The organism is Cryptosporangium japonicum (assembly GCF_039524755.1).
Taxonomy (GTDB): domain Bacteria; phylum Actinomycetota; class Actinomycetes; order Mycobacteriales; family Cryptosporangiaceae; genus Cryptosporangium; species Cryptosporangium japonicum.
The window spans coordinates 201,097-256,065 of the sequence record NZ_BAAAGX010000033.1 but is presented as its reverse complement, the minus strand read 5'-3'; the positions used below and the strand labels follow the sequence as shown (position 1 = coordinate 256,065).

The following is a 54,969-nucleotide window of genomic DNA, read 5'->3' as shown; positions in this document are numbered from 1 at the left end:
CACCCGTGTTGGGTTCAGGACGTCGGCGTGTCGGCCGATGGAGTTGCGGGGCCTGGTCCAGGTCGCCAGGGTGAGAGACGATGGGCCTGTGAGCGGACGGGGAAATCGGTGATCGACACTCAGGAGCGGCCCCCCGAGGCCGAGCCGACGCTCGTCGACCGACTGCGCGCCCACCCGCTGGCGCTGCGCTTCGTCGCGTGGGGCGTCTTCTTCCGCGACCGGATGCACCATCCGATGCGCTCGCACCCGGTCTTCGGCTTCCCGTACCGGGTGGCGATCACGGTGGTCGGGGTCGTGGTGGTGATCCTGGGCCTGATCATGGTGCCCGCCCCCGGCCCCGGCTGGCTGGTCGTCATCGCCGGCCTCGGCATCCTCTCCACGGAGTACTCGTGGGCGCGGCGCCTGCTGCACTTCACCCGCGGCGCGGTGGCGGCCTGGACGAGGTGGGTGCTCCGCCAGCCGCTGGTAGTACGGATGGCCGTGGGTTTTGCGGGCTTTTTGCTACTGGTGGGGTGTTTGCTGGTGTCGTTGCGACTCAGTGGCTGGACCGGATTCCCCTTCAGCTGACGGGATCTAGTATGGTGTGAGCGTCCCTGAGGGCGATTAGCTCAGGGGGAGAGCGCTTCGTTCACACCGAAGAGGTCACTGGTTCGATCCCAGTATCGCCCACCGTGTTACCGCAGGTCGAAGGCCAGTTCCCGCGTTAGGGAGCTGGCCTTCGTTCGTCGATGGTCGTAATTGGTCAGCGGACCTCGCCGGAGGGAACCGGGCTCAGCTGCTGAGGAACTGAGCTTCTGCCTGAGCGGTGGTCAACCCACGAGAGACGCTGCGGACCTGAGTGGTGGGCGCGTCGGGCGGACGCGGTCAGCCCCAGAGTGCCTCGACGGTGGTGTCGAGTGTGCGGGCGATCCGTAGGGCGAGGTAGACCGACGGGGCGTAGTCGCCGGTCTCCATCGTGACCACGGTCTGGCGACTGACGCCGATCCGCTGGGCCAGGTCGACCTGGGTGAGCCCTTGCTCCTTGCGGCGGTTGCGGACGCGTTCGCCGTCCCGGCCGTCGTCGGACTCCGCGCGCACGACTCCGCCGGAGCGTCCGTTCGCTGGTTGCCTGGTCATTCGATGTCGGCCGTGTCCGTCTCGCGGGAGCGTTCTTTGCGGTAGCGCGCGACGAGCACGACGACCGCGAGGAGGATTCCGAGAGCGGCGCCGACGGCCGCGCCGAGGTTCGCGTCCGACGACAGACGGAAGGCGCGGAGGAGGGCGACGGCAGCGACGGTGTAGGGGAGAACCGTCAGCAGCGTCAGGACGACGCGCCTGCGGCCCCAGCGGCGAGGGAGGGTGCGCACCCTTCGCCGCTGGATGTAGGCGACGGTCAGCAGCATCGGCACGTACAGAGCGATCAGGACGGCCGTCAGTGCGGGTGCCGCGGGTCGGCCACCGACGAGCGCGGCTATCGCGACGACCCAGGTGACCGCGATCGTCTGAAGGGTCGTTGTCGCTGAGCCGGCCTCGTACCAGCGCAACCGTTCCTGCTCGTCACCGTAGAGATCTCCGTCGCGATCCAAGATCCATCCGTAGAGCCGTTCCACCGCAGACGTCATCTGCTCCATCCCTCCGTCGTACGTCAAGTTCTCTTGACTTTCAGAGGGTAATGTCAAGTTGACTAGACAGTCAAGAGAACTTGACATCGTCGTCGGTGCGGCTGGTCAGCGCCGGCCTGCAGGTGCCGTACCCGACGGTCGGTCCGGGCATCACGTTCGTCGTCCTCTGTACTTATGCCTGGATCCGCCCGCTGCTGCGGGTCGGCGTTCCGCCGACCGAGGATCCCGGCTACACGATGCCGCCGGTGGCGGCCGTGGTCATCGCGGTGATCGCGGTCGCGCTCACCGCGTTCGCGCTGCGGCATGAGCGGATGTTCAGGCCGGTGTGAGGTCGTCGAGGTCGACTCGGTACACGGCGCTGCCGACCAGCACATGCATTTCGGGTCCACGGCACGTCGGTCGCGCGTCGCGCCGTGCTCGAGGCAGTTCGGTGCCATCAGGCATGACGAGTCGAGATGGCGCGCCCGCCCGTTTCGCGACGCCCTCGGGGGTGAGAAGTATTGGCGTGACGAGGTCGTGCTCGCCCGCTCGGCCGCCTATCAGCGCTCCGCGAGTTCCGTCGATGAGTAGCCGGTCCGCACCGTTCACAGGGTCAGCTCCGTGGTCGCTGGCCTGCTCGGCGTCGACGCTAATGAGTCGGTTGGGATGGTTGTAGATGTTCGCCCACGCCTGCTCGCCGGCCACATTGAGCCCGTAGCAGTCCCAAATGGTCGGCAGGCCGGTGCCGAAGGGGTAGAGCCACTCGGGCGTGAGCTCGGCGTCGAAGCGGACCAGCCCATGACCGCCTAAGCCGCTGCCATGGGCGGCCGCCTCGTCGAAGTAGCCCACCCACACCGCGCCGGTGGCAGTGCTCAGAACATGCCCGATGGCATCACCGAGATGGGCACCGCGCACCCAGTGTCCCTCGGCGTCGAGGACGGCGGCATTCTCTCCACCGCGGCTTCCGCCAGGACTCCGAGCTTCGACCAGCAGCGTGTGACCGTCGGGCAGCGGCTGAACAAAAGAAGGGCGGCGGGCACCGGTGAGTGAGACAACGTTCTGCGCGTGTCCGTGCTGGTCGTGACGGGTCAGTCCCCAGCCTTTGTGCTGCTGGTGCCCCCACAGCGCCGCGACCGCACCATCGGCGCCGAACCCGACTGCTTCGGGCACGTCCTTCCAGCTGAGGTCGGGATATGCACCTACACTCGCTCCCGCACGGGTAGGACGCTGCAGCGTCATGCGTGCGCGTAGCCGAACCGTCGGTAGCCGCAGCATCTCGCGCCGTCGCTCCCGAGGTCGGCGCCGGCGTTGTTCTTGACCTTCCGTCCGCTCGCTCACCATCACATGATCGTGCTCATCGGCATGACGGGGGCCTTCCACCTGCCGCACGCCGCAGGCCACCACACATCGCCTGGCAGACGCCCGAGCCGCGCGTCCTGAGGGCGAATACTGGTCTCCGGGTTCTGATCGACCTGGCGGTCAGCCGCGCGGGGCGCGCGCGACCGGGCTGCGCTCGTCGTCGCCGTGTACCGCCTGTTCCTAGGGGCGGGCACCCCACGCCTCGAAATGCGCGCCCAGCGCGTCCCCGAGGGCCTTGGACTCGAGACGGTGGCATCCCTGGATCAGTCGCCGCAGAGCGTCGGGGAAGGCGAGCCGCCCGGCGGCGTTCAGATCGGCGAGCATCCGGTCGATCGTTCGGTCCACGATCGAGGCCGCGGATATCGTGGGTGCGCTCTTCGCCGTGCCGGCTTCCGTCCGAAGGGCCGCCAGGGCTCCGGAGGCGTTCTCCCCCGGGACCTTCTCGTCTTTCAGGATTCGCATCAGAGCCGCGGCGCCCTCGAACAGGTCGTCGTAGATCTCCTGCCGGAGACTCCAGGGAATGTTCCCGAGCGGAGCGCCGGCGACGTCGTCGAAGAGCGCACGCGGCTCGTCCGTCACCCGGGAAATCCCCGAGCCGGACAGTCGGAAGCTGTACACCCATGCGCGGACCACCCGGACCTGCAGAATCGCGGCTGCCCGGTCGACCGCGGAGAGCGCGGCCGGGTCGAGGTCATCGGCGCCGGAGAAGGACACCTTGCGGTCCAGGCCGGTGAGCAGGCTTCCCGGGAGTTCCAACATCTCGATCGCGGCCTGTTCGAAATGAGCCGCGTTCGCGGGGCGGAAAGTCAGTGGCAGGAGCCGGAAGGCCACCGTGTCCCGGTACGCGAGGTCGAGCGTGCTCAGGGTCGGGAGCACGTGCGAGGCTTCGTGCAGCAGGGCCGGCACCAACTCTTTCGCCGCTTGCTTCGGGTCGCCGGTCCGCACCGCGCCCGGTCGCACCCGAATGCACGGGACCTTCCCGGGAATGCCGCTGGCCAACGCCACGAACCCCGCGGGGAGAGTCGCGCTGAGGACGAAGCCGCTCCGGAGTTCCTTCGGGGGCACCGTGCCGAGGGTGGTGGCGTCGAACACCTGCCGGAGGACGACGCCGACCTTCTCCAGGACGTCCAGTACGGCCCCGGTGATCGACTTCGCTCCGCCGAATGTGTTCTTGAGAATCGCGGCGCCTCCGAGGTTCCGGAGATCCTCCGCCACGGTGATGGCGAGGTGGGTGGCCCGGTCGAGCACGTCGCGGTCCGCGGCCGTCATCTCCTCCGGCTTCACCGGTGCCGGCACGGAAGAACCGGCCGGTTCCACGCCCGCCTCCCGACGAGCGTCGTCCAGTGCCTTCAGGCCGACCGCGAGGTCGCCCCGCAGAACCGCCGCGACGTCGAGGAGGGACCAGTACACCTGCGCCTCCTCCAGCCGCGGCGCGTGCTGGGGGGCTCCCTGGCGTCGCCGCAGCGCCCGTGTCTCCTTCAATGCCAGTCCGCGGTACGCCGACAGCACCGCGTCCACATCCGAACCGGACAGATCTACCGGCGTGGTGGGCGTCGTCATGATGAGCTCCGTTCGTCGCGCCGCTGGGCCGTCATCCTCCCTTCTGGACGGCACGCACGGGAGCCGGAATCGAGCGCGCGATTCCGATCGCTCAGACAGGAGAGCGATCCTGCGCCCTTCGGGTCGGGAACCCACGGCGGGCCGCACGGCGCGGTGGAACCGATGTGCGCGCCGTGGATCCACGCGCTCGAGCCTCGTCCAACCGCGGTGTCGGCGCTACGAGCTTCCAGCGGACGAGCTGCCCCGGTGTGCCCCACTCCGCGGTCCGCGGAGACCGGCCTGGTAGGCGATGACGACGAGTTGGGCGCGGTCGCGGGCGTCGAGCTTGGTCATCGCGTGGTTGACGTGGGTCTTGACGGTGAGAGGGCTCAGCGTGAGGTGATCGGCGATCTCGTTGTTCGACATGCCGGTGGCCACCAGAGCGACGATTTCGTGTTCCCGTTCGGTGAGCCCGTCGAGAACGCCGGAGGTCGGGGCCGGGCGTTGTTCGTCCAGGGCGAGGTACCGGGCGATGAGCCCGCGGGTAGCTGCGGGTGAGAGCAGGGCCTCGCCGCGAGCGACGGTGCGGATCGCGTCGATCAGGGCTTCCGGCCGTGCGCCCTTGCCGAGGAATCCGCTCGCACCGGCACGGAGCGCTTCGAAGACGTATTCGTCGACCTCGAACGTGGTCAGGATCAGTACCTTCACGCCGGCGAGGTCGGGGTCGGCGCAGATCCGACGCGTGGCGGCGAGGCCGTCGAGCTCGGGCATGCGGATGTCCATGAGGACGACGTCGGCGCGGGTCCGGCGGGCCATCCGCACGGCCTGGGTGCCGGTTGCGGCTTCACCGATGACCGTCAGATCGGGGGCGTTGTCGACCATGAGACGCAGGCCGGCGCGGACGATGTCCTGGTCGTCGGCGAGCAGTACGCGTACCCCCGTCACGCGGTCGCGCCGGCGAGAGTAGGGAGCTCGGCGGTGACCCGGAAGCCGCCTTCGGGGCGAGGACCGGCGGAGAGCCGGCCGCCGAGTGCGGCGGCTCGCTCGCGCATGCCGATGATGCCGTGCCCGATCGTGCCCGTGGCTGCGACTCGTGACCCGGTCCGGATCGCCGGACCGTCGTCCTCGACGGTCAGCGTGAGGATTCCCGGACGGAAGTCGAGCCGGACCGATGCGGAGGTGCCAGCGGCGTGTTTCGCGGTGTTGGTCAGCGATTCCTGGATCAGCCGGTAGGCGGTGAGGTCGACGGCGTCGGGTAGTGGCCCGGCCGGCCCGGTGACGTGGCAGGCGACCCGAAGTCCGGTGGCCGTGAAGGACGCGATCAGCTCGTCGAGCCGGCTGAGCCGTCCGGCCGGTTCGACGGGCTCCTGTTCGCCGGGCTGGCGCAGCAAGCCGACGGTCAGCCTGAGCTCGGAGAGCGCGGATTCGCTGGCGTTCTGAATGTGCTCCAGTGATTGGCGGGCCCGGTCGAGGTCGTATCGGTCCAGCAGGAGGGTCATGGCGCCCGCCTGGACGTTGATGAGCGCGACCTGGTGGCCGACCGCGTCGTGCAACTCGCGTGCGATGCGTAGCCGTTCCGCTTGGACGCGGTGACGTGCCTCGATCTCCCGGCCCAGTTCCGCGCGGCGGGCCCGTTCCACGAGTACGGCTCGCCGCGCCTGATTGGCCCGGACAGCTTGCCCGAGCGCGGCGGCCGCCACGACCCACGGCAGGACCTCGAGGTCGTCCCACCCGATGTGGCCGTAGACAGTGGCCACCGCGCCGCTGGCCAGCACCGCGGCGACGCTCGCGGCGGTGGTGACGACGACGGCAAGGACGTTGTCCGAGCGCCAGGAGAACAGAAAGATCGCCAGAATCAGGGCGGAGCGGGCGGGCGAGTCGGTCGCCTCGGACGGCGTCGCGGCGATCACGCCCGCGGTCGCGATCGCCGGGATGAGCCAAGCCGGCCAGTGCAGTGCCGGAATGACGACGAAGCTCGCCGCCACCACGACGCCGGTGACGATGGCGGTCGGCGTGAACGCGGACGGGTCGGGCGTCGCGGTGATGATCGCGCTGAGCAGAACGAGGACGCCGACCCCGATCAGGCGAGTGGCGGTGGGGCGCGTGACCGCGAACCGGCGCAGGCGGTCGGCAACCCGCTCCGGGTCGACGACCGCGCGCCGTTTCGCGGCCACGAAACGGCCGCCGACCGGCTCGTCAGCTCTCACAAAACGACAGTAACCAGGTCGTACGCGCGGCTACAAACGTTCTACCGCGAGCGCAGTAGGCGACGCCCCGCCCGGCCGGAACAGCACCTGCGTTCGCGGTAGCAGACCGCCAGGAGCCGCCGCGATCGCCGCGGGTGGAGTCACCGCGCCGGGCCGATGACGGGAGCGGCCGGCCGGGCGAACGATTCCGGTGTCGCATTTCGACGTCGGCCGGCGCGGCCGGCGACCAGCCGGCTCGTTCCGCGCCGCGGCAAGTCCGCAGACGTCCGCCGCCGACGGCGAACGATCCCGTAGGTCCTTGAACAGGAGAAACGTTTCATGGCCTCGCTCCTTTACCGGATTGGCCGGTTGGCCTTCCACCGCCGGCGGTGGGTCGCCGCCGCCTGGCTAGCGGTCCTGGCGGCAACGCTGTTCGGCGCGTCCGCGCTGGACGAGCCGACGAAGGACTCGTTCACCATTCCGGGCACCCAGTCCCAGCAGGCGATCGACCTGCTCGCCGAGCGGTTCCCGGAGGCGTCGGCCGGGGGTGCCACCGCCCGGGTCGTGTTCGCCGCGCCCGACGGGAAGACGCTGCGCGACCCGGCCTACCGGCGTGCGATCGACACCGCGGTCGCCGAGCTGGAGAAGTCGCCACAGGTGGCCGCGGTCGCCCACCCGTTCCGCGTCGGCGCGGTCAACGAAGACGGCACGATCGGATTCGCCGAGGCCACCTACGAAGTGCCGGGGGACGAGGTGTCCGAGGGCGCACATGCCGCCCTGACGAGCGTCCTCGACCGCGCACGGGCCGGCGGCCTGAGGGTCGAGGCCGGCGGTGACGCCGTGCCCGGCGAGGACGAGGGCGGCTTCAGCGAGGTCATCGGTGTGGTGGTCGCGGCCGTCGTGCTCGTCATCACGTTCGGGTCGCTGATCGCCGCCGGGTTGCCGCTGCTCACCGCGATCCTCGGCATCGCGATCGGCATCGGCGTGATCACCGCCGCCTCCGGGTTCGTCGACCTGTCGTCGGAGACACCGACCCTCGCGCTGATGCTCGGTCTGGCCGTCGCGATCGACTACGCGTTGTTCATCGTCTCCCGGTACCGGCACGAACTGGCTGCCGGCCGGGAGCGGGAGGACGCCGTCGGCCGGGCGGTCGGCACCGCCGGCTCCGCGGTCGTGTTCGCCGGTCTCACCGTGATCATCGCCCTGGCCGCACTGTCCGTCGTCGGTATCCCGTTCCTGACCCAGATGGGCCTCGCCGCGGCGTTCACCGTCGCCGTGTCCGTCGTGATCGCTTTGACCCTGCTACCGGCGCTGCTGGGATTCGCCGGCCGGCGGATCCGCGGCGATCGGAAAGCCGGGCAGACCTACGGCCGTCCCACCCTCGGCACCCGGTGGGCGCGGATGATCGCCCGACGGCCCGTGGCGGTGCTACTGCTCTCCGTCGTCGGGCTCGGTGTGGTCGCGCTGCCCGCGCTGGACATGCGGCTGGGACTGGGCGACGACAGCACCGCGTCGAAGGAGACCACTCGAGGCAAGGCGTACGACCTGCTCTCCGAGGGCTTCGGGCCCGGCTTCAACGGTCCGCTGATCGTCGTCGTCAACGCACGGAGCGGAACGGCGCCGCAGGCGGCCGAGCAGGTGGCGACGCGGATCCGCGACATCGACGACGTCGGAGCGGTCGCCGACCCGGCGGTCAACGAGGCCGGCGACACCGCCCTCCTCACGGTCATCCCGGACAACGGCCCCAGCACCGACGCGACCAGGGACCTGGTCCGGGCGATCCGGCAGCAGGACGGCCTCGTACCCGGCGCGACCATCGCCGTCACCGGTCTGACCGCCCTCAACATCGACGTCTCGACCAAGCTCGGCGATGCGTTGCTCCCGTACCTCGCGGTCGTGGTGGGCCTCGCGGTCATCCTGCTCATGCTGGTGTTCCGGTCGGTGCTGGTGCCCCTGGAGGCCACCGCGGGGTTCCTGCTCAGCGTCGCGGCCACCTTCGGCGCCGTGGTCGCGGTGTTCCAGAAGGGCTGGTTCGCGGATGCGCTCGGCGTCGACCAGGTCGGACCGATCACCAGTTTCCTCCCGATCGTCCTGATCGGCATCGTCTTCGGCTTGGCCATGGACTACCAGGTCTTCCTGGTGACCCGCATGCGCGAGGAGTACATCCACGGCGCCACGGCCCGTTCCGCGGTGATCGGGGGATTCGGGCACGGCGCCCGGGTCGTCACCGCCGCCGCGATCATCATGATCAGCGTCTTCTCCGGGTTCGTTCTCGCACCGGCCGCGATCATCAAGTCGATCGGGTTCGCCCTCGGCACGGCCGTGCTCTTCGACGCACTGATCGTCCGGATGACGATCGTGCCGGCCGCCCTGATCCTGCTGGGCAGGTCGGCCTGGTGGCTGCCGCGCTGGCTCGACCGGCTACTACCCGATGTGGACGTCGAGGGCGAGAAGCTGCGCTCCCGGCTGGACGGCGCTCCCCAACCGGTCCGATCGGCTCCCGTGCCCGTCCCGGTCTCGCATGCACCAAGGAGTCGTTGATGCAGCACGCGAGGACCGGGACCGCCGACGCGGGGTTGCATACGAGCTGGAATCCACGGTTGATCGGCCTAGTGGCGGTGTTGGCTCTGGTGGGTTTCGTGGCTGATTCGGCGGTCTCCGCGCCGTTGCTGGTGCTTCCGGAAATGCTCGAGCATTTTGATACCGATCAGGCGGGATGGCTCAATGCCAGCGCGACGTTGGCGGGGGTGGCGTGGGCGCCGTTGCTCGGTAAAGCCGCCGATATTCATGGCCGGCGCCGGATTTTGGTGTTGACGTTGCTCTTGAGCGGTGCCGGTGCGGTGTTGTGTGCTGTCGCTCCCAGCATCTGGTTGTTCGTGCCCGGGCGGATGTTGCAGGGGTCGGCGCTGGCGGCGGTGTTCTTGTCCGTGGCGATCGTGCGGAGTCTGTGTGCCCCACGTATCGGGCTGATCGTGGTGGGCATCGTGACTTCCGGCTCGGCGGTGCTCAATATCGCGTCCCGGTTTCTGGTGGAGAGACTGGCCACGGAGTACGGGTTCCACCTTCTGTTCGTGTTGGCGGCCGGGGTCGCTGCCGCGATGGCGCTGGCCGTGCGTGCTCTCGTTCCGGAGTCGTCGATCAGGACGCCGGGCACGATCGACTTCGGGGGTGCCGTTCTGCTCGGCGGTGGCCTGGCCGGGGTGCTGAGTTACATCAGTCTGGGTGCGGGCCTCGGCTGGTTGTCCGTCGGCCCGCTGGCGCTGCTCGTCGGTGGTGTCGCGGCGTTGGGGTGGTGGTACGTCGTCTCCACTCGGAAGCCCGATCCTCTGATCGATGTGCGGAACGTCGGTCGGCCGCTGGCGTTGACGCTGTTCATCGTGGCGTTGGGGGCCGGCGCGTTCCAGAGCATGCTTCAGCTGATCTCGCTGATCAGTGATGTCTCGCCGGATGAGGACCTGGGATACGGGTTGGCCGGTACGGGGTCGGTGGCGTTGCTGCTGGGCGGCGCGGGAATCGGAATCATGGTCGGCGGTCCGGCGGCGGGGTGGCTGGCCGCGCGTATCGGGCCGATTCCGGCGTTGGCCGGGGTGGTCCTGCTCGGGACGGTGGTGACCGTCGGGATGTTTCCGGGGGCTTCCCGGTTCGGGATCGCGTTCGTCTGTTCGCTGGCTCTGGGTGTCACGGCCGGAGCACTGTTGACGTCAGGTTTCAACACGGCCGGAACCCTGGCGTCGGCCGAACGGCAGGGCGTGGTGTCCGGCCTGGTCGTGGTCGCGGTTTCGATCGGGTCGGTGGTGCTGGACTTCGTGGGCGCGGCGGTGCTGAAGTTCACGGCGGTGGTCGTGGACGGCGAACCATCGAATTCGGCCACCGGTGTTCACGGCTACGTCGCGTTCGCTTCCGGCGCGTTCGCCATCGCGACGGTTTTGGTGATGCTGCTCCGGCGAACCACACGCCCCCGCGCCGACTCGCCGTCGCCGGAGTAGAGCGAGCCGCGCTCGAGAAGCCGACGACGGACGCATTTGTCGGCCCGATCGAAGAGACCGATTTCAGCTGAGGAGAGAGTGGTCATGGGAAACGTCGAGATCGCACACGAATTCGTCGCCGCCTACAACGCGCACGACGCCGAACGCAAAGCCGCGCTGATGACCGAGGACGGCCGGGTCGAGTTCCCCGCCCTGAACGTCTCCCACGGAGGAGGATGGGAGACGACGTCGGGATCGAACGCGGCGAACCTCGTCGACGACCGCACCATCGACGTTCAGCGGATCACTGCCTCCGGTGACGCGGTCGTCATCGAGATGCTGTGGCACGGCATCAGCAAGGGCGGGCCGGGGATGGCGCCGGCCGGCGAGCGCGTGGAGATGGAGAACTGCATCGTCCTGACGTTCCGGGACGGCCTCATCAGCCGATACACCGAATACATCGGCCGATACGAGGGCATCGACCTGCTGGCTATTCGGGGCCGCATGCTGGAGCGCCGGCAGCCGACCCGGTAGCGCTCTGCGGGCACCGCCGGGTGTCTACCGTGGTTGCGTGTTGACCGACATCGAGCAGTACGGGGCCGCGCTGGCCGAGAACGGGCTACCGCCGGTCCTGAGTGGGCGTCACGAGGTCGACGACTTCCGCGCCGAGATGGTGACGCGGGAGCTCGGCCCGCTCAAGCTGGTCGAGTTGGTCACGCCGGCCGGCGAGTGCTTCCGCGACGCCAGGAACGCGCGGGCGGCGGACGAACAGCTGTGGCAGATCGAAGTGATGTCCCGAGGCTCGGTGCGGGTCGAGCACGGCCGCTCCGACGCCGTCGTCGGGCCGGCCGATCTGGTCCTCGTCGATCCGGCGCGTCCGATCCGGTACACGAGCACCGATTCGCGGCACGTCTCCGTGCTCGTCTCCCGGCAGGAGCTCCGCCTGCGTCCGGCCGACGCCGCCCGGCTGACCGGAGTCCCGATCACCGGTGATCGAGGGTCGGCTGCTCTGGTCTCGTCGCTGACGCGTGACCTCTCCTGGTCGGCCACGGGATTCAGCGCCGGTGGCGCCCAACGGTCGGCCGCGGCCGTCATCGAACTGCTCGCGGTGGCCTTCGACGAACACCTGGGGGACGTGCGTCCCGCGCCCGACGAGGTGCTGCGCGACCGCATCCGCGGCTACATCGAGGCGCACCTGCCGGAACGGGATCTCGGTCCGGGTCGCATCGCCGCCGCGCACCACATCTCCGTGCGCCGGCTGCACAAGCTCTTCCAGGACGAGCCGCAGCCGGTCGGTGCGCTCGTCCGGCGGCGTCGCCTCGAGCGGTCCCGGGCCGAGCTGATGCGCGGCGGGTGCACGGTCGCGGCGGTCGCGGCCCGGTGGGGCTTCGCTGATCCGGCGCACTTCAGCCGCTTGTTCAAGGCGACGTACGGCTACAACGCCGCGGCGCTGACGTCCAGCAGGCGTGCGCTGACGTCCATGGCTGCCAGGGTGGCGTCCGCTCAGGATGGGGGAGACACAACCGGAGAGGAATAGGTACATACACATGGAGCAGTCCCTCGAGGCGCTGGGTGCCATCCCGCTGCTGATGAACGAGGCGTGGAACCGCGGGGACGTCGACGGATTCCTCGCCGACTTCGCCGACGACGTCGTGTTCGTGGAACCGGAAGGGACCATCTACACCAGCCGCGAGGAGGCGCTCCGGGGACACCGGGTGCTGATGGACACCGTCCTGAAAGGCACCAAGCTGGTCCACGGTGAGGTGAAGTTCGCCCGCCTCGTCAGCCCGGGCGTCGGAGTCGTGCACTCCCGGGCGGCGTTTCTGATGCCGGGAGAGGACGAGCCGCCCGCGACGCGGTACTCGATGCAGCTTTTCGTGGCCGAGTGGCGCGACGACCGCTGGGTGGTGGTCGCGCTGGAGACGGCACGGCTGCTCTCGATGGACATGATGGCGTTCCTGGAGACCATGCCGGCCTCCTGACCCGCGATCACCAGGGGGCGCGGCGCGTGAACACCTCCGCCTCGTCACCACTGCATCGTGTAGACGCGGACCCGGCGGCCGGTGTCGGGCTGCACGGTCTCGCGCTCCCACGCCATGCCGAGCTTGACCATCACCCGCGCGGACGCCTCGTTGCCGACGACGTGGACACTCACCAGTCGCCGCAGTGCCGAGACCGCACGCGTCCGGGCCACCACCGCTCGCGCCGCCTCGGTGGCCAGGCCCTGACCCCAGTACTCGCGACCGAGCCGCCAGCCGATCTCGACGGCCGGCATGATCTCGGGCAGGAACGTCGGTACCGCCAACCCGGTGAAACCGGCCAGCTCGCCGGTTCTCTTGCTCTCCACCGCGTAGAGCCCGTACCCGCGCTCCTCCCACTGACGCCGATAGCCGGCCAGACGTTCCGCGGTCGCGGCTCGGTCCAGGGGGCGGCCGTCGTGGATGTAGCGCATCACCTCCGGGTCGGCGTTGATCGCCGCCAACGCGTCCACGTCGTCGTCCCGCCAGCGACGCAACCACAATCGCGGGGTCTCCAGGGGTGCCGCATCAGACGGGTCCGTCGCGGTGAGCTCCACGAACCCATCGTGCCCGATCGGCCGCGGCGCCTTCTCTCGCCCTATCCGATCGCGGACAGCGGGGTCGGGTCGGCGGGCGACGGGTCGCTCCCGGTGGCCGCGAGGACGGAGGCGAGCAGGCCCGGGAAGCGTGCTTCCAGCTCGTCGGTGCGCAGGCTGACCAGGCGTTCCCGGCCGTGCGCGATGTTCCGGATGATGCCGGCCTCGCGCAGCGTCTTGAGGTAGTGCGAGCGCGTGGACTTCGGGATCTCCCCGCCGAGCGTCTGGCAGCCCACGGTCTCCACCGGCCCGTCGGCGAGCTGCCGGACGATCGCCAGCCGCGACGGATCGCTCAACGCGAACAGCACGTCGGTGAGGACGAAGTCGGCCGGCTCTGGGTGCGTCAGCTCACGCGTGGACTCGGGCATGGTTCCAGAATACTTGAACAGTGACCGAGCGCGGCGTACGGTTCGATCCGTTCGAGAAAAGTGGAACTATTGGAGGGACCATGCGTTCGACACGGCACACGCTGGGCTTCTGGCTGGTCGCCGCGACTCTGTTCATGATCATGGTCGCCGCCAGCGCCCCGTCGCCGTTGTACGTCGTCTACCAGGCCCGATGGCACTTCTCGACGCTCATGCTGACGGTGGTCTTCGCCGTCTACGTGGTGGCGCTGCTGGCCGCACTGGTCACCGTCGGGCGGCTCTCCGACCACCTCGGGCGCCGGCCGGTGCTGCTGGCGAGCCTGGTGGTCGAAGCGGTCGGGATGGCGGTGTTCCTCTCCGCCGACGGGCTCGGCGGCCTGCTGCTCGCGCGCGTGATCCAGGGTCTGGCCACCGGCGCCGCCACCGGGACGATCAGCGCCGCGCTCGTCGACCTGCTACCACCGGGTCGGGCCCGGCTCGGCGCGATCCTGAACAGCGCGGCGCCGCTGACCGGGTTGGCGTTCGGCGCGCTGGCCTCCGGGTTGCTGGTGCAGTACGTGTCCGCGCCGGAGACCGTGGTGTTCGCCGGCCTGACGATCGCGTTCCTCCTGCTGACGGTCCTCGTGGTCGCGCTTCCGGAGACGATCGAACGGCGCCGGGGAGCGCTCGGCGCCCTCCGTCCGCGGCTCGGTGTGCCGCGCGAGGCCAGGGCGACGTTCCTCGCGACCTCGCCGGTGCTGCTCGCGACCTGGGCGATGGGTGGCCTCTACCTCTCACTCGGCGCCTCGCTGACGTCAGGCGTCCTCGGTGTGGAGAACCACGTCGTCGCCGGGCTCGTCGTCTCGGTCCTCGCGGGCGCGGGCGCGGTCGCGGGCGTCGTCGCCAGTGACCGTGCGCCCGCGCGGGTGATGACGGTCGGCGCCGCGCTCCTCGCGATCGGCACCGTCGGCTCGCTGATCGCGCTGGTCGACGGGTCGACGGTCGGGTTCTTCGCCGGGTCCGCGGTGGCCGGGCTGGGCTTCGGCTCCGGCTTCCTGGGCGCGCTGCGGTCCCTGGCGCCGCTGGCGGCACCGGCCGAGCGCGGTGGCCTGTTCGGCGCGATCTACACGGTGTCGTACCTGGGGTTCAGCGTGCCCGCGGTGATCGCCGGTGTGCTCGTCCCGCGGGTCGGTCTGCGCGAGACCGCGGTCGGCTACGGCCTGGTCGTGATCGCGCTCGCCCTGACCGTCGTCGTCCCCCGCGTGCTCCGGATCCGCCGCCCGGTCCGCGATCAGCGGAGCGCCGGGTCGCCGGGGAGGGCCAGGGCGGTCAGCTGACCCGCCATTCCGGTGGCCCGAAGGATCTCGTCGACCTCGCCGTCGCTGGTGTCGAAGTCGCAGCGGCTCAGGTCGAGCCGGCGCAGCCGGGGGAAGCGGCTCGGGGTGAGTTCTTCCAACTGGAGTACGGGGCAGGCCACGCCGAAGACGTCCGTCGGGACGTCCAACCGCAGCGACTCCAGCGCCGGCGCGGCGGTCGGGACGAGGGATCCGTCCGAGAGCGGAACGCCGCGCACCGTCAGCGAGGTCAGCGTGTCGCTGCGGATGTCGTCGAACAGCAGTGCACCGCCGACCGTCAGCGTCCGCAGGGCGGGAAGCGCCTCCCACAGGCCGTTGCGCGAGTCGTGCACGAAGCCCTCGTGCAGCCGGTCCAGGGGGTCGAACTTCGCGCCGGTCGAGGTGGTGGCCGGAGCGTAGAGGTAGGTGAAGTCGTGCCCGAAGGTCAGCGACGTGAGGCGGTCGCGGGGGACGGTCGCGATGGCCTCGGCCGCCCGTCGGGCCGAGTGATGGTAGTCGGTGAGGTGCAGCTCCAACTCCCGTAGTCCGGCCGTCGCCGGATCGGTGAGCAGCGCCTCGATCAGCACCGATTCCCACTGTTCGGCATCGCTCGGGTCGGCACCCAGCTGCTCCACCAGCTCCCGCCGGCGGGCCGCCGAGTCGGGCGCCAGCCGGAACACCGCCGCGCCGGTGTCGTCCAGCCGCCAGGATCCGTCCGCCAGTAAGGCCTGTACGTCGCTCACCCGCGACACCTTAGAAGAGACCACGCCGCCACCACCGGCACCCTTCTTCCGATCGCGTTCGCCGAGCTACCGGGCCAGGCTGGCTGCGGCGCGGGGGATGCGGTCGAGTTCGCGGCGGCCGAGGTCGGCGAAGTCGCGACAGGTCGGGCTCGCGGCCCAGTGTTCGTAGGCCGCGCCGAACGCCGCGGCGCCGGCCAGGCCGGCCAGTTCGGCCGTTTCGGCGGCGACGTCGCGATCCTGCAGCGCGTCGGTGATCGTCCGGGCCAGCGCGGCGCGCTTGAGTACGGCGCGCTCGTGCAGGGTCGCCGAGGACGTGATCAGGCGTTGACGGGTCGCGGCGTGGCGGTGACGGTCGGCGTCGAAGACGGGGGCGACGGCGAGGATCGCGACGCGCACGAGTTCGAGCGGCGAGGCGCTGGCCGGGCCGTCCGCGATGGCGTGCCGGAACGTGGTGGCGATCAGGTCCTGGCCCCAGAACAGCACCTCGGGCTTGTCGGGGAAGTGACGGAAGAACGTCGCCTTGGTCAGTCCGGCGCGGCCGGCGATCTCGGCCGTCGACACCGCCTCGAACCCGCGCTCAGTGAACAACTCGAGGGCGGCTTCTTCCAGCCGTGCGTGCGCGTCCGGTTGCCAGCGGGCCATGCCCCCACTCTAGCGGTGCGATGCGACTCGGTCTCATCGCGATGTACGGTGATGAGACTAAGACTCATCAAGGAGTGAGAATCGTGACCGATCCCAGAACAGTTCGCCGGGTCGTCACCGGGCACGACAGTGCGGGCCGGTCCCGGGTGGTCGACGACCGGAACGTGGAGGCGATCACCTCGGCGCTGATGCCGGGCTTCGTCGCCTACCAGCTGTGGGGGCGAGATGAGCCGCCCGCGTTCCCGGACGACGGGTCGCCCAGTGACGTCGAGACGTGGTTCCCTCCGCGGGAGGGGTCGCGGTTTCTGATCATCACGCACGGTCCGGAAGGGCTGGCGCCACCGCCGGGCGTGGACACCGCCGCGGCTACCGCTGAGCTGGAGCGGCAGATGCCCGGCGTGTTGGCGTCGATGGAGCCCGACGGTTCCGGGATGCACGTCACCGACACGATGGACTACCTGCTGGTCGTGCGGGGCGAAGCCACGCTGGAACTCGACGACGGCGAGCGGGCCGTGTTGCGGCCCGGCGACGTGGTCGTCCAGAACGGCACCCGGCACGTGTGGCGCAACTACGGCACCGAGCCCTGCACCGTCGTCGCTGTCGCGGTCGGTGCGGACCGCAGGCCACCCCGAACGGAGAACGCCGATGTCGGCGTGAGGTCGTGATCCTCGCGGTCGGGTCGGCCTGGGACGCACCCGAGTAGCGGCGCGTCACCACCGAGGCGACGTCAACTCCTCGCTGAGCTTCCACAGGCGGGCGCGAGCGTCGTGGTCGTAGGCCTGGGGATCGGCGCGTGTCTCGCGTTGCCGGTCGTAGAACTTCCCGGTCACGTGGGTCAGCTCGTCGCTGGTGGCCAGCCGGACGGTCGCCGCGACACCGGTTTCCAGGCGGTCGACCGAGCGGTGGCCCGGCACCATCTTGGTCGGCATGAGGGTGGCCGGGTGCAGGCTGTTCACGGTGACCTCGGTGGCGTCGACCCGGCCGGCCAGTTCGAAGCCGGCCATGATCTGCGCCAGCTTCGATTGGCCGTAGGCGCGCAGGCCGGTGTATCCGCGCTCGATCATCGGGTCGTCGAAGTCCACCGGCGACTGGCTGAGCGAGGCCACGAATAGGATCCGCGCCGGCGCCGATCGGCGCAGCAGCGGCAACAGCTCCCGGGCGAGCAGGAAGCCGGCCAGGTGGTTGACCGCGAAGTGCAACTCGTGGCCGTCCGCGCTCACCTGGCGCTGCGCGTCGGGCGACCCGATGCCGGCGTTGCTGATGAAGACGTCGAGCCGGTCGGTCGCCGCCGATACCTCGGCGGCCAGCCTGTGTACCTGACTCAGCTCGGCGAGGTCGGCCAGGACCGTGATCGGTGACCGGCCGACCTCGGCGGCGACCTCGTCGAGACGGGCCCGGTTCCGGCCGTGCAGGATCAGGTCGTGGCCCTGCCGGGCCAGGTGGTGCGCGACCGCGCGGCCCAGCCCGTCGGTCGCGCCGGTGATGAAAATGTTCGCCATGTAATCGATACTACTCCAGATAATCGATTATCTGACGGCAAGGCGCAGCCATGCCATGGCGGAGCATGGTTGCCCGTCGCGGACCGCGTCACGGTGGAGGAAATCTCTCCGATCGAGGTGCGTTGTGAACGATGTGTTCAACTCAGGGGACCTGGCCGGACGGCGCGCGCTGGTGACCGGCGCGAGCGGCGGCCTGGGCCTCGTTCTCGCCTCTCGGCTGGCCTCCCGGGGCGCCGACGTGATCCTCGCCGCGCGCGACTCCGGCCGGGGTGAGGCCGCGCTCAGCCGGATCCGGTCCGACGTTCCGGGGGCCCACGTCGCGCTGCGTGTGGTCGATCTCGCGTCGTTGGCCTCGGTGACGGCGGCGACCGACGAACTGCGCGCCGAGGGGCGGCCGATCAACCTGCTGATCAACAACGCGGGCGTGATGACGCCGGCTACCCGCCACGTCACGGCGGACGGCTTCGAGCTCCAGTTCGGCACGAACCACCTGGGGCACGTCGCTCTCACCGCTCGTCTTCTGCCGTTGCTCAGCGCCGGCCGGGCCCGGGTCACGACCGTCACCAGCAGCGCCGCCCGCCAGGCGAAGATCAACTGGGCGGACCTGCAGAGCACGCGCGCGTACTCGCCGATTCGCGCGTACGGGCAGTCGAAGCTGGCCAATCTCCTGTTCGCGCTCGAGCTCGATCGGCGCAGCCGGGACGCCGGCTGGGGCATCGTCAGCAACGCGGCGCATCCGGGCACCACGCTGACCGGGTTGTACGCAGCCGGACCGAACCTGGGACGCACGAAGCCCGCTCCCCACGCCGCGGTGATGACTCGCCTGGCCCGCTGGGGCGTCCTGGTGCACGGGGTGGAGCAGGGCATCCGTCCCGTCCTCCACGCGGCGACGGATCCCGGGGCCCGCGGTGGTCGCCTGTTCGGGCCGGACGGCCTGGGCCAGTTCACCGGGGCGCCGACCGAGCTCGCGATCTACCGCTCGGCCCGGGACTCGGCCGAGGCCGCCGAGCTCTGGAACCGCTCCGTCGAGGCCACGGGCCTCGAGTTCGCCACACTCTGAGAGGAGCACCTGGTGGATCGTGCACGCTTCGCCGACTATCTGCGGACCCGCCGCGGCGCCCGGCAACCGGAGGAGGTCGGCCTGCCCCGCGGGGCTCGGCGCCGCCGGACCCGGGGCCTGCGCCGGGAGGAGGTCGCGCGGCTGAGCGACATCTCGGTCGACTACTACACGCGGCTCGAGCAACCACGCGGTCCGCAGCCGTCGGTCTCGGTCCTCGGCGCGCTGTCCCGGACGCTGGGTCTCACGCTCGACGAGCGAGACCACCTCTACCGACTCGCCGGCCATCCGGCGCCGCCCCGATCGAGGGACGCCGACGTGGTCCAGGCCGGCATGATGCGCATCTTCGACGCCTTGCCGGACGCCGCGGTGCAGGTCGTCACGCAGCTGGGGGAGACCCTGATGCAGACCGACCTGTCCGCGGCGCTGGTGGGCGACGAAAGCGTGTACACCGGTCGCTCGCGGAGCCTGCACTACCGGTGGTTCACCGACCTGGCGTCCCGTCGGCTGTACGTTCCGGAGGACCGGGCGGCGCAGAGCCGGCTCATCGTGGCGGATCTGCTGGCGTCCTACACCCGCGACGGCGCCGAGTCACGCGTCGGTGCGGTGGTGCGGTCCCTGCTGGAGGAGAGTCCGGAGTTCGCCGACCTGTGGCAGGAACACCCGGTCGCCGGACCGTACTGTGGCCCGGTACGCCTGAGCCATCCACGGGTCGGCCGGCTCGAGCTGCACTGCCAGCGACTGATCGATCCCGACCAGTCCCAGCAGCTGGTCGTGTACACGGCGGCTCCGGGCACCGAGAGCCACGAGAAGATGCGGTTGCTGTCGGTCGTCGGCGGTCAGGACGTCTACGCCGCCGTGTGACGGCCCGCTCCGGAGCGAAGACCGGCGGGCCCACTCGGGACCAGGCGCGGTTGATCGACGCTTTCCTCGACGTCGCCCGGAACGGTGACCCGCCGCCCTGGCCGAGATCGCGCGGTAGGGGCAGGCCTGGTCGTCCAACCGAAACCATCGAAGCCCGCAACTGACCCCAATGGTTCACATCCGTACCAATCAGTCCGAAGTAGATTGACAACGAAATATCCCTCCATTGAGGATGGTGGCGTTGGGTTGCCGGACTCCACGGGGGAGCCATGCAGCGTCCACGCATCAAGCCGGAGCTCTCGGCGAATCGCATCTCCGACGGCCGGATCCGGCTCGGCGGTCACATCTACGGTGTCGCGGCCGAGGTGGACGACCCGACCGGCGCGGTGTGGACGCTGCTGGAGAGCATGGACGGCAACCGGAACGTCGAGCAGATCGTCAGCCGGGTCCGGGCGGCTCACCCCACCGAGTCCGAGGAGTCGGTGCGGGCCGGGCTCGGCACCTTCGTCGGCTCCGGGTACGTGGAGGACCTCGGCGCACCCGACCCGCCCGAGCTGACCGCGCTCGACAAGGACCGCTACTCCCGCAGCCGCGCCTATTTCCGCTGGCTGGACACCACGTCCCGGGTGCGTAGCTGGGAACCGCAGGTGGCGCTGAGCCGGGCCCGGATCACGCTGATCGGTCTGGGCGGAACCGGTGGCACGGCGGCCATGGCGCTGGCCGCCAGCGGAGTGGCCCGGCTCAACTGCGTCGATCCGGACGTCGTGGAGCTGTCGAACCTCAACCGCCAGGTGCTCTACGGCGAGGCGGACATCGGCCGTCCCAAGGTGGAGGCGGCGGCCGACCGGCTCGCTCAGCTGAACTCGGCCGTCGACGTGGTCACGTTCCCGGAGCGTGTCACCGGCACGGCCGACGTCGAGCGGCTCGTCGCGGACTGCGACGTGCTGGTGCTCTCGGCCGATCGTCCGACGGCTCTGCGCCGGTGGACGAACCGCGCCTGTCTGGCCACCGGCACGCCCTGGGTGGACGCCGGCTACCACGGTCCGATGGTGCAGGTGGGTCGGTACGTACCCGGCGTCGGTGCGTGCTGGGAGTGCATCCGGACCGTCGACACCGACCACTACCGCGAGATCGACGTGAACCTCCGGGACGCCGAGCCGCGGAACGAGGCCGTGGCCGACGCGGTCGCCGCCCCCACCGCGGGCATCTCCGGGTATCTCGCGGCCCACCACGCGATCGCGCTGATCACGGGCGTCCCCTCGCTCCCCGCCGGCCGGATCGACGCGCTGAACCTGCTCGCGCCGGAGGCGACGTTCGTCCGGGACGATCCGCGGCGGCCGGACTGTCCCGCCTGTGGGACTCCCGACGGCGCCCGGAACGGGGCCGGGGGATGAGCGCGCCGACGGTGGTGAGCAGCGCGTCGCGGGTCCGGCTGCACCACCTCCACCTGCGCGAGGACGACGGATCGTGGATCGTCGGGCGGGTCGAGACCGGGGACTTCATCGCGATCCCGCCGGTCGGGCGCCGCGCGCTCACGCTCCTCCCGGACCACACGGTCGCCGAGGTCCAGACCCGTCTCCACGACGAGACCGGCGACGAGGTGGACGTCGTCGACTTCGTGTCGTCGCTGGTCGAGATCGGGTTCGTCGCCGAGGTCGACGGCACCGACGTGAACTCGGGCCCGGTTCCCCGGTCGATGCTCGCCCGGCTGCGCCCGGAGCACGTCCGGTGGCTGCTGCACCCGGCGGCGGCGCTGGCCTGCGCTCTCGTGGTGCTGGTGGCGCTGGCCGCGCTCGCGTTCGATCCCGGTCTGGTGCCCGAGCCGCACGACCTGCTCTGGAGCGAGCTCGGCTTCGCGGTGCTGCTCGGCAACCTGGCCATCGTCTGGACGTTGATCCTGCTCCACGAACTCGCGCACCTGTTCGTCGCCCGCGCGGCCGGCGCACCCGGACGGATGAGCCTGGGTACCCGGTTGCAGTTCCTGGCGGCGCAGACCGACGTCAGCGGGGTGTGGGCCGCGCCGCGCCGGGCCCGCTTCAGCGTCTACCTGGCCGGCATCGTCGCGAACCTGGTCGTCGCCGCCATCGCCGTGCTGGTCCGCGCGGCCGGCGTCGCCGGGCGTCCCGGTGAGGTGCTCGCCGCGGTGGCGTTGTTGTCGGTCAGCCTGATCCCGGCCCAGTTCCTGGTGTTCATGCGCACCGATCTCTACTTCGTCCTCCAGGACGCGGCCGGGTGCGCGAACCTGTACGCCGACGGCTCCGCCTACGCCCGCTACCTGGCCGGGCGCGTGGTGCGCCGGCGGACCGCGGCGGACGACCCGAGCCGCCGGCTGTCCGGCCGGGAGCGCACCGCCGTCCGGTGGTACACCGTGGTGCTGGTGGTGGGCACGATCGTCTGCCTCGCCGTCGAGATCCTGGTGACGCTGCCGGTGGCGATCGCCCTGTTCACCTCGGCCGTCGACACGGCGCTGACCGGGGGGACCAGCACCCAGCTCCTCGACGCGGGCGCGGTGGCCGTCACCACCGTCCTCTTCTTCGTCCTGTGGACCCGCGCCTGGTGGCGGACACACGGGTCCCAGGTCCGCCGAGGAATGAGCCGTCTCCGCGGCTCCGGCATCGGAGGGAGGTGAACGGCCATGAAGAAGACCGAGACGAACAAGGTCGAGACGGTCGAGCCGAGCAAGCTCGGCAAGATCGAGATCCGGAAGCTCGACAAGATCGAGACGACCTCCGTCAACAGCAACCCGTCCGGCTGACCGACGCGGGCGCGGGTGCCGCCGATCGTCGGTACCCGCGCCGGCGCGCCTCGGACCGAGGCCGACGAGCGCCAGGTTCGTGCCGTCCGGGGCGCGACGGCCTGGTCCGGCCGCCCCCGACACCGCCGCGTCACTCGACGACCCGGCCCGACGTCCACCGCCGTCAGCGCTGTTCCGGGCGGGCCGTGCACCCCAGCTGCTGGGCCAGTAGGCCGGCCTGGGTGCGGTTGGCGCAGGCCAGCTTGAGCATCAGGCGGGAGACGTAGCCCTTCACGGTGGCCTCGGCCAGGAACAGGTGCGCGCCGATCTGCGCGTTGGACATCCCGCTCCCGAGGCACGCCAGCACCTGCGTCTCCCGCTCGGTGAGCCCGTCGACGACCGCTCGGGTGCGTTCCCGCTCGCCGGCCCCGTCGAGCAGCCGCCGGGTCGCCACCGGGGAGAGCACCGTGTGGCCGTCGGCGGCCACGCGCACCAGCCCGATCAGATCCTCCGGCGGCGTCGACTTGACCAGGAACCCGGCCGCGCCGGCGCGCAGGGCGCGGGTCACGTAGTGGTCGGCGTCGAACGTCGTCAGGACGACGATCACCGGCGGCGACGCCAGGCGGCCGAGCCGTTCGATCGCCACCAGGCCGTCCACGCCGGGCATCCGCAGGTCCATCAGCACGACGTCGGGGCGGTGCCGGATCACCGCCTCGACCGCGGCCGCGCCGTCGTGGGCCTGGTCGACGACCTCGAGGTCCGGCGCCGAGTCGAGGATCGTCCGCAGATGCCCGCAGACCATCGGCTCGTCGTCCACCACCAGCACCCGGATCATGCCGGTAACCGGGCCTCGAGCAGGAATCCGCCGCCGTCGCACGGCCCGGAGTCCAGCGAACCCCCCAGCAGTTCGACGCGCTCGCGGAGGCCGAGCAGCCCGGTGCCCGACCCCACCAGGGCCGGATCCGGCGTCGACGCGGCCGGTCCGTTGCGGACGCTCACCCGGACGCCGTCCGGGCCGTAGCCGAGCGTCACGGTCGCCGCGGCGCCGGGCGCGTGCTTGCGGACGTTCGTCAGCCCTTCCTGGACGACCCGGTACGCGGCCCGCCCCACCACCGCCGGAACCCGGCCCGGATCGCCGTCCTCGACCAGCACGGCACGCACGCCGGACTCGGTCACCAACGCGGACAGCCGGCCGGGTGGCGCCTCACCGACCTCGGCCGCGGCGAGCAGCGTGGCCGGCGGCTCGCGCAGCAGCCCGATCACCTCACGCAACTCGGTCAGCGCCTGCGCGCCGGTCTCCCGGATCGCGTCGGCGGCGGCCTGGGTTTGCGGCTGCTCGGCGCTGACCCGCAGCGCCCCGGCCTGCAGCACCATCAGGCTCACCCGGTGCGTGACCAGGTCGTGGATCTCGGCGGCCAGCGCCGACCGCTCCTCCGCCCGGGCCTGTTCGGCCAGCAGGTGACGCTCCCGCTCGGCCCGCTCGGCCCGCTCGGTGCGCGCCGCCGGAACAGCATCGCCGCGGCGAGAGCGCACTGGACGACGAGCGTCCACCCGCCGAACCCACGCCACGGCGGCGGCGAGCCCCGCGCCAGCAGCGCGGCGACGATCACGGCCGCGGCCCAGGCGCTGTACACCGAGAGTCGGGACAGCGGGCCGATCCACCTGCTGTCCCCGTCGGCCGGTGCGGTCGTCCTGAGCCTCTGGGTCGCCGGCCTGCTGGCCGTCGGCGGCGCGGTCCTCCTCCGCCGGGACGCCTGAGCTCCACCCCCGTCTTCACCGGTGGCCTATTCGGCGGCCCCGCCCCGCTCGTCGGTGCTCGGCGGGTCGCCTTCGGTGCGTTTGCGTTCGGCCGCCTGGTCGAGCGTGATGCCGATCGTGTCCGGCCCGGACCGGTAGGCGGTCTCCTCGCCGACCTCCCGCTGTCGATCGGAGGTCAGCTTGCCGTAGTGCGCGTCGAAAGCCGGCCGCTCGGAACGGATCCGGGGGAGCGCGACGAAGTTGTGCCGTGGCGGGGGACAGGAGGTGGCCCATTCCAGCGAGTTGCCGAACCCCCAGGGGTCCTCGACCTCCACCGTGCGGCCGAGCCGGTAGGAGATCCAGATGTTCCACAGGAACGGCAGGAAGGAGATGCCGAGCAGGAACGCGCCGACGCTGGAGATCGTGTGCATGAGCGTGAAGTCGTCCGCCACCAGGTAGTCGGCGTACCGGCGCGGCATGCCCTGGTTTCCCAGCCAGTGGTGCACCAGGAACGTCGTGTGGAAGCCGACGAACGTCAGCCAGAAATGCCACTTGGCCAGCCGCTCGTTCAGCATCCGGCCGGTGGCCTTCGGGAACCAGAAGTAGATTCCGCCGAACGCCGCGAACACGATCGTGCCGAACAGGACGTAGTGGAAGTGCCCCACGACGAAATACGAATCGTGGACGTGGAAGTCGACCGGCGGACTCGCCAGCAGCACCCCGGTGAGTCCGCCGAACAGGAACGTCACCAGGAATCCGATCGCGAACAGCATCGGCGACTCGAACGTGAGCTGTCCGCGCCACATGGTGCCGATCCAGTTGAAGAACTTCAGCCCGGTCGGGATCGCGATCAGATACGAGAGGAAGCTGAAGAACGGCAGCAGTACCGCGCCGGTGGCGAACATGTGGTGCGCCCACACCGTCATCGACAGCGCGCAGATGGCGATCGACGCGCCGACGAACCCCTTGTAGCCGAAGACCGGTTTGCGGGAGAAGACCGGGATGATCTCGGTGATGATGCCGAAGAACGGCAGCGCCACGATGTAGACCTCGGGATGGCCGAAGAACCAGAACAGGTGCAGCCACAGGATCGGCCCTCCGGTGGAGGAGTCGTAGACGTGGGCGTCGAGGTGCCGGTCGGCGAGCAGGCCGAACAGCGCGGCGGTGAAGATCGGGAACGCCACCAGCACCAGCACGGTGGTGACGAGCATCGTCCAGGCGAAGATCGGGAGCCGCCACATCGTCATCCCGGGCGCGCGCATCGTCAGGATCGTCGTCACGACGTTCACCGAGCCGAGGATCGTGCCGAGCCCGGTGAGCGCCAGGCCGACGATCCAGAGGTCGGCCCCCGCGCCGGGTGAGTTCTGGTAGTTGCTCAGCGGCACGGTGGCGAACCAGCCGAAGTCCGGATACCCGCTCGGGGTGAGCAGGCCGGAGATCACCACCAGCCCACCGAGCAGGTAGAGCCAGTACGCCAGCGCGTTCAGGCGGGGGAAGGCGACGTCGGGCGCGCCGATCATGAGCGGGATCAGGAAGTTCGCGAAGCCGAACACGATCGGGGTGGCGAACAGCAGCATCATGATCGTGCCGTGCATCGTGACGAGCTGGTTGTACTGCTCGTTGGAGAGGAACTGCAGGCCGGGGCGGGCCAGCTCACCCCGCATGATCAGGGCCATCACGCCGCCGACGGCGAAGAAGCCGAGCGAGCTGGCGATGTAGAGCATCCCGATCTGCTTGGCGTCGGTCGTGCGTAACACGCTCGCGAGGAAGCTCCCGCGGCGCTGTCGGTTGACCGGGAAGGCCTGGGTGGGTGTGGGCCGGGTGGGCGCGGTCGTCATCGTGGCGAGGCCTTCCAGTGTGGACCGGCAGCGGGTGCGGGCCGTTTCCCCCGCGAGACCGGCCTCAAACCTGGAGGTGCCGGCCACATGATGAAGCGCGTCGCTCTGCGCGGCGGAGAGCTTCGGCGGCGTCGAGCGTGAACACGTCGATGTACCGGGCGGGGCGCTCGACCGCCGGCGCGCCCCACATGGTGCTCTCCTCGCCCGGTCGAAGTTTTTCCGTCGGTTCGGCATAGGTGGCGGCTGAGAGGGGATCAGCCGATCGGGGTCCGGCGACGAGCAGCCGACCCCGTTCCGGCGGTCAGGCAGCGGCCATGGGACACCGTCCGTATGGGAGTCACCGCATTGGTCACCTCGACCTGCACGGCACCGACAACCGATCCCGTGCTGTCCGGTCCGGACGAACCGGACTACAGCCGCTACGAAACCGTGGCTCCGCTGTTTCGCCAACTGGCGGCGTGCGATTCCGACGAGGCTCGTCGGCACGCGCTGATCAAAGAACTGACGCTGATCCACCTACCGCTGGCCCGTAACCTCGCCACCCGCTACGCCAATCGGGGCCAACCCCGCGAGGATCTGCTCCAGGTCGCCCGGGTCGGGTTGCTGCAGTCGATCCACCGCTTCGATCCCGGCCGCGGCTCGGAATTCCTCAGCTTCGCGGTCCCCACCATCACCGGATCCCTTCGTCGGCACTTCCGGGACCAGGGATGGGACGTCAAGGTGCCGCGTGGGTTGCAGGAGCTCCGCGCCAGAATCCAGTCCGCCGTCGCGGAACTCTCGCAGCGCACCGGGCGGAGCCCGACCGCGAGCGAACTGGCCACCCATGTGATGGCGCCGCGCGAGGAGGTCCTCGCCGCTCTCCGGGCCGGTGAGGCCTACAACGCCTCGTCGCTCGACGCGCCGCTGAGCGCTGACGGCTCGGGGACGACGGTGGGCGACAACCTCGGCGGCCTCGACCGGCGGTTCGAGGGAGTCGACAATCACGAGGCGCTCAAGCCGCTGCTCGCCGCCCTTCCTGACCGGGACCGCGAGATTCTGAAGCTGCGCTTCGTGGACGAGTTCACGCAAACCCAGATCGCGGAGAGAATCGGCGTCTCGCAGATGCACGTCTCCCGTTTGCTGAACCAGATCGTCTCGCGCCTACGCGTCGGCATGCTCGCTGACTGACCGACAGGCGCACCGTGCGCGCGGAAGGACCGTCCGTCTGCTCACCGCGTTCGATCGTCGGGGAGGCGGGGCCGCTCCCGAAGGCCCGGCGCGCCGCGCTGGCCGCGGACGAACCCGGACGGCCTCCGTGGATCGCCGCCGCGCTGGACCGGCTGGCGAGCGCGGCCGCCGGCCGGTGAACGCCCAGGCGGGCAGCTCGAACAACTCCAGCGGCTTCGCGTCGGCGGGAGGCACCTACGTCCGGCCGGTGCGACCGTGGCCGGACGAACCGCCGGGTGCGTCGGTCGGCCGGCTCAGCTCGGCCAGCGCGGTGACGGCCCGCTGCTGCTCGTCCGGGTTGTCGATCTCCAGTGCGAGCGCCAGCGCCGTCCGGTGGCATTCGGCGGCCTCGTCCTCCCGGCCCAGGCCGGCCAGTGCCCGGCCCAGGCCGTTCAGCGCGCAGCACTCGCCGTAGCGCTCGCCCAGGTCCCGGAAGATCGGGAGCGCCTGCCGGTACCACTCGACCGAGCGGTCGAACTCGCCCAGGGCCAGGTGGCCGTCGCCGAGGTTGGTCAGGGCGGTCGCCTCGCCGCCGCGGTGCCGCAGCTTCCGGAAGAGGAGCAGGCCCTGCCCGCTGTACTCGACCGCCTCGGCCGGGTGACCCAGCTGGGCGTGCGCGGCGGCCAGGTTCGTCACCGTGTTGGCCTCGCCGACCCGGTCGCCGACCTGCCGGAACACCTCGAGCGCTCGGCGCTGGTACTCGGCCGCGAGGTCACCGCGCCCGCTCGTGCTGTAGACGACGCCCAGGTTGCCGAGCGCGCGTGCCTCCCCGCGCAGGTCACCGGCCGCGCGGTGCACGGCGAGCGCCTGCCGGAGGTGGGAGACCGCGGTGGGGTAGTCCCCGAGCTGCCACCACGCCATCCCCAGGTTCGTCAGCGCGACCGCTTCCGCGACCTCGTCGCCGAGCTGCCGGGCGGCGTCCCGGGCCCGGGTGTGGACGGTCACGGCGTCCGCCGGGTAGCCGCCGTTGTCGAGATAGGTGTAGATCGTCCCGGCCATCCGCACGACGTACTCCGCGCGGCCGGCGCGGGCCGCCTCCGTGCAGGCCGCGATCAGCGTCGTGCGCTCGCCGTCCAGCCACGCCCGCGCCCGGGTGGCGTCGGTGAACCCGAGATGGGTTGCGGGTGGCCGCGGCAGCTCCGGGCGGCGGTGACGCTCGGCGGGTGACAACGCGTTCATCGCCGCGGCCGCGGCGTGGAGCAGGTGATCGAAGAGGCGCGTCACCGCGTCGCGCCGGTCGGCCGGGCGCTCGTCGTCGCGGGCCCGCTCGGCCGCGTACGCCCGGACCAGGTCGTGCAGCACGTACCGCTCGGCGTCGGACCGCTGCACCAGGTGCTCCTCGACGAGGCCGCGGAGCACCGCGCCGGCCTCGTCCGGGCCGACGTCGAGCAGTGCCGCGCAGGCGTGGACGTCGAAGTCCGGCCCGGGATGGGCGGCCAGCCGCCGCAGCAGCGTCTGCCGTGGCGCCGGAAGGTGCTGGTACGACAAGTGCAGCGCCAGCTCGACGCCGGTCTCCAGCCGGCGGTCGCGGGACCGCTCGTCGAGCCGGTCGGCGTGATCGGTCACGGTCCAGCCCGGCCGGCCCACCAACTGCCCGGCGACGACGCTGAGCGCGAGCGGCAGCCGTCCGCACCGGGTCGCGAGCCGCTGGTACGCCGCGGGGTCGGCGCCGATCGCGAGACCGGGCGCGGCCGCGACCAGCAGGGCTTCGGCTTCCCCGGCGCTGAGCACGTCGAGGTCGAGCCGGACGTCCGCGTCGAGCCGGGAAAGCGTGCGCCGGGACGTGACGACGGTGACCGTCCCGCCGCCGGCGGGCAGCAGCGGGCGGAGCTGGTGCTCGTCGGCGGCGTTGTCGAGCACCAGCAGCGTGCGGGTGCCGGCGAGGAGCTCGGTGAACAGCGCGTGCTTCGCCTGGAGGGCAGTGGGGATGCGGTGGCCGGGGCGGCCCAGCAGGCGCAGGAACGCGTCGAGGACGGCGCCCGGCTCCGCCGGAGGCTGGGCCGGATCCGGGTGGAAACCACGGAGGTCGACGAAGAGCGTCGTCCCGAACCGCTGCTCGGCGGCGAGCCGGTGGCCGGCGTGGACCGCGAGCTGGGTCTTGCCGACCCCGGCCATCCCGGTGAGCAGGCAGACGAGCGGGGAGGCCCGCGCCGGCTCGGTGGGACGAGCGGCGGTGGTGAGCCGGGTCAGCTCCGCGTCCCGGCCGACGAAGCCCGGCACGTCGTCGGGCAGCCGGTCGAGGACACGCACCTGCGCCGCCGCCCGCGCCCCCGCGACCGTGGCGCGCAGGGCCTGCTGCCAGTGCACGAGGTACCCGGGCTCGGCGTGCAGCGACTCGACGATCTCGAGGACCAGCTCCTCGTCGACGCGGCGCCGGCCGGCCTTGAAGCAGTCCACGACGGTGCCGCGCCGGGCGCGTTCGTGCTCCGGACGGCCGTCGGTCTTCCGGCGGCCGTTGATCCGCCGGGTGATCGTCTCGTACGACGGGTCGCCGGCCCAGACCTTGAGCGCACGGAGGCACTCCGCCAGATCGTCGAGGCTGCGGGCCCGCCCCGGGTCGGGCAACCCGCCGGCTTCCGCCACGGCCATGCGTTCTCCCCTGTGGACGGTGCGAGGTCACCACTCTGTACGGACTCGTTTGGATTCCGCCACCCGGACGCGAGAACCGGGTCGGATGGCCCCTACCAGTCGATCTCGACGGGGAGGAGATCGCCGTGCCCGGCACCGAGTGGGAGTGACCGATCGACGCGTTCCTTCGCACGCTCCACGGGGAGGTGACCTCGCATGCAGATCATCGAGTGGGACTGACCACCTGGTTCGCCCCGGCCGGGAGAGGAGACGCCCGTGCGCATCACCGAGTGGGAATGACCAGCCAGTTCGGCCTCGCCCCGGGAAGGAGGTGGACCATGCGCGGCGTCGAATGGGACTGACCCGGCACGCGTCCACCGTCCACGACGCAGGAAGGAGACCGCCCATGCGCGTCACCGACTGGGACTGACCCGGCATCCGTGTCCACCGTCCGCGACCCGGAAGAGGAGATCGCCCATGCGTGGCACCGACTGGGAGTGACACCGACCCCGGGTGGCGGAGTGCCCTCCGCCGCCCGGCCACCGTTCTCGAAAGGGTGACCATGCCCGGCGACCGGCGGGCCACCGTCCTGCGCGACGCCGAGTTCCGGGGGCTCTGGCTGGCCCAGACGCTCTCGCGCCTCGGCGACCAGCTCGCCCGCGTCGCGCTCACCGTGCTGGCGTTCCAGACGACCGGGTCGGCGCTGGCCGCGGCCGCCGCCTACGCGGTGACGATGCTGCCGTGGCTGATCGGCGGCCCGCTGCTGGGCTGGATCGGCGACCGCTACCCGCGCCGCGCGGTGCTGATCACCTGCGACCTCGCCGGCGCCGCGCTGATCGCGCTGATGGCGCTGCCGGGGCTCCCGCTGCCCGCGCTCTACGTCCTGCTGTTCGTGGCCACGCTGCTCGGCGTGCCGTTCACCGCGGCCCGCTCGGCGCTGGTGCGCGACGTCTTCCCGGACGACGACCGCTACGCGTCCGCGACCGCCATCGGCGCGGTGTCGGGACAGTTCGCGCAGGTCGCCGGCTTCGCGGCCGGCGGGCTGCTGGCCGCGGCGACCACGCCCCGCCAGGCCCTGCTGCTCGACGCGCTGACGTTCCTCGTCTCGGCCCTGCTCGTGCGCCGGAGCGTGGCCGACCGGCCGGCCGCCGCCGCGGGTCCGCCGCGGCCCGGGGAGCGTCGCGCGCTCGCCGGTGTCCGGCTGGTGTTCGGCGACGCACGCCTGCGTCGGCTCACCGGCTACGCCTGGCTGGCGACGTTCCACACGGTGCCGGCCGGGGTCGTCGCCCCGTACGCGGCCGGCTTCGGCGGCGGTGCCCGCACGATCGGGTTCCTCCTCGCCTGCGCCGCGTCGGGGACCGCGCTGGCGATGGTCGGGCTGAGCCGGTGGGTCTCGGCCGAACGTCGGTCACGCCTGCTGGAGCCGCTGGCGGTGCTGGCCGGCGTGCCCCTGGCCCTCTGCGCGCTGGCGCCGGGGCCGGTGCTCACCGGCGTTCTCTGGGCGGTCTCGGGCGCCGGCGCCGCGTACCAGCTCGCCGCGAACGTCGCGTTCGTCCGCGCGGTGCCCGACGACTCCCGCGCGCAGGCGTTCGCGCTGGTCGCCGCCGGTCTGGTCGCCGGTCAGGGCGCCGGGGTGCTGCTCGCCGGCGCTCTCACCGCGGTGATGCCGAGCCACCTGGTGGTCGCCGGCGCCGGCCTGCTGGCGACGCTCGGGGCGCTGGCGCTCTGGTCCGCGAAGCAACCGGCCACCGTGACGGCCGCGCCCACGCGGTGACGCCGCGTCCGCGTCCGAAGAGGAACGGCGTTCGCGGGTGGAGCCTGTCCCGGCCGAGGCTAGCTCGGAGCGGTGCTGGTTCCCGTCGTGACGACCGGCCAGCATGCGTCTCATGACCGAGACACGTGGCCGTACCGGTGGCGACCCCGACGAGGTGTTCTGCGCGGCGATGGAGGCGCGCGTCTGCGAGCTGGTGCTCGCCGAGCGTCGCCACGGGCTCGTCGTCTCTCGAACCGTACGGACGTACGGGTCCGACGGGCGCGCCGACCGGAGCCGCTGACCGCGGGCGCCGCCCAACCTGGGCGCGGACCGGCTAACAAGTGCACCCGGGCTGCCGAACAGGTTGGAGATGTTGACCTGGATCCGGACCGGCCGGGCGTCCGCGGCGAGTGTGCTCGCCTGCGCGCTCCTGCTCGTGGTGCAGCAGGCCTGGTTCGTCGGCCGATGGCACGGTCCGCAGGTCAGCGCGCTCGTCACCGACGCCACGTACCTGCCGCTCGCGGTCGTCTTCACCGTGCTGGCCGCCCGGGTGGCCGTCTCGAAGCGCCAGGAGCGCCGGACCCGGCGCGCCTGGCGGGTGATCACCGCGGCGTTCGTCTGCCAGCTGGCCGCGCACTGCTCCTGGTTCGCGCAGGAACACCTCCTGCACACGACCGGCTATCCGTCGGCCGCCGACTACTTCTTCCTGCTCTTCTCGCCGTTCATGTTCGCCGGGCTGATGATGCTGCCCGGCCAGCACCGCAGCCACCGGCAGCGGCAGAAGCTCGCGCTCGACACGCTGATCGTCGGCGCCGGTGGGTTCATCGCGATCTGGTACCTGCTCCTCGGCCCGATCCTCAACGCCCCCGGTCTGACGGCGTGGGAGCGGGCGTTCACGGCCGCGTTGCCGATCGGCGACCTGCTGCTCGTCCTGGCCGTGTCGGCGGCCCTGCTGCGGCGCCACCAGTCGGAGACGCCGGCGCCGCTGCGGCTGCTCGCCGGGGCGATCGCGATGACCGTGGTCGCCGACGTCTCGTACAGCTGGATCCAGCTGCACGGTGGGTTCACCGGCGGTTCCTGGCCGGACCTGCTCTGGCTGGGCGGCTGTTTCCTGCTGGTGGTGGCGGCCGACCAGCAGTACCGCCGCCCGCGGCGGGCCACGCCGCGGCGCCGGGACCGCACTGTCGTCTTCGTGCTGCCGTACGCGGCCAGCGTCGGTGCCTATCTGCTGCTCGCCGAGCAGTCGTCGCACCTGCCGCTCGACCCCTACGGCGGCATGATCCTGGGCTCGGCGGTGCTCACCCTGCTGGTGATGGCGCGCCAGTTCCACGCGCTGCGTGACAACCGCGAGATGGCGGTCACCGACGGGCTGACCGGCCTGGCCAACCGCACCCTGATCGCCGAGCGCCTGGACCAGCTCGCCGGCCAGCCGATCCGTCCGGGCTCGCACACCGCGGTCATGCTCGTCGACCTCGACAGTTTCAAACCCATCAATGACACGTTCGGCCACGAAGCGGGCGACGCCGTGCTGGTGGCCACCGCCGACGCCCTGCGCACGGTGATCCGCGGCGGCGACCTGGCCGGGCGGCTCGGCGGCGACGAGTTCGTCGTCCTCATGCACGGCCTGCCGTCCCGGGAGACCGCGGGCACGATCGCCGCCCGCCTGCTGGAGGCGCTGCGCACGCCGGTGATCTTCGGCGAACACGTGCTGATGGTCGAGTCGAGCATCGGCGTCCTGGTCCGCGAGGATCCGGACGCCTCGGGGGAGACCCTGCTGCAGCAGGCCGACACCGCTCTCTACGCGGCGAAACGCGCCGGGCGCGGCCGGTTCGAGTACTACTCGGAGGAGCTGGACACCAAGGCCCGCGAGGCCGAGTTGCGCGGTGCCGTCGCCGCCGACGAGCTGGTGGTGTATTTCCAGCCCGCGGTCGCACTGGCCACCGGTGAACTGCGTGGCGTCGAGGCCCTGGTCCGCTGGAACCACCCGGTCCGCGGCCTGCTCGGCCCGGGCGCGTTCATCGAGCTGGCCGAGGAGACCGGCGCGGTGGTTCCGCTGGGCACCTGGGTGCTGCGTGCGGCCTGCCGGGAGGCGGCCGGCTGGCGCGCCGACACCCCCGCGGCCGACGAACTGCGGCTCTCGGTCAACCTGTCGCCGAAGCAGGTCGCGCAGGCCGATCTCGTGCGGACCGTCGAGAGCATCCTGGCCGAGACCGGATTCCCGCCGGACCGGCTGACGCTCGAGATCACCGAGAGCGTCATCCTGCGGCCCGATCCGCTGACCATCGGCCGCCTGGAGGCGCTGCGTGACCTCGGGATCGACCTGGCGGTCGACGACTTCGGCACCGGCTACTCGGCGCTGAGCTATCTGCGGAGCCTGCCGGTCTCGGTGCTGAAGATCGACCGGTCGTTCGTGACCGGGATCGCCGACGACCCGGAGGCCCGTTCGGTGTGCGAGGCGGTGGTGCACCTCGGTGGAGCGTTCCGGATGACGGTCGTGGCCGAGGGCATCGAGACGGCCGAGCAGGCCGCCGCCCTGATCGAGATGGGCTGCACGATCGGGCAGGGCTTCTATTTCCACCGGCCGCTCCCGCCGTCCGAGGCCGTGGCCCTGGTCCGCCGCGAGTTCAGCGCGGTGGGGCGGCGGCACCAGCCGTCTTAACGGTTGTCTCAGATTCGCTCGGTACCACATCGGTGTCAGACAACCGATGCAGTCCGCGCGTAGGAGGCACGTCAATGGCAGTCAACGCAGCGCCGACCGGGAAAGCGCCGGTCGGTCCGTGGGTGCCGTGGTTGGTGATCGGCTTGTGGGTGGCGCTGGCCGTGGTCATGGTGCCGCTCAGCGCGAAGTTGAGCTCGGTCACCACCGACCGCGCCGTCGACACCCTGCCGGCCGGCGCCGAGTCCACCAAGGTCGCGGTACTGGAGGACCGTCGCCCCGGCGGGGACGAGAACACGTTCGTCTTCGTGTACCACCGCGCCGGCGGCCTGACCGACGCCGACCGCGCGACGGTCCAGCGCCACTACGACGCCCTGGCCCGGCGGTACCTGCCCCGGACGACGTCGGCACCGGCCGACGAGGACGAGGGCCCACCGACGAGGCTCTCCGCCGACGGCGAAGCGATGATGTTCACCCTCGAGGTGAGCGCGGCCCGCGGCGCACCGGAGACCCTCGTCGGCCCGGTGCGTGACGCCGCGAAGGACCGCCCCGCCGGCCTGGAGCTCGACGTGACCGGGCCGGCCGCGATCGACGGCGACCTGGACGCCGTGTTCGACGGCATCGACCTGCAGGTGCTGCTCACCACCATCGTCGTCGTCACGCTCCTGCTCGTCCTCACCTACCGCAGCCCGGTGCTGTGGTTCGTCCCGCTGGTGGCCGTGGGCGCGGCCGCGCTGACCGCGATGGCGACGGTCTACCTGCTGGTCAAGGGCTTCGGCATCGTGATCAACGACCAGAACTCGGCGCTGCTGACGATCCTGGTGTTCGGCGTCGGCACGGACTACGCGCTGTTGCTCATCGCCCGCTACCGGGAGACCCTGCACCACCACGAGAACGTCCGGGTCGCGATGGTGCACGCACTGCGCAGCGCGGCGCCGGCCGTCGTCGCGTCCGCGGCCACCGTGGTCGCCGGCCTGCTCTGCCTGCTCGCCGCGGACCTGAACAGCACCAGCGGGCTGGGCCCGATCGGCGCGGCCGGCATCCTGTGCGCGCTGGTGGCCATGCTGACGCTGTTCCCGGCGCTGCTCGTGGTGCTCGGCCGGCGGATCTTCTGGCCGGCCATCCCGCGGTTCAGCACGGCCGTGGTCGAGAAGCCGGGGCTGTGGGGACGGCTCGGCGCCGCGATCAGCCGCCGCCGGTGGGTGGCGACGGTCGGCTCGCTCGGCATCCTCGCCGTGCTCGCCATCGGTCTGACCGGCAACACCGGCGCGCTGCGGACGGAAGACCAGTTCCTGTCCGCGCCGGATTCGGTCACCGGCTTCACCGTCCTGCGTCAGCACTTCCCGGAGCTCGGCGGCCAGCCGATGACGATCTTCACGCGCCCGGCCGAGCAGGAGCGGGTGCTCGACGTCGTCAAGAACACGCGCGGGGTGGCCGTGGTCGTCCCGGGTCGGACCGTCGACGGCTGGACCGACATCTCCGTCTTCCCGAAGGACGCACCGGACACCACCGCCGAGTACGACACGATCGAGCGGGTGCGCACCGCCGTGCACGCGGTGAGCGGGGCGGAGGCGGTCGTCGGCGGGCCGAGCGCGGAGCGCCTCGACACCGAGGTGACCACCGCCCGCGACCAGAAGCTGGTGATCCCGCTGGTGCTGGTCGTCGTCCTGATCGTCCTCGGGCTGCTGCTGCGCGCGGTCGTGGCGCCGCTGGTGCTGATGGCGACCGTGATCGTCTCGTTCGCCGCGGCCTTCGGCGGCAGCGTGTTCGTCTTCGACACGATCCTCGGGTTCCCGGGCATCGACTACGAGGTGCCGCTGCTGGCCTTCCTGTTCCTGGTGGCGCTCGGCGTCGACTACAACATCTTCCTGACCAGCCGGGCCCGGGAGGAGACCGTGCGTCTGGGCACCAGGGAGGGGATGCTCAAGGCCCTCTCGGCCACCGGTGGCGTCATCACCTCGGCCGGCCTGGTGCTGGCGGCCACGTTCGCGGTCCTCGTCACGCTTCCGTTGGTGATGCTGGTCGAGGTCGGGTTCCTGGTCGCCTTCGGCGTGCTGCTCGACGCCCTGCTGGTGCGGTCGGTGCTGGTGCCCGCCCTGACCCTGCTGATCGGCCGGCGGATGTGGTGGCCGAGCCGGCTGTCCCGGCCGACGGAACCGCGACACGGTCGACGGTCGCTCGCCGACGAGAAGGAGCCCGCGCTGCACCGGTGAGCGGCGGGACGATCCGGGGCGGGGCCGGCCCGTCCCGGATCGTCGCGCCCGGCCCCGGTTAGCGCGGTGCGACCGGGGCGGGCGAGGCCGCGGCCGGCAGGTCGACGCGGAGCAGAGCGCCGCCCCGCGCGGAGCGGGCGACGGTGGCGCGGCCGCCGTGCGCGTCGACGACCCGCTGCACGATCGAGAGCCCCAGACCGGATCCCGGCAACGCCCGGGCACCGGCGGCCCGGTAGAACCGGTCGAACACCCGCGGTACGTCGGCGGCGTCGATGCCCGGCCCGGCGTCGTCGACCTCGATCACCCCCGACGCACCCTCGGCCCGGAGCCGGACGTGCACCGGCCGACCCGGAGGAGACCACTTGCCGGCGTTGTCGACGAGGTTGAGCACCGCCCGCTGGAGCGCCGCGGGACGGCCGTTCACCCACACCGACGTCACCTCGAGCGTGACCTCGACGTCGGGCACGCGGGACCGCGCCCGGGTGACGGCGGCCACCACCACGTCGGCGAGGTCGAGCAGCTCGGTGCTCTCGTCGCTGACGTCGCCGCGCGCCAGGTCGGTCAGCTCGGCGGCGAGGGTGCTCAACTCGGCCACCTGGGCGCCGAGGTCGGTGAGCAGCCGCGTCCGGCTCTCCGCCGGCAGCGCGCTGTCCAGCGTGCCGCGCCGATCGAGCCGGATCAGCAGCTCGACGTTGAGGCGCAGGCTGGTGAGCGGGGTCTTGAGCTCGTGGGCGGCGTCCTCGGCGAGCAGCCGCTGGGCCTGCCGGGAGTCCCGGAGCGCGGCGAGCATGTCGTTTATCGACTGGACCAGCCGCCGGATCTCCCCACCGCCCTCGTCCGGGATGCCGGCGTCGAGATCCCGGGTACGCGCGACCCGGACCGCGGCGGCGGTCAGCCGGTCGATCGGGGCCAGGCCGGCCCGCGCCACGGCCCGCCCGACCAGGGCGCCACCGGCCACGCAGAGCAGCCCGATCAGCAGCATGCCGAACCCGAACTGGTTGATCGGGCTGTCGTCGGCGAGCCCGGCCACCTGGACCGCGCCGTCGCCGGCCCGCAGCGTGTAGACGACGTAGCCCTCCTCGTCGCCGTCGGTCGACTCCATCAGGTCGGCCGACGCACCCCGCGCCACCCGCCCGGCGGGCTCGCTGACCGGGGGCAGCGCGGGTTGGCCGGCCGGCGTCCGGGTGGAGCCGTCGGGCAGGACGATCCGCACCAGGCGGCCGGAGCCGGGGTACGGCGGCAGCGGGACCCGGGCCGGACCGGTGCGTTCCGCGCTCGTCGCCAGGACGCGGGCGTCGGCACGCAGCTGATCCTGGGCGGTGTCCCGCAGCTGCCCCTCCATGAGCTCGCTGGCCACCTGGAAGGCCACGAACACGCTGACCGCGATGGCCGTCGCCGCGATCACCGTCATCCGGGTCCGCAGCGACCGCCGGCGCCACCACCGGGCAATCGCCCTCACGGAGCGGTCTCGCGCAGCGTGTACCCCAGGCCGCGCAGCGTGTAGATCAACCGCGGCTCGCCCCCGGCCTCCATCTTGCGACGCAGGTAGCTCACGTAGACCTGGAGGTTGTTGGCGGTGGCGCTCATGTCGAAACCCCAGATCGCCTCGAACAGCGCGTCGCGGGTGAGCACCCGGGTGGCGTTGCGCAGGAGCACCTGCAGGAGGGAGAACTCGGTCCGGGTCAGGCGCAGCGGCCGCTCGCCCCGCCACGCCTCGAACCGGTCGGGATCGAGCCGGACGTCGGCGAACGACAGGATCGGCGACTCCTCGTCGGCCGGTGCGCGCCTGCGGAGCAGGGCACGGACCCGGGCCAGCAGCTCCTCGGTGGCGAACGGCTTGGGCAGGTAGTCGTCGGCGCCGGCGTCCAGCCCCGCGACCCGGTCGGAGACCTGGTCACGGGCGGTGAGCATGAGCACCGGCAGGTCATGCCCCGCGGCACGCAGCCGCCGGCAGGTCTCCAACCCGCCGAGGTGGGGCATCATCACGTCGAGGATCAGCAGATCCAGCGTGTCGTCGCCCGCGTCGTCGAGCCCGTCGATCACGGCGAGGCCGTTGGCGACGGTGCTGGTGTCGTACCCCTCGACCTGGAGCACCCGCTCCAGCGATTCCCGGATGGCCGCCTCGTCGTCCGCGATCATGATCCGCACGCCGGCCCGCCCCCTTCAGTCGATGCGTTTGCCGCTCACTCTCCCCGACCGACCTGAAACCAGTATTAGAGCGCCGCACGCCGGCCGTCCGCCTGGCCGCCCCTGTCCGTCACCCGGTTCGGGGCGCTCGGGCCAGTTGGCGGAAGCGGGACGGGGGCATGCCGCGCTCGGGGTGGAAGGCGCGGGTGAACGCGTACACCGACGTGTATCCCACCGACCGGGCCACCCGCTCGATCGGTTCGTCGCGGTCACGCAGGCGGCTCGCGGCGACGCTCATCCGCCACCGGGTCAGGTAGCCGACGGGGTTCAGGCCGGTGGTGGCGAGGAACCGGCGGTTCAGCGTGGACTTCGACATTCCGGCCAACCCGGCCAGCGCGGCGGCCGTCCACGGCGATTCCGGACGCCGGTGGATCGCGGCCACCACCGCGGTCAGCGCCGGGTCACGCAGGACACCCCACCAGGCGGTGTCGACGATCGGTGTGCTGGTGAGCCAGGAGCGCAGGACCTGCGCGAGCAGGAGGTCGACGAGCCGGTCCAGGACGAACGAGGACGCCGGGGCGTACGGATCGGCGAGCTCCCGTTCGACCGCGCGGACCGTGCCGTCGAGGCCGGGACCGGTGCGTGCGGCCGGGATGTGCAGAACCGGGGGAGCACGGCCAGCATCGGCCCGTCGTGGGTGTAGGAGGCGCCGACGAGACGCGTGACGGTGCCGCCACCGTCACCGATGTCCACCGGGACACCGGCTGTCCGACGTGTGGCTCGCCAGCCCTTCGGCGAACGCGTGCTCGATCGCCGTGGAGGGCCGGCCACCCGATCACGCCGAACCGCGTCGCCATGACTTCATGGTGGTCCGGGCGGTGCGTCGGAGAAGGGCCGTCGCGTGAGCATTCCCGGCTTGACCTCACGTCGGCTTCACCTTTTACCGTCCTGACCATGACCAACGAACCCCCGCACACCACCACCGCCCTCGACGCCGACGACGAAGCGGCGATCCGCCGGATCGTTCAGGACGTCGAGGACGGGTTCAACCGGAACGAACCCGCGCTGCTGGGTGTCCACATGGCGCGGGACGCCGTCGTCGGCAACGCGCGCGGGGCCTGGTTGGAGGGCCGCGACGCGATCGACGAGGCGAACCGGGTGGGGCTGGCCGGGTTCCTCCGCGACGAGACCGCGCACTACGAGGTGTCCGGTGCGGCCGCGCTCGCGCCCGACGTCGCGGTGGCGCAGAAACGTGCCTGGTCGACGCGGGCGGCGGCGGACGCCGGTGAGCCGCCGGAGATGATCGCGCTCTACGTCTTCGTGCGGCGCGACGGACGCTGGTGGATCACCCGCAGGCAGAACACGCTCGTGGGCTGACAGGAGGCTACGGCGCGACGGCGGTGCCCTCGAGCTCGACCAGCAGCTCGGGGACCGCCAGGCGGGCCACCCCGAGCAGCGTGCTCGGCGGCGCCGCCCCGGCCGCACCCAGCCGGGCCGCGAGCACGCCGTAGTGCTCGAGGAGCCGGTCGACGTCGGTCGTGTAGACGGTGAGCCGCACGAGGTCCGCCAGCGACATGCCGGCCTCCCCGAGGACGGCCTCCACGTTGTCCAGGCTCAGCGCGAGCTGCGCGGCCATGTCACCGGGGTGCTGGGGTTTGCCCTCGCCGCTCATCGCGGTCTGCCCGGCGCAGTACAGGGTGCGGCCCGGCCCCGGGACGACCGTGCCCTGGGCGTAACCCAGCTCCAGTGACCAGGTCCACGGGTTGACCGCGGTTCGATCCATCGCCATGACGGCTCCTTTCGTCGAGAGGAGCTTCGCAACGAATCACGACACCCAGTGTCGTGTATTTCTGCGACGGTTTCGGGGTGCGTGCCGATCGGTTGGTCTCCCTGGTGCTCCTGCTGCGCCGTCACGGCCGGCTCTCCGCGACCGCGCTCGCCCGCGAGCTGGAGGTGTCCACCCGCACCGTGCTGCGTGACGTCGAGGCGCTCTCCGCGGCCGGCGTCCCGGTGTACGCCGAGCGCGGACGCCACGGCGGGTTCGCGTTGCTGCCCGGCTTCCGCACCGAGCTGACCGGCTTGAACCACGACGAGGCGCTCGCGCTGCTGATCGCCGGCTCCCGGCGCGGGGCGCAGGCGTTCGGGCTGGGCTCCGCGCTCGCGTCGGCGATGCTCAAGGTGGTCGACGCGCTGCCCGAGAACTACCGGGACACCGCCACCGGCGCGGCGCAGCGGCTGCTCGTCGACCCGGAGACCGACCTGCTGGCCCGACAGATCACCACCGAGGACCTGTCCGACGCGGTGCTGGCGGCGGTGCGTCGCGCGGTGCTCGCCGGGCACAAGCTGCGCATCCGGTACGCGGCCGCCGGCCAGGGTCCGCGGTGGCGCACGGTGGACCCGATCGGGCTGGTCACCGCCCGCGAGCAGGGCTACCTGCTCGCCACCCGGGCGGGCGCCGACCGCACCTACCGCCTGTCCCGGATCGTCGCCGCCGAGGAGCTCGACGAGCCGGCGGAGCGTCCGGAGCGGGTGGATCTGGACCGCGCGTGGCGGGAGCGCAGCACGCGGTTCCGGACCGGCGGGAACCAGGTCGTCGCCCTGGTGCGAGTGGACCCGGCGCGCCGGGACGCCCTGGTCGGCCCCGCGCTCGCCGTCCTGTCCGAGGCCGGGGAGGCGGACGGCCGGGTGCGCATCGAGGTCACGTTCCAGGACGCGCGCCACGCCGAGTGGACGCTGTGGCAGCTCGGCACGCACGCCGAGGCGCTGACCCCGCAGTGGCTGCGCGACGCCCTGCGCGACCGCGCCGCCGCGATCGCCGCCACCTACGCCGAGCGGGCCTCGATCAACCGCAGCGGATCGAGGTAGTCCCGGTACACGACCACGTGCCCGTCGACGACCCGGAACACCGCGATCACGGTCTGGTGGAACGGCGCGCCGGTCGCGACGACCGAGCCGAGCGCCTCGTACTCGACGATGACCACCTCCGGGTCCGTGGTCTCGTGGATCACCACGTCGCGGTACTCGTCGAGGGTGACGAACGCCCGAGCCGCCCGGGTGAGATGGCGGCGGATCTCCGCGCGGCCCCGCAGGCGGGCCGGCGCGCCGGGCGGCCGGAACGGCCATTCGAGGTGTCCGTCCGGCGCCATGAGGTCGACGAACGCGTCGATGTCGAGCTCGCGACCCACCTGCAGCATCTTCTCGACGACCTCGCGCGACGTGGGGGACATGGCCGCTCCGTTCGTTGAACGCACGTTGATTGAACGACCGTAGAACGAACGGCGGACCCGGTCAACGTCCGTAGAATGAGCCAGTGGAGAAGCCGACCAGAGCCGAGCAGCGCCGACGGAGCGAGGAGGGCATCCTCGCCGCGGCCCGGACGCTGTTCGCCGCGCTCGGCTACGACCGCACGACGATCCGCGCGGTCGCGAAAGCCGCCGGCGTCGACGCCGGGCTCGTCATGCACTACTTCGGATCGAAAGACGAGCTCTTCGCCCGTGCGTCCGAACTTCCCGTCGCGGAGTTGCCCGTTGCCGATGCCGACGAGATGGTCGAAGCGTTGCTCGCCTCGCTGGCCACGCGCCTGGACGACGAGCCGGTCGCGTCGCTCGCCGTGCTGCGTTCGATGCTCACGAACGAGGACGCCGCCGCGCGGTACCGGGCGGCCGGGGTGGAGCAGCTTGCGCAGATCAGCGCGGCGATCCCGGGGGAGGACGCCGAGCTACGCGCGAGCCTGCTCGGGGCGATCGTCCACGGCGTCATCATCGAGCGGTACCTGCTGCGCCTCGGCCGGCTCTCCGACGCGTCGCCCGAGCAGGTGGCCGAGCTGCTCCGCCCGGTCTTCCGGGCACTCGCCGCGCCGGCCGAGGGCTGACCTTCGCCTGGTCCGGGACCGGGGGCGCGCCGGGGGCCGGTCCCGTGTCTCACCCGTCGAAGCGGCTCCAGCGGAAGCCGTGGGCGAGCAGCGGGGTCAGGGTGCCGCGGTGGAGTGCTCCGAAGCCGACGATCGACTCGTCGTCGTCGCCGCTGACCTGGGCGAGCAGGCCGGGCGCCAGGAAGAATCGCGCGGCGGTGCAGGTCGGCCGGAACGGGCTCAGCGGCACCGGGCGCAGCGTGCTCCGCAGCGCGTCGAGGTGCGCGGTGGGCATGACGTAGGTCGTCGCCTGGTAGGGGGCGGTCTGCACCGCCGCGTCCAGCGTGAACTGGAGAAGGAAGCGACTGAGCGGCTCCTCCTCGAGGATGGTCTCCGACTCGTCGGTGAACCACACGCGTGGATCGGCTCCGCCCGGTGGCCAGGGGATCGACCATTCCGTTCCGCCCCCGTCCCGGACGGCGAAGACCAGCCGGTCGCCGGGCGGGCCGGACGCGCGGGTCGGCTCGGTCAGCACCGGGTCGGGGAACCGGTGGAGCGCCGGACGGAGCCGCGCCAACCGGTGGAAGGCGGCCAACGCGTCGGGCCGGTCGTTCGTCCCGACCGGGGTGAGCTCGCCGGCCGGGAACCACCCCAGGACGAACGACTCCAGGGCCCGGATCGGATCGGTCGCCACGTGGTCGACCCACTCCACCGACGGCACCGGCCCGGGTGGGGGCACCGGCCGGGCCGCGTCCAGCAGCGCTCGGCTCAGCGGCTGCTCGAGCTGGAGTTCCGCGGAGGTGAAACGAGCGGGTTCCGACGCCCCGCGCCGGCACCGCGCGGTACCGAGCGGGAGGCAGCCGTGTTCCAGGCGGACGAAGACGTGGATGGGTGGGCGCACCCGGCCCATGAACCGGGGGTGGAGGTCCGGGCTCGGGTCTCCACGCAGGACCACCGTGGTGGAATCGCGGACACCGCTGTCCCCGGGCCGGTCTCCGGCCGCGACGACGACCACGGTGGCGTCCGCTCCCGTGCCGACCAGCGTCGACCCCAGTGCGTGCCGACGGACGACGTCTCCGGCGACCGACAACGCCGCCGCCTCGGAGATCAGGGGCGGACGTGCCCCCGTCACGCGATGCCCGGGTTCAGTGGCCGACCGGTTCGAGACCATCGACCCCGCGTCATGCGCTCCATTAACCCAGACACCGTCGACCCACTCCCTACACTCACCGCGTGACCACGTCCGACCTGGTACGTCGCAGTCGGCTCGTGGCGGCCGTCTCCGCGCTGACCGCGGCGGCCGCCGGGTACGCGGCGGGGCAGCACCGGGCATGGTTCGCGGTCCCGGTCGTGCTCGCGGTGCTGCACGCCGTGCTGTTCCGTCGGTTGAGCGGCTCGTCGCGCTGGGGGTCGGTCGGGTTCCGCACCGGCCGGTGGAGGGCGCGGCCTGCGCTCGTCGTCCCGCGCCCGCAGGTGCCGTACGGCTCGGCGATGATCCTGGCGTCCGCGCTGGTCGCCGTGGAGGTCACGCGGCTCGGCCCGGCGATGCCGATCGCTGTCGTCGCCGCCTTCGGTGTGTTCGGGCGCAGCGCGCTCCTGCTCACCCCGGACGGGATCCGGCTCGGCTCGCTGCGCCGGCGACCGGTCCGGTGGGATGACATCGACACGGAACGCCTGCACTGGCTCCCCGCGCTGGTGATCCCGGTGATCTCGCCGGACCCAGCGGCGGAGAGGGGCACCGCGCCGGCGCCACCCGCCGACGACCCGCTGAGCACGCGCGGGCTCGCGTACGACACCAACGTCAACGCGCTGCTCACCCCCGGACCGGTGACGCCGGCCCCGGCGCCCGGCGCCCGGATCGAGGTGAACGTCCGCGGCATCGCCACCGACCACGGGCTGATCGCTCGGGCGATCGCCTACTACGTCACGCACCCGGCGGCCCGGGCGGACATCGGCACGCCGTCCGGTTCCGACGCGCTGGTGGCCGACGGAGCCTGAGCGCGGGTTCCGGGCGCCCGCGCGGACGCCCGGAACCCCCGGTCAGACGACGTTGTCGTACGGCTGGGTGATCACCTCGAGGTAGTGCCCGGACGGGTCGAGGAAGTAGACGCCCCGCCCGCCGTGCTCGTGGTTGATCTCGCCCGGCTTGGTGCGTGCCGGGTCGGCCCAGTAGTCGATCCCGGCCGCGGTGATGCGTCCGAAGATCCCGTCGAACGACTCCTCGGGGACGAGGAACGCGTAGTGCTGCGGCGCGACCTCGAGGTGCGGCGGCATCGTCGCGAAGTCGAGCGTCACGCCGTTGCCGAGCGGGAGCGGCAGGAACGGACCCCAGGCCGCGCCGAGCTCGACGCCGAGCACGTCGGCGAGGAACCGCGCGGACTCCTCGCGGTCACGGGCGCCGACGATCGTGTGGTTGAACTGGATGGACGTGGACATGCTGCGGTTGCCTCCAGCGGCAGAGTGCGATCGGTGAATGGGCGAACGCACCCGCACGCCTCCACGGGTTCCGTGGAGTGCGGGAGGTGATCAGGGGAGACGCGCGGGCGCCGTGAAGGTCAGCCGCGTCCTGTGAGCGAAATCGTCACGTGATCATCCCCTTGGCGTCGCGGAGCCGGCGGCCCGACCGCCGAGGACACCGGCGGCGCGGCACGGCACCGAGCCACCAGTAGAGCGGAATACTGCGGGCGCGGTCAAGAAGCGACGTTGCGGCCGCCCCATACCCTTCCGATCTGTCCACAACCGGACCGGAGACCCGTCACCGATGAATGTTCTCAAAGGCCGTGCGGTTCTCGCTGCCCTCGGCGTCGTGGCCGCCCTCGCGCTCACGGCCTGCAGCGGGGACAACGACCCCGAGCCCACTGTCGACGCCTTCCTCAAGAACTGGCGGCAGGGTCAGCTCGACAAGACCCGCTTCGTGGACCCGGACGGGAAGTCCGTTCCGGGCGCCCACGTCACGGCGCAGCTGGCCAAGCTGACCGGTGAGCTCGCGGCGGCCCCGGCGAAACTCGAACGCAGCGGCGACGCGACGGTGAAGGACGGCCGAGCGGTGAGCCCGGTCACCGTGACCTGGACGCTGCCGGGGCCGGTGACCTGGTCGTACCGCACCGACGTGCGGCTGCGCGAGCGCGACGACAGCTGGGACGTGGTCTGGGAGCCCGCGCTCGTCCACAAGCAACTGAAGACCGGCGACACGCTCGGGACGAAGCGCGCGGAGGCGCCGCGCAGCGGCATCCTGGACGGCGCCGGGAGCCCGATCGTGAGCCCGCGGCCGGTCGTCACCGTGCTGCTCGACCCGGCCAAGGTCACCGACCCCGCCGCGGCCGTGAAGCAGCTGTCGGCCGCGTTCGCGACGATCGACACCGAGGTCGATCTGGCCGACCTGCCCGCCCGGCTGGCCAAGGCCAAGCCGGGGATCGCGGTCGACGTCGTCGTGCTGCGTCAGGAGGCCTACGACAAGATCGCCGCGCAGCTCGACGCGATCACCGGCGCCACCCTGGTGAAGTCCACCCGCGACCTCGCGCCCACCCGGCAGTTCGCCCGCGCGCTGCTCGGCTCGGTCTCGGACGCCACCGAAGAGGACCTGAAGGAGAAGCCCGCCCTCTACGCGGTGGGTGACCACGTCGGACACGGCGGGCTGCAGGCCGCGTTCGACCAGCGCCTGCGGGGCATCCCCGGCGTGACGGTCGTCGTCGACCCGGCCGGCACCGAGCTGTTCACCAGCGCGCCGAAGCCCGGCCAGCCCGTCCGCACCACGCTCGACCAGCGGGTCCAGACCGCGGCCGACGCCGCGCTGGCCGACCTTCCGCAGCAGAGCGCCCTGGTGGCGATCCGGGTCAGCGACGGCTCCGTGATCGCGGCGGCCAACGGGCCGGACGGCGGGTCGTTCAACGCCGCGTTCGAGGCCAAGGTCCCGCCGGGTTCGACGTTCAAGATGGTCTCCGCCCTCGGCCTGCTCGACCAGGGCGCGGTCACCGCCGACCAGACCGTCGCCTGCCCCAGCCACCTCGCCGCCGGCGGCCGGGACTTCAAGAATTTCGACGACTTCGAGCTGGGCGACGTGCCGTTCCGCACCGACTTCGCCAAGTCGTGCAACACGGCCTTCGTCGCGCTCGCCCCGAAGCTCGGCCCCGACGGGCTGGCCGACGCCGGCCGGCTGCTCGGCCTGGAGTCGGACTACGCGCTCGGCCTGCCCGCCTTCTCCGGCAAGGTCTCCACCGGTGGCGACGCGGCGGAGCGGGCCGCGGCGGCGTTCGGTCAGGGCCGGACCGTGGTCAGCCCGCTGGCGATGGCGTCGGCCACCGCGGCGGTGGCGTCCGGCCGGTGGACACCGCCGACGCTCACCGGCAAGTCCGACGTGGCTCCCGGCCCGCAGCTCAAGCCGGCCGCGGTGGAGCCGCTGCGCACGATGATGCGCCAGGTCGTCACCGACGGCACGGCGACGTCCCTGCGTGACGTGCCGGGCAGCCCGGTCTTCGGCAAGACCGGCACCGCGGAGTTCGACAACAACCCCGAGCACGCGCACGCCTGGTGGGTCGGCTGGCAGGGCGACATCGCGTTCGCGGTGTTCGTCGAGAACGGCGGGCACAGCAGCTCAGTCTCGGTGCCGGTCGCCGAGAAGTTCCTCCGCGGGCTGACGTAGCAGCCGCTCGATCGTGTCGACGACCTCGGCCAGCGGGCGCCGGGTGTCGAGTTCACACGTCGCCCCGCGCCGGAGGAGCGGCACGACCGAGCGGACGTGACGCTCGATCTCGGCCCGCTGCTCCGGCGTCCGGCCGTACGGGTTGGTACGGCGTCGCCGCACGCGTTCGAGGAGCACCGGCAGCGGCGCGCTGAGCAGGACGACGTGGTCGAAGCGGCGGTAGAACCGCCCCTGGTTGTCGACCGTGCCCGAGACGACCACGTCGCCGTCGGCCGCGAGGAGCTGACGCATCCGCGTCACGCGTTCCACCCTAGAAAGATAGAACGTTCGGTCTTGACGCGGGCCGGAACTCCGGTCATCGTGTGATGAGACAGAACGTTCGTTCTCCCTTGGAAGGATCGTCGTGACCACCGCCGCCCCACCCCTGGCCCGGCCTCTCCGCCGGCTGTACCTCGTCCGCTTCGGGTTCGCCGTCGTCTGGGCGCTCCTGCTGGCGCTGACCGGGTCGGACCTCAACCCGGTCAGCGTCGGCCTGCTCGTGCTGTACCCGGTGTTCGACGTGGCCGCGGCCGTCGTCGACCTGCGCTCGTCACGCACCACCACGCTCGTGGTGAACGTCGTGATCAGCGCGCTCGCCGCGATCGGCCTGGCCGTCGCGGCCGCGTCCGGCGTCCCGGCCGTGCTGCGGGTCTGGGGCGCCTGGGCGATCGTCTCCGGGCTCGTCCAGCTCGTCGTCGGGGTGGGGCGTCGCGCGCTCGGCGGCCAGCTGCCGATGATGCTCGCCGGCGGGATCTCCGTGCTGGCCGGCGCGTCCTTCGTCGCGATGGCCGGCGCGGACGACCCGGCGGTCACCGGGGTCGCCGGGTACGCCGCCGTCGGCGGGGTGTTCTTCCTGGTCTCCGCGCTGCGGCTGGGCCGCGCCGCCCGGGAGGCCTGACGTGTTCGACGTCATCGTGATCGGCGCCGGACCGGTCGGGGAGAACGTCGCCGACCGGGTGGTGCAGGGCGGGCTGAGCGTCGCCGTGGTCGAGCGTGAGCTGGTCGGCGGGGAGTGCTCCTACTGGGCGTGCATGCCGACCAAGGCTCTGCTGCGCAGCACGGCCGCGCTCTCCGCCGTGCGCCGGTTACCCGGCGCGCGGGAGGCGGTGACCGGGCCGCTCGACGCGTCGGCCGTGCTCGCCCGCCGCGACGCGTTCGCCTCGAACTGGGCCGACGACGGCCAGGCGGCCTGGCTCGACCGGATCGGCGCCCGGCTGTTCCGCGGCGAGGGTCGGCTCAGCGGGACCCGCACGGTCGAGGTCACCGCCGCGGACGGCACGGTCACCTCGCTGACGGCCCGGCACGCGGTCGTCGTCGCGACCGGCAGCGGTGCGCTCGTGCCGGACGTCGCCGGCCTGCGCGCGGCGGCGCCCTGGACCAGCCGCGAGGCGGCCGCCGCCCGCACGGTGCCCGGCCGGTTGGTGATCGTCGGCGGCGGGGTGGTGGCCGTCGAGATGGCGACGGCCTTCGCCGGCCTGGGCTCGGCGGTGACGATGCTGGCCCGCGACGGTGTGCTCCCGGCGGCGGAGCCGTTCGCCGGTGAGCTGGTCACCGAGGCGCTGCGCAACGCCGGGGTGTCGGTGCGCGCGGGCGCCGAGCCGCGGTCGGTGGAACGCGCCGACGACGGAACCGTCCGGGCCACCCTCACGACCGGCGAGACGATCGAGGCCGACGAGCTGCTGGTCGCGGTCGGCCGCACCCCCAACACCCGGGACATCGGCCTCGAGCGCGTCGGCCTTCCGCCGGGCGACTGGCTCGCGGTCGACGACACGCTGCGTGTCGTCGGGGTGGACGGGTGGCTCTACGCGGCCGGTGACGTCAACCGGCGCGTGCTGCTCACCCATCAGGGCAAGTACCAGGCGCGCGCGGTGGGCGACGTGATCGTGGCCCGCGCCGCCGGGCGACCCGTCGACGACGGCCGCTGGGGTCGGCACGCGGTCACCGCCGACGAGCGCGCGGTGCCCCAGGTGATCTTCACCGAGCCGGAGGTCGCGTCGGTGGGGTTGACCGCGGCCGCCGCGGAGGCCGCCGGGCTGTCGATCCGGGTCGTCGACCACGACCTCGGCACGGTGGCCGGCGCCGCGGTGCACGCCGACGGGTACGGGGGCCGGGCCCGCATGGTCGTCGACGAGGGCCGGAACGTGATCGTCGGCTTCACGCTCGTCGGTCCGGACGTCGCCGAACTGCTGCACGCGGCGACGATCGCCGTGGTCGGCGAGGTTCCGCTCGACCGGCTGTGGCACGCGGTCCCGGCCTTCCCGACGATCAGCGAGGTCTGGCTGCGTCTGCTCGAGGCCTACGGCCGCTCCGCCTGATCGACGGTCACGGCCCGACGATCGCGCCACCACGGGCGGGAGAGCAGCGCGGCCAGCGCGGCGCCGACCGCGTTCACCAGCACGTCGTCCACCGACGACACCCGGTCGAGCCGCAGCACGTACTGTGCGGTCTCGACCAGGGCCGAGCAGGCGGCGCCGAGCGCCAGGACACGCGGCACGGACGCGAGCGCGGCGAACCGCACCGGGGCGAAGAACCCGAGCGCGGCGAAGATCAGCAGGTTGCCGGCGATCCCGAGCGGACCCATCGCGACCAGGTCCTGCAGCGGGATCAGGCTCACCCGGCCGGGAACGGTGCCGGCCCCGGGGCCGGGCATCAACGCCAGCCAGAGGAACGGCACCGTCCCGTAGAGCATCCCCACCTCGGCGACCGAGGTGATCGTCGGCGCCCGGCGGTAGCGCGCCAGCGCCCACGCCACCAGCGCCGCCAACGGCACTCCGAGCAGCGTCATCAGCAGGACGCCGTTCTCGGTGTCGTAGCAGCCGTGCCAGTGCCCGCTCAGGCAGCGCGGTGCCGACATCGTCAACGGCCGGCGCAGTACGACGACGAGCACGGCGAGCGCCGCGGTGAGGAGCACGACCCGGGGGCGTGCGGACGAGGTGGTGCGGTGGTTCACCACCCCATCCCAGGGCACGCACCGTAACGGCGGCGTATCCGGTTCCCGATACGCCCGCGATACCCGCCGTCTGCTACTTGGGAGGCATCCGGATGCCGCCGTCGACCCGGATGACCTCCGCGTTCATGTAGCTGTTGGTGATGAGCTCGACGACCATGCTGGCGAGCTCGTCGGCCACGCCGAGGCGCTTCGGGAAGAGCACGTTCTTCCCGAGGTTGGCCTTGAACGCCTCGGCGGCCTCACCTTCGCCGTAGATCGGGGTGTCGATCAGCCCGGGGGCGACGGTGTTGAGCCGGACGCCGATCGCGGCCAGGTCGCGGGCGACCGGCAGCGTCATGCCGACGATGCCGCCCTTGGAGGCCGAGTACGACGCCTGGCCGATCTGCCCGTCGAACGCGGCCACCGAGGCCAGGTTGACGATCGCGCCGCGGCCGCCGTCGGCGTCGGGCTCGTTGCGGCTCATCGCGGTCGCGGCCAGGCGCGTCATGTCGAACGTGCCGATCAGGTTGATCGCGATGACCTTGCGGAAAGCGTCCAGGTCGTGGGCGGAGTCGAACTCGCCGTCGCGTCCGACCGTGCGCTGGGCCCAGCCGATACCGGCGGAGTTCACGACCGCGCGGAGCGGGGCGAGTTCGGTCGCGGCGTTCACCGCCGCCTTGATCTGGTCGGTGTCGGTGACGTCGACCTCGAGGAAGACGCCGCCGATCTCCTTCGCGAGTGCTTCGCCCTTCTCGGCCTGCAGGTCCGCGACCACGACGGTCGCGCCCTTCGCAGCGAGCTGACGGGCCGCGGCGGCACCGATGCCTGACGCGCCACCGGTGACGATGGCGCTTGCGCCGTTGATGTCCATGGCACCCGACTGTAGTGAACGCCGGTTCTGGTTCCGGAGCTATTCGGAAACGTGTTCCAGGTCATCCAGCAGGCTCGGGTGGGTGGGCTCCCAGCCGAGCGTCGCGCGGGTGTGGGCGCTCGAGGACGGCTGGTCGGCCGCGAAGATCGGGCCCAGCGGGCCGTAGGTCTCCTCCGGAACCGATTCGACCGGCAGGTTCAGCCGCCGGCCGAGAACCGCCGCGATGTCCACGACCCGGTCGCCCTCGTCGGCCACGGCGTGCCAGGCGCTGCCCGCCGGTGCGTTCTCCAGTACGAGCCGGAACAGCACCGCCGCGTCCAGGGCGTGCACGGCCGGCCAGCGCTGGGTGCCGTCGCCGGCGTAGCCGGACACCCCGGTGCGGCGCGCGATGTCGGTCAGCAGGCCGGCGAACCCGCCTTTGCCCTGGTTGTGCACCGTCCGCGGTAGGCGGACCGAGGCGCTGCGGACGCCCCGCGCGGCCAGGCCGAGCACCGCGTTGACCGCGCGACCACGCCCACCGACCGGCCCGTCGAGCGGCAGCGGATCCTCCTCGGTGGACGGCCGGCCGGACACCCACGGCGTACCGGAGACCGTGACGTACGGGCGGTCGCTGCCGACGAGTTCCTCGCCCAGCACGGCCATCGCCGCGCTCTCCTCGGCGACCGCGCGGGCCAGCGCGTCCGGGCCGCTGAAGTCGTTGCCGAACGCCAGGTGGACCACGCCGTCGGCCTGCGCGGCCCCGGCCCGCAGCGCGTCGAGGTCGGTGAGCGCGCCCCGGAGCGGCTTCGCGCCGGCCGCCTCGACCGCGCGGGCGGACGCCTCGGAGCGGGCCAGCGCGAGCACGGAGTGGCCGTGGCGCTGGAGCTCGGCGACGACGGCGGAACCGATCAGGCCGGTGCCGCCGGTGATGAACACGTGCATGGAACTCTCCCGACGAGTGATGGGACTCTTGTCCCGTCACTCTACTCCAGTGATGGGACAAGAGTCCCATCGAATAGAATGACATCATGGCTCGTTGGGAACCGGGGGCACGCGAGCGGCTCGTCCTGGCCGCCGTCGACCTGTTCACCGAGCAGGGGTACGACGCCACCACCGTCACGCAGATCGCCGAGCGGGCCGGCGTCACCAAGAGCACGTTCTTCCGTCACTTCCCCGACAAACGCGAGCTCCTGGTCGCCGGGCAGGACGCGCTGAGCCGCCTGCTGGCCGAGGGCATCGCCGAGGCGCCGGCCGGGGCGAGTCCGCTCGAGGCGGTCGCGGCCGGCCTCGAACGGGCCTCGAGCGTGATGGGTCCGGTGAACCGCGAACTCGGCCCCCGCTTGAAAGCCGCCGTGGCCGCCAGCGCGGAACTGCAGGAACGGGACATGCTCAAGCACGTCGGCCTGGCCACCGCGATGACCGAGGCCCTCGTCGTCCGCGGCGTCGCCGACCCGATCGCCCAGCTCGCGGGCGAGCTGGGGGTGCTCGCGTTCAAGCGGGGCTTCGCCCGGTGGTCCGAGGACGACAGCGAGAGCGGGCTCGCGCCCTACGCACTGGCCGCACTGGACGAGTTGCGCGCCGCGAGCGCGTCGCTCGGTTAGGCCGTGTCCTGCGAGCACGGATTCGCAGGACACGGCCTAGCCGAAGAGAGGTCGCCCGCGGGCCCCGGGACCCTCTACCATTCCGCGCATGCCCGGTTCGGAATCGGTCAGCACGCTCCCCACCGGCCTCGTCGAGGAGTTCCGGCACGTGCTGGCTGACCTGTCCGGCCGCTGGCGGTTACCGGCCGCCGACTGGGCGTCGGTCGAGTCCTGGGTCGCCCGGGGCGAGGACGCCCTGCGCACCGGCGACCGGGACGAGCTCACCCAGGTGGTCAGGGAACTGGCGTACTACGGCTCCGCGCGCGCCGTCGACGCGAGCCGGGGCGCCCGCGAGGGCCCGCCGCCGCGGGTGCGCGAACGGACCCGCCGCATCGTCCACACCCTGCAACCGCCCCCGCATGACGAACCCCGCTGAGCCGGAGCTCGTCGTCCACGTCTTCGCGCCGCGGGACGGGCCGCGCGCGGCGGAGGGCTACGCCGAGGTGCGCGAGCTCTGGCGGCGGTGCCGCACCGACCTGGGGATGACCGCGACGCTGTCCGGATCGGGCCCGAGCACGGATCTCCCGGCGACGCCGGACGTACTGCCCGACCTCACCGCGCAGAAGGCTCCGGACCGCCTCTACCAGGCGATCCTGCGCCGGTTCCCGACCACGCTCAGCCTCTCGGTGCTGCTCTCGCCGGGCGACGACACGGTCGGCTGGTCCGACCTCGAGCGCGAGTGGGCCGGGGTCGCCGGGCCCTGGTCGGGCGCTCTGCTCGGCGTCGCCTTTCTGTTCCTGGGCAAGGAGACCGGCCTCGACCGGCCGACGACCATCGAACTCGACGGGGCCGAGGACCGGCTCGAACGCCGGTTCCACGTGCTGGCCGGCCCGGCCGACGACGAGCGGTTGAGCGCGTGGACCTGGTCCGACGGCACCACCGCGATGCCTCCGTTCGCGCGGTACCTGCGCCACGCCGCCGCCGTGCGCTACCAGCTCCGGGCCTGGCAGACCGCCGACGGGATGCGTCGCGTCCAGGAGCGGCTGGACCGGGGCGCGCCGCCCGCGGATGTCCGGGCGGACCTCGCGTTCTGGATCGCCGCCGTGGCGGACCTGGGCCGCAACCTCGAGCACGCCGAAGCCGACATGCGCCAGGTGCCCGGGGTGGAACCGGCCGTGGCCGCGGACGACTTCGGCCTGATCGAGTGGTTCCGCCAGAGCCTCGAGGACGACCTCGCCTACCTGCGCGGCGCCGACGAACGGGCGCGCGTACTGTCCGAACTACCGTCGAAGGGGCCGGCCACGGTGACCAACACACGCGATGTCTTCGTCATCCACGGACGCGACGAGGAGGCCCGCCGCGCGCTGTGGAGCTTCCTGCAGGCGATCGACCTGCACCCGCTGGACTGGGAGGACGTCGTGCGGCGCACCGGCAGCTCGACGCCGTACATGGGGGAGGTGCTGGAGCAGGCGTTCCGCGACAACCAGGCCGCGGTCGTGCTGCTCACCCCGGACGACGGCGCCTACCTGCACCCCGATCTGCAGGGCGCGCACGAGCCGCACCACGAACGGGTCACCACCGGCCAGGCCCGGCCGAACGTGCTGCTGGAGGCGGGAATGGCGCTGGCGTTGCAGCGCGAGCGCACGGTCGTCATCGAGATCGGCCAGCTGCGCCCGGTGTCGGACATGGGGGGCCTCAACGTCATCAAGTTCGACGGGACCGTCCGCAGCCTGCAGAAGATCGCCGGGCGCCTGGCCAACGCGGGGTGCGCGGTGAACACCGGCGGCACCGACTGGCTGGACGTCAGCCGGCTGGCGAATCTGGCCGCCTACTCCCGGTCTTTCTGAGCACGCAGGAACGCCGCCACCTCGAGCAGGTCGACGCGGTCGAGGTCCTCGACGCGCAGCACCAGGCGCAGCTCCCGGCTGACCACCTGCCGGCGCGAGTGGCGCAGGAACGACCCGATCAGCAGGGTGAGCAGCTCGGTGCGGTCGGTGCCGTCCAGGCGCGCGAGACCCGAACCGAGCAGCGGCACGGCCAGCGGCTCGCGCTGGCCGTAGCGCACGGCGGCGTCCCAGAGCCGGTCGAGGCCGGCCCGGAAGCTCGCCAGGTCCGCGCGCGCGATCAGGTCGTTGCCCATCACGCTGTACGCGACGCCGAAGAAGCGCCGGCCGTCGCGGTGCAGGACGGCCACCGTGCCGAGCGGATAGCGGGCCAGCTTGCCGCGGCGCTTGTCCTCCCGGCGTTCGACCCGTGCGGGCCGGACGGCGCGTAACGCCGAGCGCAGGTCGCGGTTCAACCGGCCGGTGTCGCCGCCGTAGACCCGGTGCAGGAACTGTCCCTGCACGGTCGCGCGGCTGATCACGACGTCGCGGTCGGTCGAGGTGTCGAACGTGTCGCAGAACCCGATCACGAGCTGGGCGTCCGGCTGGGCGAACAGGTCGCCGGCCCGGATCGTCACCCGGGTACCGAGCCCGGGGAAGTCCCGGTGCTCGACGCCGGGGCGCCGGTCGGCGACCCGGCG

General features: G+C 72.0%; 57 protein-coding genes, 1 tRNA gene and 1 pseudogene (1 of these 59 only partly in view). 31 read left to right on the top strand and 28 right to left on the bottom strand.

Annotation, left to right across the window (positions count from 1 at the left end; all coding sequences use genetic code 11):
• Window positions 1-108 precede the first annotated feature (108 nt).
• Together ABD437_RS36750 and ABD437_RS36745 are read left to right on the top strand one after the other, a co-directional pair.
• The gene (locus tag ABD437_RS36750) at window positions 109-567 is read left to right on the top strand and encodes a TIGR02611 family protein (protein ID WP_344653575.1); all 459 of its coding nucleotides are present in this window, start codon (window positions 109-111) and stop codon (window positions 565-567) included.
• A 30-nt stretch (window positions 568-597) separates the two neighbouring features.
• A tRNA-Val gene (locus ABD437_RS36745) sits at window positions 598-669 on the top strand.
• A 195-nt stretch (window positions 670-864) separates the two neighbouring features.
• On the opposite strand, the gene ABD437_RS36740 is transcribed toward ABD437_RS36745, so the two are convergent.
• Together ABD437_RS36740 and ABD437_RS36735 are read right to left on the bottom strand one after the other, a co-directional pair.
• Window positions 865-1,116, bottom strand: a complete 252-nt coding sequence (locus ABD437_RS36740) for a helix-turn-helix transcriptional regulator (protein WP_344653574.1) — start codon at window positions 1,114-1,116, stop codon at window positions 865-867.
• Entirely contained in the window at window positions 1,113-1,610 is a 498-nt protein-coding gene (locus ABD437_RS36735; protein ID WP_344653573.1) for a hypothetical protein, read from the bottom strand. The genes ABD437_RS36740 and ABD437_RS36735 overlap by 4 nt, the downstream gene beginning before the upstream one ends.
• Before the next feature lie 71 nt (window positions 1,611-1,681).
• Between ABD437_RS36735 and ABD437_RS36730 the strand changes: the two genes are divergently transcribed.
• On the top strand, window positions 1,682-1,930 hold the full coding sequence (locus ABD437_RS36730; protein ID WP_344653572.1) for a hypothetical protein: 249 nt from the start codon (window positions 1,682-1,684) through the stop codon (window positions 1,928-1,930).
• On the opposite strand, the gene ABD437_RS36725 is transcribed toward ABD437_RS36730, so the two are convergent.
• The 4 genes from ABD437_RS36725 to ABD437_RS36710 form a co-directional block, all read right to left on the bottom strand.
• Entirely contained in the window at window positions 1,917-2,750 is an 834-nt protein-coding gene (locus tag ABD437_RS36725; protein ID WP_344653571.1) for a hypothetical protein, read from the bottom strand. The genes ABD437_RS36730 and ABD437_RS36725 overlap by 14 nt on opposite strands.
• Window positions 2,751-3,119: 369 nt before the next feature.
• The gene (locus tag ABD437_RS36720; protein ID WP_344653570.1) at window positions 3,120-4,682 is read right to left on the bottom strand and encodes a hypothetical protein; all 1,563 of its coding nucleotides are present in this window, start codon (window positions 4,680-4,682) and stop codon (window positions 3,120-3,122) included.
• Window positions 4,683-4,715: 33 nt separating this feature from the next.
• The gene (locus ABD437_RS36715; RefSeq protein ID WP_344653569.1) at window positions 4,716-5,423 is read right to left on the bottom strand and encodes a response regulator; all 708 of its coding nucleotides are present in this window, start codon (window positions 5,421-5,423) and stop codon (window positions 4,716-4,718) included.
• Complete coding sequence (locus tag ABD437_RS36710; protein ID WP_344653568.1) at window positions 5,420-6,685, bottom strand: sensor histidine kinase; 1,266 nt, start codon at window positions 6,683-6,685, stop codon at window positions 5,420-5,422. Before ABD437_RS36710 ends, ABD437_RS36715 begins: the two co-directional genes overlap by 4 nt.
• A 318-nt stretch (window positions 6,686-7,003) precedes the next feature.
• Between ABD437_RS36710 and ABD437_RS36705 the strand changes: the two genes are divergently transcribed.
• The 5 genes from ABD437_RS36705 to ABD437_RS36685 all read left to right on the top strand — a co-directional run bounded on the left by ABD437_RS36705 (window position 7,004) and on the right by ABD437_RS36685 (window position 12,611).
• Window positions 7,004-9,205 carry an MMPL family transporter gene (locus ABD437_RS36705; protein ID WP_344653567.1) on the top strand — a complete coding sequence of 734 codons (2,202 nt, stop codon included), beginning with the start codon at window positions 7,004-7,006 and terminating at the stop codon, window positions 9,203-9,205.
• Complete coding sequence (locus tag ABD437_RS36700; protein WP_344653566.1) at window positions 9,205-10,650, top strand: MFS transporter; 1,446 nt, start codon at window positions 9,205-9,207, stop codon at window positions 10,648-10,650. The genes ABD437_RS36705 and ABD437_RS36700 overlap by 1 nt, the downstream gene beginning before the upstream one ends.
• An 84-nt stretch (window positions 10,651-10,734) precedes the next feature.
• Entirely contained in the window at window positions 10,735-11,163 is a 429-nt protein-coding gene (locus ABD437_RS36695; protein WP_344653565.1) for a nuclear transport factor 2 family protein, read from the top strand.
• A gap of 37 nt (window positions 11,164-11,200) precedes the next feature.
• On the top strand, window positions 11,201-12,166 hold the full coding sequence (locus tag ABD437_RS36690) for a helix-turn-helix domain-containing protein (RefSeq protein WP_344653564.1): 966 nt from the start codon (window positions 11,201-11,203) through the stop codon (window positions 12,164-12,166).
• A gap of 10 nt (window positions 12,167-12,176) precedes the next feature.
• On the top strand, window positions 12,177-12,611 hold the full coding sequence (locus ABD437_RS36685; RefSeq protein ID WP_344653563.1) for an SgcJ/EcaC family oxidoreductase: 435 nt from the start codon (window positions 12,177-12,179) through the stop codon (window positions 12,609-12,611).
• Window positions 12,612-12,655: 44 nt separating this feature from the next.
• Here ABD437_RS36685 and ABD437_RS36680 read toward each other — a convergent pair whose 3' ends face one another.
• Both ABD437_RS36680 and ABD437_RS36675 read right to left on the bottom strand, forming a co-directional pair.
• Window positions 12,656-13,204: a GNAT family N-acetyltransferase gene (locus tag ABD437_RS36680; protein ID WP_344653562.1), complete on the bottom strand. Its 549-nt coding sequence runs from the start codon at window positions 13,202-13,204 to the stop codon at window positions 12,656-12,658.
• A 41-nt stretch (window positions 13,205-13,245) separates the two neighbouring features.
• Window positions 13,246-13,611: an ArsR/SmtB family transcription factor gene (locus ABD437_RS36675; RefSeq protein WP_344653561.1), complete on the bottom strand. Its 366-nt coding sequence runs from the start codon at window positions 13,609-13,611 to the stop codon at window positions 13,246-13,248.
• Between the two features lie 80 nt (window positions 13,612-13,691).
• Between ABD437_RS36675 and ABD437_RS36670 the strand changes: the two genes are divergently transcribed.
• Window positions 13,692-14,924: an MFS transporter gene (locus ABD437_RS36670; RefSeq protein WP_344653560.1), complete on the top strand. Its 1,233-nt coding sequence runs from the start codon at window positions 13,692-13,694 to the stop codon at window positions 14,922-14,924.
• Here ABD437_RS36670 and ABD437_RS36665 read toward each other — a convergent pair.
• Both ABD437_RS36665 and ABD437_RS36660 read right to left on the bottom strand, forming a co-directional pair.
• Window positions 14,879-15,664, bottom strand: a complete 786-nt coding sequence (locus ABD437_RS36665) for a hypothetical protein (protein ID WP_344653559.1) — start codon at window positions 15,662-15,664, stop codon at window positions 14,879-14,881. The genes ABD437_RS36670 and ABD437_RS36665 overlap by 46 nt on opposite strands.
• A 66-nt stretch (window positions 15,665-15,730) precedes the next feature.
• On the bottom strand, window positions 15,731-16,306 hold the full coding sequence (locus ABD437_RS36660; RefSeq protein WP_344653558.1) for a TetR family transcriptional regulator: 576 nt from the start codon (window positions 16,304-16,306) through the stop codon (window positions 15,731-15,733).
• Between the two features lie 83 nt (window positions 16,307-16,389).
• Here ABD437_RS36660 and ABD437_RS36655 point away from each other — a divergent pair, with 83 nt between their 5' ends.
• Window positions 16,390-16,971 (top strand): cupin domain-containing protein, encoded by a 582-nt coding sequence (locus ABD437_RS36655; RefSeq protein WP_344653557.1) that lies wholly within the window; start codon window positions 16,390-16,392, stop codon window positions 16,969-16,971.
• A 45-nt stretch (window positions 16,972-17,016) separates the two neighbouring features.
• On the opposite strand, the gene ABD437_RS36650 is transcribed toward ABD437_RS36655, so the two are convergent.
• The gene (locus tag ABD437_RS36650; protein ID WP_344653556.1) at window positions 17,017-17,805 is read right to left on the bottom strand and encodes an SDR family NAD(P)-dependent oxidoreductase; all 789 of its coding nucleotides are present in this window, start codon (window positions 17,803-17,805) and stop codon (window positions 17,017-17,019) included.
• Window positions 17,806-17,938: 133 nt separating this feature from the next.
• Here ABD437_RS36650 and ABD437_RS36645 point away from each other — a divergent pair, with 133 nt between their 5' ends.
• From ABD437_RS36645 to ABD437_RS36630, 4 genes are all read left to right on the top strand, one after another.
• Window positions 17,939-18,865, top strand: a complete 927-nt coding sequence (locus ABD437_RS36645; RefSeq protein WP_344653713.1) for an SDR family oxidoreductase — start codon at window positions 17,939-17,941, stop codon at window positions 18,863-18,865.
• Between the two features lie 9 nt (window positions 18,866-18,874).
• Entirely contained in the window at window positions 18,875-19,726 is an 852-nt protein-coding gene (locus tag ABD437_RS36640) for a helix-turn-helix transcriptional regulator (RefSeq protein WP_344653712.1), read from the top strand.
• A gap of 269 nt (window positions 19,727-19,995) precedes the next feature.
• On the top strand, window positions 19,996-21,120 hold the full coding sequence (locus ABD437_RS36635; protein WP_344653555.1) for a HesA/MoeB/ThiF family protein: 1,125 nt from the start codon (window positions 19,996-19,998) through the stop codon (window positions 21,118-21,120).
• Window positions 21,117-22,355: a M50 family metallopeptidase gene (locus ABD437_RS36630; RefSeq protein ID WP_344653554.1), complete on the top strand. Its 1,239-nt coding sequence runs from the start codon at window positions 21,117-21,119 to the stop codon at window positions 22,353-22,355. The genes ABD437_RS36635 and ABD437_RS36630 overlap by 4 nt, the downstream gene beginning before the upstream one ends.
• A gap of 289 nt (window positions 22,356-22,644) precedes the next feature.
• Here ABD437_RS36630 and ABD437_RS36625 read toward each other — a convergent pair whose 3' ends face one another.
• Complete coding sequence (locus tag ABD437_RS36625) at window positions 22,645-23,295, bottom strand: response regulator transcription factor (protein ID WP_344653553.1); 651 nt, start codon at window positions 23,293-23,295, stop codon at window positions 22,645-22,647.
• Window positions 23,292-23,834: a sensor histidine kinase gene (locus tag ABD437_RS36620; RefSeq protein ID WP_344653552.1), complete on the bottom strand. Its 543-nt coding sequence runs from the start codon at window positions 23,832-23,834 to the stop codon at window positions 23,292-23,294. The genes ABD437_RS36625 and ABD437_RS36620 overlap by 4 nt, the downstream gene beginning before the upstream one ends.
• 12 nt (window positions 23,835-23,846) lie before the next feature.
• Here ABD437_RS36620 and ABD437_RS36615 point away from each other — a divergent pair, with 12 nt between their 5' ends.
• A complete protein-coding gene (locus ABD437_RS36615) occupies window positions 23,847-24,218 on the top strand; it encodes a hypothetical protein (RefSeq protein ID WP_344653551.1) in 372 nt (123 codons plus the stop codon).
• A 26-nt stretch (window positions 24,219-24,244) separates the two neighbouring features.
• On the opposite strand, the gene ctaD is transcribed toward ABD437_RS36615, so the two are convergent.
• The gene (gene ctaD, locus ABD437_RS36610; RefSeq protein WP_344653550.1) at window positions 24,245-26,035 is read right to left on the bottom strand and encodes an aa3-type cytochrome oxidase subunit I; all 1,791 of its coding nucleotides are present in this window, start codon (window positions 26,033-26,035) and stop codon (window positions 24,245-24,247) included.
• Between the two features lie 330 nt (window positions 26,036-26,365).
• Between ctaD and ABD437_RS36605 the strand changes: the two genes are divergently transcribed.
• Both ABD437_RS36605 and ABD437_RS36600 read left to right on the top strand, forming a co-directional pair.
• Window positions 26,366-27,202 (top strand): SigB/SigF/SigG family RNA polymerase sigma factor, encoded by an 837-nt coding sequence (locus ABD437_RS36605; protein WP_344653549.1) that lies wholly within the window; start codon window positions 26,366-26,368, stop codon window positions 27,200-27,202.
• Window positions 27,203-27,216: 14 nt separating this feature from the next.
• Window positions 27,217-27,381 carry a hypothetical protein gene (locus tag ABD437_RS36600; protein ID WP_344653548.1) on the top strand — a complete coding sequence of 55 codons (165 nt, stop codon included), beginning with the start codon at window positions 27,217-27,219 and terminating at the stop codon, window positions 27,379-27,381.
• 55 nt (window positions 27,382-27,436) lie between these two features.
• Here ABD437_RS36600 and ABD437_RS36595 read toward each other — a convergent pair whose 3' ends face one another.
• Window positions 27,437-29,830: a tetratricopeptide repeat protein gene (locus tag ABD437_RS36595; protein WP_344653547.1), complete on the bottom strand. Its 2,394-nt coding sequence runs from the start codon at window positions 29,828-29,830 to the stop codon at window positions 27,437-27,439.
• A gap of 541 nt (window positions 29,831-30,371) precedes the next feature.
• Here ABD437_RS36595 and ABD437_RS36590 point away from each other — a divergent pair.
• The 4 genes from ABD437_RS36590 to ABD437_RS36575 all read left to right on the top strand — a co-directional run bounded on the left by ABD437_RS36590 (window position 30,372) and on the right by ABD437_RS36575 (window position 36,431).
• On the top strand, window positions 30,372-31,583 hold the full coding sequence (locus ABD437_RS36590; protein WP_344653711.1) for an MFS transporter: 1,212 nt from the start codon (window positions 30,372-30,374) through the stop codon (window positions 31,581-31,583).
• A gap of 112 nt (window positions 31,584-31,695) precedes the next feature.
• Window positions 31,696-31,863, top strand: a complete 168-nt coding sequence (locus ABD437_RS36585; RefSeq protein WP_344653546.1) for a hypothetical protein — start codon at window positions 31,696-31,698, stop codon at window positions 31,861-31,863.
• A 69-nt stretch (window positions 31,864-31,932) separates the two neighbouring features.
• Window positions 31,933-34,221, top strand: coding sequence for a putative bifunctional diguanylate cyclase/phosphodiesterase (locus ABD437_RS36580; RefSeq protein ID WP_344653545.1), 2,289 nt, complete (start codon window positions 31,933-31,935; stop codon window positions 34,219-34,221).
• Window positions 34,222-34,295: 74 nt separating this feature from the next.
• A complete protein-coding gene (locus tag ABD437_RS36575) occupies window positions 34,296-36,431 on the top strand; it encodes an MMPL family transporter (RefSeq protein WP_344653544.1) in 2,136 nt (711 codons plus the stop codon).
• Window positions 36,432-36,489: 58 nt separating this feature from the next.
• Here ABD437_RS36575 and ABD437_RS36570 read toward each other — a convergent pair whose 3' ends face one another.
• From ABD437_RS36570 to ABD437_RS43170, 4 genes and pseudogenes are all read right to left on the bottom strand, one after another.
• On the bottom strand, window positions 36,490-37,842 hold the full coding sequence (locus ABD437_RS36570) for a HAMP domain-containing sensor histidine kinase (protein WP_344653543.1): 1,353 nt from the start codon (window positions 37,840-37,842) through the stop codon (window positions 36,490-36,492).
• Between the two features lie 44 nt (window positions 37,843-37,886).
• Window positions 37,887-38,579 (bottom strand): response regulator transcription factor, encoded by a 693-nt coding sequence (locus ABD437_RS36565; protein WP_344653542.1) that lies wholly within the window; start codon window positions 38,577-38,579, stop codon window positions 37,887-37,889.
• A gap of 109 nt (window positions 38,580-38,688) precedes the next feature.
• On the bottom strand, window positions 38,689-39,003 hold the full coding sequence (locus ABD437_RS36560) for a helix-turn-helix transcriptional regulator (protein ID WP_344653541.1): 315 nt from the start codon (window positions 39,001-39,003) through the stop codon (window positions 38,689-38,691).
• Between the two features lie 75 nt (window positions 39,004-39,078).
• Window positions 39,079-39,219, bottom strand: a pseudogene (locus tag ABD437_RS43170) (AraC family transcriptional regulator); the annotation flags it as partial.
• 293 nt (window positions 39,220-39,512) lie between these two features.
• Between ABD437_RS43170 and ABD437_RS36555 the strand changes: the two are divergent.
• A complete protein-coding gene (locus ABD437_RS36555) occupies window positions 39,513-39,935 on the top strand; it encodes a YybH family protein (RefSeq protein ID WP_344653540.1) in 423 nt (140 codons plus the stop codon).
• A 7-nt stretch (window positions 39,936-39,942) separates the two neighbouring features.
• On the opposite strand, the gene ABD437_RS36550 is transcribed toward ABD437_RS36555, so the two are convergent.
• Complete coding sequence (locus tag ABD437_RS36550) at window positions 39,943-40,347, bottom strand: RidA family protein (protein ID WP_344653539.1); 405 nt, start codon at window positions 40,345-40,347, stop codon at window positions 39,943-39,945.
• A gap of 77 nt (window positions 40,348-40,424) precedes the next feature.
• Here ABD437_RS36550 and ABD437_RS36545 point away from each other — a divergent pair, with 77 nt between their 5' ends.
• Window positions 40,425-41,423 carry a helix-turn-helix transcriptional regulator gene (locus ABD437_RS36545; RefSeq protein WP_344653538.1) on the top strand — a complete coding sequence of 333 codons (999 nt, stop codon included), beginning with the start codon at window positions 40,425-40,427 and terminating at the stop codon, window positions 41,421-41,423.
• On the opposite strand, the gene ABD437_RS36540 is transcribed toward ABD437_RS36545, so the two are convergent.
• Window positions 41,381-41,785, bottom strand: a complete 405-nt coding sequence (locus tag ABD437_RS36540; RefSeq protein ID WP_344653537.1) for a nuclear transport factor 2 family protein — start codon at window positions 41,783-41,785, stop codon at window positions 41,381-41,383. The genes ABD437_RS36545 and ABD437_RS36540 overlap by 43 nt on opposite strands.
• An 83-nt stretch (window positions 41,786-41,868) precedes the next feature.
• Here ABD437_RS36540 and ABD437_RS36535 point away from each other — a divergent pair, with 83 nt between their 5' ends.
• On the top strand, window positions 41,869-42,429 hold the full coding sequence (locus ABD437_RS36535; RefSeq protein ID WP_344653536.1) for a TetR/AcrR family transcriptional regulator: 561 nt from the start codon (window positions 41,869-41,871) through the stop codon (window positions 42,427-42,429).
• Window positions 42,430-42,478: 49 nt separating this feature from the next.
• On the opposite strand, the gene ABD437_RS36530 is transcribed toward ABD437_RS36535, so the two are convergent.
• Window positions 42,479-43,540, bottom strand: a complete 1,062-nt coding sequence (locus ABD437_RS36530; RefSeq protein WP_344653535.1) for a hypothetical protein — start codon at window positions 43,538-43,540, stop codon at window positions 42,479-42,481.
• 101 nt (window positions 43,541-43,641) lie between these two features.
• Between ABD437_RS36530 and ABD437_RS36525 the strand changes: the two genes are divergently transcribed.
• The gene (locus ABD437_RS36525) at window positions 43,642-44,406 is read left to right on the top strand and encodes a hypothetical protein (RefSeq protein WP_344653534.1); all 765 of its coding nucleotides are present in this window, start codon (window positions 43,642-43,644) and stop codon (window positions 44,404-44,406) included.
• A 42-nt stretch (window positions 44,407-44,448) separates the two neighbouring features.
• Here the strand turns inward: ABD437_RS36525 and ABD437_RS36520 are convergent, their stop codons facing one another.
• Entirely contained in the window at window positions 44,449-44,844 is a 396-nt protein-coding gene (locus ABD437_RS36520) for a VOC family protein (protein WP_344653533.1), read from the bottom strand.
• Between the two features lie 325 nt (window positions 44,845-45,169).
• Between ABD437_RS36520 and ABD437_RS36515 the strand changes: the two genes are divergently transcribed.
• Entirely contained in the window at window positions 45,170-47,047 is a 1,878-nt protein-coding gene (locus tag ABD437_RS36515; protein ID WP_344653532.1) for a penicillin-binding transpeptidase domain-containing protein, read from the top strand.
• Here the strand turns inward: ABD437_RS36515 and ABD437_RS36510 are convergent.
• Window positions 47,000-47,356, bottom strand: a complete 357-nt coding sequence (locus ABD437_RS36510; protein WP_344653531.1) for an ATP-binding protein — start codon at window positions 47,354-47,356, stop codon at window positions 47,000-47,002. The two genes, ABD437_RS36515 and ABD437_RS36510, sit on opposite strands and share 48 nt — an antisense overlap.
• Before the next feature lie 94 nt (window positions 47,357-47,450).
• Here ABD437_RS36510 and ABD437_RS36505 point away from each other — a divergent pair, with 94 nt between their 5' ends.
• Both ABD437_RS36505 and ABD437_RS36500 read left to right on the top strand, forming a co-directional pair.
• Complete coding sequence (locus ABD437_RS36505) at window positions 47,451-47,984, top strand: hypothetical protein (RefSeq protein ID WP_344653530.1); 534 nt, start codon at window positions 47,451-47,453, stop codon at window positions 47,982-47,984.
• Window position 47,985: 1 nt separating this feature from the next.
• Entirely contained in the window at window positions 47,986-49,401 is a 1,416-nt protein-coding gene (locus ABD437_RS36500; RefSeq protein WP_344653529.1) for a dihydrolipoyl dehydrogenase family protein, read from the top strand.
• Here the strand turns inward: ABD437_RS36500 and ABD437_RS36495 are convergent.
• The 3 genes from ABD437_RS36495 to ABD437_RS36485 all read right to left on the bottom strand — a co-directional run bounded on the left by ABD437_RS36495 (window position 49,383) and on the right by ABD437_RS36485 (window position 51,807).
• Window positions 49,383-50,036: a VanZ family protein gene (locus ABD437_RS36495; protein WP_344653528.1), complete on the bottom strand. Its 654-nt coding sequence runs from the start codon at window positions 50,034-50,036 to the stop codon at window positions 49,383-49,385. The genes ABD437_RS36500 and ABD437_RS36495 overlap by 19 nt on opposite strands.
• Before the next feature lie 73 nt (window positions 50,037-50,109).
• Window positions 50,110-50,886 carry an SDR family NAD(P)-dependent oxidoreductase gene (locus tag ABD437_RS36490; protein ID WP_344653527.1) on the bottom strand — a complete coding sequence of 259 codons (777 nt, stop codon included), beginning with the start codon at window positions 50,884-50,886 and terminating at the stop codon, window positions 50,110-50,112.
• A gap of 39 nt (window positions 50,887-50,925) precedes the next feature.
• Window positions 50,926-51,807, bottom strand: coding sequence for an SDR family oxidoreductase (locus ABD437_RS36485; protein ID WP_344653526.1), 882 nt, complete (start codon window positions 51,805-51,807; stop codon window positions 50,926-50,928).
• An 86-nt stretch (window positions 51,808-51,893) separates the two neighbouring features.
• On the opposite strand from ABD437_RS36485, the gene ABD437_RS36480 reads away from it, so the two are divergent.
• From ABD437_RS36480 to ABD437_RS36470, 3 genes are all read left to right on the top strand, one after another.
• A complete protein-coding gene (locus tag ABD437_RS36480) occupies window positions 51,894-52,466 on the top strand; it encodes a TetR/AcrR family transcriptional regulator (protein WP_344653525.1) in 573 nt (190 codons plus the stop codon).
• 88 nt (window positions 52,467-52,554) lie between these two features.
• On the top strand, window positions 52,555-52,881 hold the full coding sequence (locus ABD437_RS36475; RefSeq protein ID WP_344653524.1) for a CATRA system-associated protein: 327 nt from the start codon (window positions 52,555-52,557) through the stop codon (window positions 52,879-52,881).
• A complete protein-coding gene (locus ABD437_RS36470; RefSeq protein WP_344653523.1) occupies window positions 52,865-54,292 on the top strand; it encodes a CATRA conflict system CASPASE/TPR repeat-associated protein in 1,428 nt (475 codons plus the stop codon). The genes ABD437_RS36475 and ABD437_RS36470 overlap by 17 nt, the downstream gene beginning before the upstream one ends.
• Here the strand turns inward: ABD437_RS36470 and ABD437_RS36465 are convergent.
• On the bottom strand, window positions 54,274-54,969 hold the 3' portion of the coding sequence (locus tag ABD437_RS36465; protein WP_344653522.1) for an AfsR/SARP family transcriptional regulator. The gene runs 609 nt beyond the window's last position; the window shows 696 of its 1,305 coding nt (coding positions 610-1,305); the start codon falls outside the window, past its right edge; the stop codon is at window positions 54,274-54,276. The genes ABD437_RS36470 and ABD437_RS36465 overlap by 19 nt on opposite strands.

Coding starts and splice junctions, on each gene's coding strand:
- ABD437_RS36740 (WP_344653574.1), bottom strand. CDS start 1,116: ATGACCAGGCAACCAGCGAACGGACGCTCCGGCGGAGTCGTGCGCGCG.
- ABD437_RS36735 (WP_344653573.1), bottom strand. CDS start 1,610: ATGGAGCAGATGACGTCTGCGGTGGAACGGCTCTACGGATGGATCTTG.
- ABD437_RS36705 (WP_344653567.1), top strand. CDS start 7,004: ATGGCCTCGCTCCTTTACCGGATTGGCCGGTTGGCCTTCCACCGCCGG.
- ABD437_RS36700 (WP_344653566.1), top strand. CDS start 9,205: ATGCAGCACGCGAGGACCGGGACCGCCGACGCGGGGTTGCATACGAGC.
- ABD437_RS36695 (WP_344653565.1), top strand. CDS start 10,735: ATGGGAAACGTCGAGATCGCACACGAATTCGTCGCCGCCTACAACGCG.
- ABD437_RS36685 (WP_344653563.1), top strand. CDS start 12,177: ATGGAGCAGTCCCTCGAGGCGCTGGGTGCCATCCCGCTGCTGATGAAC.
- ABD437_RS36675 (WP_344653561.1), bottom strand. CDS start 13,611: ATGCCCGAGTCCACGCGTGAGCTGACGCACCCAGAGCCGGCCGACTTC.
- ABD437_RS36670 (WP_344653560.1), top strand. CDS start 13,692: ATGCGTTCGACACGGCACACGCTGGGCTTCTGGCTGGTCGCCGCGACT.
- ABD437_RS36660 (WP_344653558.1), bottom strand. CDS start 16,306: ATGGCCCGCTGGCAACCGGACGCGCACGCACGGCTGGAAGAAGCCGCC.
- ABD437_RS36650 (WP_344653556.1), bottom strand. CDS start 17,805: ATGGCGAACATTTTCATCACCGGCGCGACCGACGGGCTGGGCCGCGCG.
- ABD437_RS36635 (WP_344653555.1), top strand. CDS start 19,996: ATGCAGCGTCCACGCATCAAGCCGGAGCTCTCGGCGAATCGCATCTCC.
- ABD437_RS36630 (WP_344653554.1), top strand. CDS start 21,117: ATGAGCGCGCCGACGGTGGTGAGCAGCGCGTCGCGGGTCCGGCTGCAC.
- ABD437_RS36625 (WP_344653553.1), bottom strand. CDS start 23,295: ATGATCCGGGTGCTGGTGGTGGACGACGAGCCGATGGTCTGCGGGCAT.
- ABD437_RS36620 (WP_344653552.1), bottom strand. CDS start 23,834: ATGGTGCTGCAGGCCGGGGCGCTGCGGGTCAGCGCCGAGCAGCCGCAA.
- ctaD (WP_344653550.1), bottom strand. CDS start 26,035: ATGACGACCGCGCCCACCCGGCCCACACCCACCCAGGCCTTCCCGGTC.
- ABD437_RS36605 (WP_344653549.1), top strand. CDS start 26,366: ATGGGAGTCACCGCATTGGTCACCTCGACCTGCACGGCACCGACAACC.
- ABD437_RS36595 (WP_344653547.1), bottom strand. CDS start 29,830: ATGGCCGTGGCGGAAGCCGGCGGGTTGCCCGACCCGGGGCGGGCCCGC.
- ABD437_RS36590 (WP_344653711.1), top strand. CDS start 30,372: ATGCCCGGCGACCGGCGGGCCACCGTCCTGCGCGACGCCGAGTTCCGG.
- ABD437_RS36585 (WP_344653546.1), top strand. CDS start 31,696: ATGACCGAGACACGTGGCCGTACCGGTGGCGACCCCGACGAGGTGTTC.
- ABD437_RS36580 (WP_344653545.1), top strand. CDS start 31,933: ATGTTGACCTGGATCCGGACCGGCCGGGCGTCCGCGGCGAGTGTGCTC.
- ABD437_RS36575 (WP_344653544.1), top strand. CDS start 34,296: ATGGCAGTCAACGCAGCGCCGACCGGGAAAGCGCCGGTCGGTCCGTGG.
- ABD437_RS36570 (WP_344653543.1), bottom strand. CDS start 37,842: ATGACGGTGATCGCGGCGACGGCCATCGCGGTCAGCGTGTTCGTGGCC.
- ABD437_RS36555 (WP_344653540.1), top strand. CDS start 39,513: ATGACCAACGAACCCCCGCACACCACCACCGCCCTCGACGCCGACGAC.
- ABD437_RS36550 (WP_344653539.1), bottom strand. CDS start 40,347: ATGGCGATGGATCGAACCGCGGTCAACCCGTGGACCTGGTCACTGGAG.
- ABD437_RS36540 (WP_344653537.1), bottom strand. CDS start 41,785: ATGTCCCCCACGTCGCGCGAGGTCGTCGAGAAGATGCTGCAGGTGGGT.
- ABD437_RS36520 (WP_344653533.1), bottom strand. CDS start 44,844: ATGTCCACGTCCATCCAGTTCAACCACACGATCGTCGGCGCCCGTGAC.
- ABD437_RS36515 (WP_344653532.1), top strand. CDS start 45,170: ATGAATGTTCTCAAAGGCCGTGCGGTTCTCGCTGCCCTCGGCGTCGTG.
- ABD437_RS36490 (WP_344653527.1), bottom strand. CDS start 50,886: ATGGACATCAACGGCGCAAGCGCCATCGTCACCGGTGGCGCGTCAGGC.
- ABD437_RS36485 (WP_344653526.1), bottom strand. CDS start 51,807: ATGCACGTGTTCATCACCGGCGGCACCGGCCTGATCGGTTCCGCCGTC.
- ABD437_RS36480 (WP_344653525.1), top strand. CDS start 51,894: ATGGCTCGTTGGGAACCGGGGGCACGCGAGCGGCTCGTCCTGGCCGCC.
- ABD437_RS36475 (WP_344653524.1), top strand. CDS start 52,555: ATGCCCGGTTCGGAATCGGTCAGCACGCTCCCCACCGGCCTCGTCGAG.
- ABD437_RS36470 (WP_344653523.1), top strand. CDS start 52,865: ATGACGAACCCCGCTGAGCCGGAGCTCGTCGTCCACGTCTTCGCGCCG.